Source organism: Aedoeadaptatus ivorii, from assembly GCF_030815095.1.
In the GTDB taxonomy this organism is placed as follows: domain Bacteria; phylum Bacillota; class Clostridia; order Tissierellales; family Peptoniphilaceae; genus Aedoeadaptatus; species Aedoeadaptatus ivorii.
The window spans coordinates 57,672-115,342 of record NZ_JAUSWF010000007.1; the positions used below are offsets into that span (position 1 = coordinate 57,672).

The following is a 57,671-nucleotide window of genomic DNA, read 5'->3' on the forward strand; positions in this document are numbered from 1 at the left end:
GGCAACACCGGCGTGCGGATTTACGAGACGCCATCGGGGATTATGAACTCGATCGGCCTGGAAAACCCGGGCGTTTCGGCTTTTATCGAAGAGATTTGGCCCGAGATGCGAAAGATCGACACCACTGTGCTCGTGAACCTGGGCGGCAACAGCACCGAGGACTATCTCGAGGCCGCCGAAATGCTCAATGACACCGACATCCATATGATCGAGCTCAATATTTCCTGCCCCAATGTGGCATCGGGTGGCATGGCCTTCGGCCTGCACTGCCAAGACGCCGCTGCCATCACCCGGGCGGTGAAGGCACGCACCAAGCACCCGGTGATCGTGAAGCTTTCGCCCAACGGCGATGCCCCGGCGGAGCTCGCCAAAGCGTGCGAAGCGGCGGGGGCGGACGGCATCAGCCTGGTGAATACCTTCCAGGCGTTCGCCATCGATGTGGACGAGAAAAAGGCCGTCTTCGACAATATCTACGCCGGCCTTTCGGGCCCTGCGATCTTTCCCATCGCCCTGCGCATGGTGCGCGATGTGGCGCGGGCGGTTTCAATTCCCGTGGTGGGGATCGGCGGCATCCGCTCGGCGGAAGATGTGATCGCTATGATTATGGCGGGGGCGGAGGCGGTGGAGATCGGCACCATGAACTTCGCCGACCCCCATTGTATGGAAACCATCATCAACGATTTGAAGGCATATACAGCGCGTGAGAACATCGGGTCTTTAGACGAGATCCGCGGCATCGTATAGGAGGCAAATATGGAGACCTTTATCCAATTGGAAGACGGCACGGTATTTAAGGGGCGGCAGTTCGCCGGACGTCGAAAAAAAGTCGGGGGCCACTTTCTCGTACACGGCACCATGATCGGCCACGAAGAGGTGATGACCGACCCCGCCAATCTCGATCGCCTCTTGATCTTTACCTATCCTTTGGTCGGCGGCTACGGCATGAACTTTGAGGACAACCAGTCCGAAGGCCCCACCATCTCGGCGCTGATCTGCCGAAAGGCGATGGAAAATGCGACCAACTTTCGGAGCGAAATGGACCTCAAGGCGTATCTCGACTACCACGACGTGGTGGGCGTCGAGGAGGCGGATACCCGCGGGTTGATCCGCCACCTCAGAAAGAGCGGCGGCCAGCGCGGCATCATCACCGACCGGCTGCTTACGCCCTCGGAGATGGAGCGCTTCTTTGCGGCGGAAAACCCCAACACCATCGAGGCGGTCAGCGCCGTAGAAGTGGCCGAGATCGAAGGCGGCGAAAAGACCGTCGCCCTGTGGGATTTCGGCGTAAAAGACGGCACCATGGAAAAACTGCGCGAACTGGGCTTCAGCGTGGTGGTCTACCCCGCCATGACGAATTTTGACGCGATTCTCGCCGATCGGCCGGACATTCTGTTTTTGAGCTCCGGGCCGGGCATCGCCGCCCAATATGTGGACATCATTCAAGACATTCGCGAGATCCTCGGCAAGGTGCCCATCTATGCCACGGGCCTCGGGGCACAGTTTCTCGGCATGGCGCTGGGCGGGAGCCTGCAAAAACTCGAACAGGGCCACTGCGGCGCCTCCATTCCCGTAAAGGCCGCGGACGGGCGCGTGTATATGACGAGCCAAAACCACGAATACATCGTCGACGATCTGCCGGAGGATGTGGAGCGCATCTACACCCACGTCTCGGATCAGAGCATCGAAGGCTTTTACGACGCCGAACGACGCGCCTACGGCGTACTGTTCGATCCCTTCGGGTTGAGCGGCGCGAGAGATCTGGAACAAACGGAAGGCGATCGCCTTTCGACATTCGCATAGGAGGAATCGAAAATGCCCAAAAGAGAAGATATACAGAAAGTACTCGTGATCGGCAGCGGCCCTATCGTCATCGGCCAGGCGGCGGAATTCGATTATTCCGGCACCCAGGCCTGTGAATCCCTGCGGGAAGAGGGGGTCGAGGTCGTCCTCGTCAACTCCAACCCCGCCACCATTATGACCGACCGCGAAGTGGCGGATAAGGTCTATATCGAGCCGCTCGCCGTCGATGTGATCGAAAAGATCATCGAACGAGAGCGTCCCGACAGCTTGATCGCCGGCATGGGCGGGCAGACCGGGCTGAATCTTTCGATCGAACTCTATGACAAGGGGATTTTGGAAAAATACGGCGTACAGATTATCGGCACCTCGATCCCGTCGATCAAAAAGGGCGAGGACCGCGAACAATTTCGCCAGCTGATGGAAGAAATCGGCGAACCGATCATCGAATCCAAGACCGTCGAAAGCGTCGAAGACGCCCTCGCCTATGCCGACGAGATCGGCTACCCCGTGGTCGTGCGCCCCGCCTTTACCCTGGGCGGCACCGGCGGCGGCATCTGCGAGGACGCGGACGAGCTCGAAAACATCGCCCGCTCGGGCATTCACCTTTCCCGTGTGGGGCAGGTGCTGATCGAAAAGTGCATCACCGGCTGGAAGGAAATCGAGTACGAAGTGATCCGCGACGCAAAGGGCACCTGTATCTGCGTCTGCAATATGGAAAACATCGACCCCGTCGGCGTCCATACAGGCGATTCCATCGTGGTGGCGCCCACCCAGACCCTAAGCGATGTGGAGCACAATATGCTGCGCCGCTCCGCCTTTAAGATTTTAGAAGGCGTGGGGATCGAAGGGGGCTGCAATGTGCAGTTCGCCCTGGAACCCCACAGCTTGGAATACGCCGTGATCGAGATCAACCCCCGGGTCAGCCGCTCTTCGGCGCTCGCCTCCAAGGCGACGGGATACCCCATTGCGCGGGTGGCTTCGAAGATCGCCCTGGGGCTTTCTCTCGACGAGATCGAAAACAAGGTGACGGGCGACGCCTCCTCGGCCTTCGAGCCCTCCATCGACTATGTGGTGGTCAAGCTCCCCAAATGGCCCTTCGACAAATTCTTTAACGCCGATCGCAATCTCGGCACCAAGATGATGGCGACGGGCGAGGTAATGGCGATCGGACCCACCCTCGAAGTGGCGCTCCTAAAGGGACTGCGCTCCTTGGAGATCGGCGCCTTCAGCCTGCTGCACCCCCGATTTAAGAAGATGGACATAGAGACCTTAAAGGAAAATGTAAAGCGCCCCAACGACGAGCGCCTGTTCTACCTCTCCGCCCTCTTAAACACCGGCTACGACATCGCGCGTTTGAGCCGCGAGACCGGGATGGATGCGTATTTTCTGCGCATTATCAAGGGCATCGTCGACCTGGAGGCGGAACTCGAGCGCATGAAGAAAGAAGACCTCTCGGAGGAAAAACTGCGGCTGATGAAGCGCATGGGCTTTTCCGACGAGATCATCGCCAATCGGCTGGATGTCACGGAAAAGTTTATCCGCGAGCTGCGAAAGCTCTTCGGCATCGAGGCCAAATACCGCAAGGTGGATACCTGCGGCGGACTCGCCGATCCCCAAGTGAACTATCTCTACTCCGCCTACGAAGGGGAGGACGAATCGCCGGTATCTGCGGACAGGCGCCGCATCGCCGTCATCGGGAGCGGCCCCATTCGCATCGGCCAGGGCGTGGAATTCGACTACGCCTCGGTCCACTGTGTCAAGACCCTGCGCCGAGAAGGGTACGAAACCATCATCATCAACAACAATCCCGAGACCGTATCCACCGACTTCGACATATCGGACAAGCTGTACTTTGAGCCGCTGACGGCAGAAGACAGCCTCAATATCCTGGAAAAAGAACAGACGGAAGGGGTCATCCTCCAGTTCGGCGGACAGACCGCCATCAAACTCGCCGGCGCCTTTAAGGAAGCGCGCATTCCCATTTTGGGCACCGACCCCACCGCCATCGACCGGGCGGAAGACCGCGAAAAATTCGACGCCATGCTCGAAGACCTCCAGCTGATGCGGCCGGAAGGCATCGGCGTCCACGGCGTAGAAGAGGGAATGGAAGGCGCCAAGGCGCTGGGATACCCCGTATTGGTACGGCCTTCTTATGTGCTGGGCGGCCAGGGCATGGAGATCTGCACCAACGACGAAGACCTCCGGTACTATCTCGAAGAGTCCTTTGCCTTAGATCCCGAGCGCACCGTGCTGATCGACCAGTATATCGAGGGCATGGAATGCGAGGTCGATGCCATCTGCGACGGCGCCGACGTATTCCTGCCGGGCATTATGGAACACTTGGAGCGCGCCGGCGTGCACAGCGGCGACTCCATCAGCATTTATCCCTCCCGGCATATCAGCGAACAGATGGAAGCGGAAATTCTGGAGGCGACCAAAAAAGTCGCCCTGGAACTCGGCGTCATCGGCATGATCAATATCCAGTACATCATCAAAGACGAGGTGCTGTATATGATCGAGGTCAACCCCCGCAGTTCCCGCACCGTGCCCTATCTCTCGAAGGTGACGGGCATCAATATCACCGAGCTCGCCACCAAGGTCATGCTGGGCCATAGCCTCAAAGACATGGGATACGCCACCGGCATCGGCAAAAAAGCGGCCTATACCTGCGTCAAGATCCCCGTATTTTCGACCGAAAAACTCCACCGCGTCGAGGCCTCCCTCGGGCCCGAAATGCGCTCCACCGGCGAGGTGCTGGGCGTCGGCGCTACCGAAGAAGAGGCGATGGCAAAGGGATTTTTGGCCGCCGGCATGGACATCGAGGACAAAAAGCGGCGCATTTTATGTACCGTGCGCGACCGCGACAAACGGGAATTCGCCCCCATCGCCCGGGAAATGGACGCGCTGGGCTACGAATTTTACGCCACCGAAGGCACCAAAGCCTATCTCGCCGATTTAGGCATCGACGCAAAGCTGGTGCGCCGCGTAGAGGAAGCGCCGCCCACCATGATCGACTATATTCGAGGCGGCAAGATCCACATGGTCTTTAACACCCCCACCAAGGGCAACGACTCCAAGCGCGACGGATTTTTGATTCGTCGCACCAGCATCGAAAGCGATGTGGAGCTCTTTACCAATCTCGACAAGGCGAAAGTGTTCGTCGAAACCCTAAAAGACAACCCCCTAAAAGAGGCGCTGCACGTATACGAACTCGACGACTATTCCATGTAAATTGATTGACTTTTCATAAAGTCGGGTAAAATCCCGATAGTTGATTCTATGAAAAGGAGCGTGGAATATGCGAATCGGTATCGTAAGAGATGTATCTCAGATTCATCGAAAAACAGAAGAAGCGGCCCTCGCGGAACAAAGTTATCAAGACGATGTGGTAGAATCCGTCACCGCCGCCCTGAAAGATAAGTACGACGTCATCGATTACGTCTTCGACGAGCACCTTTTGGACAAACTCGCGGAAGACAAGATCGACCTGGTCTTTAATTTGGCAAACGGCCGGGAGGACATCAACGACCGCACCGAACTGCCGAGCCTCTTAAAACAGGCGGGCATCCCCCACACCGGATCCGGTGCCATGGGCCACGGCGTGGCCGACGACAAGGCGCTCGCCACCGCCGTCCTCGCCCGAAACGGCATCGCCCACCCCGAGACCGTCGTCCTCGAATCCCCGGTGGATTTGGCGCGCCTGGCGCCCAAGTATCCCGTACTCGTAAAGCCCAACAACGAAGGTTCGAGCCGCGGCATCGGCGACGACGCCGTGGTTCGTAGCGACGAGGAATTGTTCCGATTGGTGCGCAAGATGTTCGCCTACAACGACAAACTCCTGGTGACCGAATATATCGAGGGCAAAGAAGTGACCGTCGGCGTCATCGGAAACGGCGCAGATGTGGAAGTTCTTCCCGCGGTAGAAGTCGACTTTTCGAATGTCTCCGGCAATCGGGAAAAGATCTTCAGCTTCGAGGTCAAACACGAGGACGATGTGGAATACCACGTGCCCGCGCGCTTAAGCGGCGCGGAACGAAAGACCGTCGAAGAGACCGCGGAAAAGGCATTCGAGCTGCTGCAGATCCGAGACTACTGCCGCGTGGACATGCGCATTCGGGACGGCAAGGCCTATGTTCTCGAGGTCAACGCCTTGGCGGGTCTGCACCCCGAAAGCTCCGACATCATAAAAATGGCGAAGGCGGCGGGCTACTCCTACGACGCCTTTATCCAAAAACTCGCGGAAATCGCCATTGCGCGAGAGGGCCTTACCGATAATGGAAAGGCAAACGACGCGCAGGATATTGCGAAACAGCGCGCCGAAGAAAACCGCCTCGCCCGCAAAAACGCCGAAGCGGCCTTTGCCAACCGGCCCGATCAAAAGGCGAAGCGTGCCTACGAAGGCGCCAAGGACTCCGTGCGCGCCACCCGCGACGAACTCGAGCGGCGCGGCAAAGAGGCGTATCACAGCATCGAGCACGGCTACGAGCTGAACAAAGAGCGCTGGGAAGAGGAATACCGACGGGGACTCAAAGATGTGCGCGATAAGCGCGACCAGGCCGTAGACTATCTTAAAGACGCGGCGAACGAGACCCCCGTGCGCGCGGCGGGACCGGGCTGGGCGCCCTACGGAAGCGGCTACCCGGCACAAGAACAGCCGCAGCAGCCGCAAAACGCGCCTTCCTACGCGTCCGATTCCGACGCGAGATACCGGGCACTCGAAGCGCGCATTCACGCACTGGAAGAGCGCATCCGCATTTTGGAACAGCGCAGATAACGAGAAGAGAAAAGGACGCCTTCGGGCGTCTTTTTTTGTTGCGTTTGTCCTTTGGCGCGGAGTTCGGTATACTGAGAAAAACGCGGGGCAAAACCCGCACGAAATCGGAGGAAGTATGGAAAAAACGACCCAAAAAATCGTGCTGACCGGGGTAATGACCGCCGTCTCCGTCAGCCTATCTACCATGGTGGTCTTTCCCAATATGGCGCCCTTTCAGCACTGCATCAATGTCATCGGCGCCGTGGTATTGGGACCGAAGTACAATTTTCTCTGCGCCCTCTTGACCGGCCTGATCCGCATGGGCATGGGCAAGCCCTTTACGGCGGTAACCGGCGCCGTAGTGGGGGCGCTGTTGAGCGCGCTTTTGTACCGGCGATTCCGCCGCATCGGCGCGGCATGGATCGGCGAAGTCATCGGCACGGGCATTTTGAGTGCGATCCTGAGCTATCCCTTTATGAAATACCTCTTCGGGCTCGATCTCGGCAGTCCCTTTTACTACATCCCCTTTTTTGTGCCCTCTGCGGCCGTGGGCGCCTCCATCGGCGCGGCGGTACTGGTGGGGCTCATCTCTTCCGGTGCCATACGGCGTTAAGGCGAGGTAAAATTCTTGCGATCGGCAGAAAAGTCGTTGCAAAATCCCGATCGTCTGCTATACTGTAAGTAATCCTAAACAATATGAAAACGACGAACAGAAGTAAGTAGCGTCAGGGGATCCTCTCAGAGAACCGGTGGTGGGTGCGAACCGGCGAGGCAACCGAGCGCGAATGGGTCTGTGAGTGCAAAGTGAATTGAGTATCTGCGCCGGTTCTCCCGTTATCGAGATAGGATATGTTAGTATCTAAACAGAGATGCGTCGCTTTGCGACGTCACTAGGATGGCACCGCGAATTTACCATTTGCTCCTAAACCGGGCAAGTGGTTTTTTTAGTGCCGAGAAAAGGAGAAATTATGAAGACGAAGACATTGGTACAGGGCGCGATCTTTATCGCATTGGGCACGATGTTACACTATGTGGTTCCCGGATTTTTTAACGGAATGAAACCGGATTTTATGTTGTTTTTTATGATCGCCTTTGTACTGATCTACCCCGATGTGAAAAGCGCCCTCGCCATGGGCGTCGCCATGGGGATGATGGCGGCGGTTACCACCCAATTTCCCGGGGGACAGCTGCCGAGTCTGATCGATAAGATCATCACCGCCTTGGCGGTAATGGCCATGGCACGGGTATTTCCCGAGGCGGGGGTCGTTAAAAAGGCATTGGTCTACTTCTTGGCGACCATGGTGAGCGGTACCATCTTCCTCGCCTCCGCTATGTTTTTGGTGGGACTGCCCGGCGGTGCGCCCTTCGGCGCCATGTTTGCGGCGGTGGTCCTTCCCACGGCGGTCCTCACCGGCGTTTGCGGCGTCGTCTTCGAAAAAGTCGTCGCCGTTCATTTTCGGCACAGTCGTATACGGTAAGGAAGCGGGAGCGAGCGGAGGATAACTTCGATACTCGCTCCCTTTTTTGAGCGACCGTCTGCCCTCACTTTTATGTCTTTTGCGTGGAGAAGGAAAAAGAAACGTCGCGCGTTTCGGCGGTGGTTTCTCCGGTCGTCTTCTCTAGGGAAAGAGATTCTTCGACTCGGAACAAAGTTCCTCGCTCAGAATGACAATAGGGAGCGATCGTGAATAATGATTTTGTCATCCTGAGCGGAGCCGACAGGAGGAGTCGAAGGATCTCAAGTAAGCTATTGCGGGTCGATAGGTTGCACGGTGGCTATTGCGTGTCTTGTTGCCCGACAAGAGAAAAGACGTCGTGCGTTTCGGCGGTGGTTTCTCCGATCTTTTTTTCTAGAGAACGAGATTCTTCGACTCGGAACAAAGTTCCTCGCTCAGAATGACAATAGGGAGCGATCGTGAATAATGATTTTGTCATCCTGAGCGGAGCGCAGCGGAGTCGAACGGATCTCCGTCGGCTATTGCGGGTCGATAGGTTGCACGGTGGCTATTGCGTGTCTTGTTGCCCGACAAGGAAAAGAAACGTCGTACGTTTCTGCACATCTTCTATGACAATCGCGGGGGATTGCGAAACCGTTGAGGGAAAGGCCTGCGATATGGTATAGTAAATAGGTTAAAATGCTTGTTTGTATGCGTAAGGAGCATTTATGTTAGAGATACAGAACCTGGAATTTAAATACGAGGGCGCCGATGTAAACGCCGTCGACGGCGTCACCCTTTCGGTAGAAAAAGGGGAGTTCGTCGCCGTACTGGGGCACAACGGCAGCGGCAAGTCCACCATGGCAAAGTGCATCAACGGCCTCTACACGCCCACCGCCGGGGATGTGATCGTCGACGGCATGAACACCAAAGACGAAGAGGAGATCTGGAACATTCGCGCGCGGGCGGGGATGGTCTTTCAAAATCCCGACAACCAGATCGTCGCCACAGTGGTAGAAGAAGACGTGGCCTTCGGCGCCGAAAACTTGGGCATCGAGCGCGAGGAAATGCGCCGTCGCGTCGACTACGCCTTAAAGGCGGTAGAGATGTACGACCGCCGCTTCGACCAACCGCACCAACTCTCGGGCGGGCAGAAGCAGCGGGTCGCCATCGCGGGGATCCTCGCCATGAACCCCGACTATATCGTGCTCGACGAGCCCACCGCCATGCTCGACCCCGTGGGGCGGCGCGAGGTCATGGATACGATTCTTCGCCTCAATCGGGAGCAGAATAAGACCGTGCTTCTCATCACCCACTTTATGGACGAGGCGGTGCTCGCCGATCGGGTGGTGGTGATGGAAAAGGGCCGCGTGCTCTTGGAAGGCGCGCCGCATACGGTATTCGACGAGGTAGAGACCATGAAGCGCATCGGGCTCGACGTGCCGCAGGTCACCGAACTCGCCTACCGGCTCAAGCAGCGGGGGATTCCCCTGCCTGCGGGAATACTCACAAGAGAGGAGTTTGTAGAAGCCCTATGTCGCGTCTCAGCATCCGAAATGTAAGCTATATCTACAACGAGGGCATGCCCTTTGAAAAAGTCGCCTTAAAAGACATCAACCTCGACATCGAAAAGGACGAGTTTATCGGCCTGATCGGCCATACTGGAAGCGGCAAGTCGACTTTGGTGCAGCATCTAAACGGGCTCTATGCGCCCACGCGGGGCGAAATTCTCTACGACGGCATCGACTACCGTAAGAAAGGCAAAAAGCTCTCCGCCCTGCGGCAAAAGGTGGGCCTGGTGTTTCAGTATCCCGAGTACCAACTCTTCGAGGAGACGGTCATCAAGGACATCGCCTTTGGCGCGAAAAACCTAGGTCTCGGCGACGAGGAAGTGGATCGGCGGGTCCGAAGCGCCATGGCGCGGGTGGGACTTTCGTACGACGAGATCGGCGAAGAGAGTCCCTTCTCCCTCTCCGGCGGGCAAAAGCGGCGGGTCGCCATTGCGGGGATCCTCGCCATGGAACCCGAGGTCCTGGTGCTCGACGAGCCCACCGCGGGCCTCGACCCCCACGGCAGCCGGGAGATTCTCGAGGAGATCCGCGGCATTTTCGAGACCACGGACACGACCATTGTCTTCGTATCCCATAGCATGGAGGAGGTGGCGCGCCTCGCCACGCGGCTGATCGTGATGGATCACGGCGAGGTAAAAATGGACGGCACGCCACGGGAACTCTTTGCCCGGGAAGAAGAACTCCGCGCCATGGGACTGGGCGTGCCCCAGGTACGAAGTGCCATGGGAAAATTGGTGCAAGCGGGCATCCCCGTCGACGAGAACTGCATTACCGTCGAGGAGGCATTCGAAGAAATCGAAAGGTGGTGGGAAAAGACCCATGCTTAAAGACATAACCATCGGCCAGTATTTCCCCGCCGAATCCCCGGTACACAGCCTGGATCCGCGGTTTAAGATCCTGATCATGACGCTGTTTATCGTGAGCCTGTTTTTTATCAATGCCTATTCGCCCTATGTCCTGGTGGCGGCATGGCTGATCCTTACCATTATCGCGGCAAAGATACCGGTGAAGCTCGTGGTAAAGGGCCTCAAGCCCTTGCGCATGATCCTTATCTTCACCTTTATTATGAACCTGTTTTTTATCCCCGGTACCGAGATCTTCCGCTTCGGCTTTTTACGCATCACCGAAGAGGGTCTCAACCAGGCGATCTTTATGGGGATCCGACTGGTACTCTTGGTGTTGGGCACGAGCCTGTTGACCCTTACCACCTCGGCCCTGGAACTCACCGAAGGGATTGAAAAGCTCTTGACCCCCCTAAAGCGCGTGGGCTTTCCCGCCCATGCCATCGCCATGATGATTACCATCGCGCTGCGCTTTATTCCCACCTTGATCGACGAGACCGACAAGATTATGAAGGCGCAGATGGCGCGGGGAGCGGACTTCGAGTCGGGGAATATTCTCGAGCGGGCAAAGAATCTGATTCCGCTTCTGGTGCCTTTGATCCTAAACGCCCTCAGGCGTGCGGAAGAGCTGGCGACGGCGATGGAAAGCCGCTGCTATCGGGGCGATGAAAACCGCACCAAGCTCAATCCGCTGGAGGTCACCTCCACCGACTGGATCTATTTTGTCGGCAACAGCGCGTTTTTGATCCTCGTCTGCGCCCTTCGCATCTTCCCCTTGCCATGAGAAATATTTTACTCACCATCGCCTACGACGGCACGGATTTTCACGGCTATCAGGACCAGCGGCCCAAGCTGCTGCGCACCGTAGAAGGACTATTGCGCGAGGCACTGGAGGCGACCGTGGGGCACGAGGTGCGCCTGCAATCGGCGGGAAGGACCGATAAGGGCGTGCACGCCATGGGGCAGCGGGCGAACTTCCGCGCCGACACCGCCATCGATCTGGGGAATTTCCCCAAAGTGGTGAACTACCATTTGCCCAAGGATCTGAGCATTGTACGGGCGCAGGCGGTGCCCGATGATTTTCACGCCCGCTACGGGGCCAAGCGCAAGCACTACCGCTACCGCATCTACAACCGGCGAAATCGCAACGGATTTTTGGACCGCGCCCACACCCATATGCCCTTTCCGCTCGATGCCGATGCCATGGAAGCGGCGCTTCAGAAGATCGTCGGCGAGCACGATTTCAGCGCCTTCGAGGGGCGTTACGCATCGCCGGCGAACCCGGTGCGCGCCATTGACGAGATTCGGCTCGTGCGGCGGGGCGATTTTATCGAAGTCGACTTCTACGCCATGAGTTTTCTCAAAAACCAAATCCGCATCATTATGGGCTGTGCCATGGAAATCGGGCGGGGACTGAAACCCGTCGACGCCCTCTACAACGCCACGCTGACCAAAAATCGGGGCGATTTGGGGCCCACGGCGCCGGCACAGGGGCTTATCCTCATGGACATCCAATACACATAATCATCGTCGGCGGCCATCCGCCGGCTTTTTTTATTTGAAAGGAGGCGCTTGTGAAAGCCATACGAGATGCCGTGTCGACGGCCGCGGCCATTCGCAAAAAAATTATTTCGCCTAAAGAAGCGGCAGAAGAGAGCCTTCGGCGCATCGCCGCAGAAAACGGCATATACCGCGCGGTGGTGCGCACCTACCCCGAAACGGCGCTGCACCATGCGGCACAGGTTCCCGCGGATGCGCCCTTTGCCGGGGTGCCCATCCTCTTAAAAGACATCCGCCAGGGCCTCGCCGGCCATCCTTTGACCGAGGGATCGCGCTTGTACGCAGGTCGGATCGAACCCGCCACCGATCCCTATGTAAAGCGCCTCTTACGCCTGGGCTTCGTGCCAGTGGGACACAGCAATGTGTCGGAATTCGGCATCAAATTCGTAAGCGACTCCGCCTATTACGGCGCCGTCAAAAATCCCGTCGACCCGAGATACCACGCCGGCGGATCCAGCGGCGGGGCGGCGTGTGCGGTGAAAAGGGGCATGGTGCCCATCGCCGCGGCCAACGACGGCGGGGGCTCCATTCGCATCCCCGCGAGTTTCTGCGGCCTCGTCGGTTTTAAGCCCACCGGGCACCGGGTACAGTTTGCCATCACCCGCACCGTGCGAGATGCCGCGACATTGTACGCCGGCTTATATGGAAGCGGAAAAGACATCCCCCCACACGACCTCCGCTTCGCCTTTCACACCGCCACCGACCACGACATCGCGATTTCAAAAGACGCCGAAGACGCGGTGCAGATGGCCGTCGAGCACTTATGGGAAGGCGGCATACAAGCCGTGTGCGTGCGGCCCGAAGTGGCGGAGCGAGAACTCTATCGGCGCGCCTTTCTCGCCACCGCGGCGGAACAGTACCGCCGCTTTCAAAAAGAGGGCATCGAACTCGCCCGGGGCATGTCCGAAGACGGCAACGTCCTCCTCTACACCCTAGGCGAGCGACTGTGTAAAACCGGAGAAGCGCCCTTAGAGGCGGAGGCCGTGCAAAAGAGCGGCGCCGCACTCTTCGCCTTTTTCCGTTCATACGACATCTATATACAACCCGCCACCGCCCGCACCGCTCCCAAACTCGATCTCTTAGACGGCGTGAAAAAAAGCCTGTGCGGCATCGACGACTTCCGCGCCCTCTCCACACCGGAACTCGTGGCGCATATACACCGGCTCTTGGACCCCGGCACCGCCCACTCTCCCTACGCCCTGACCTACAACCTCTTCGGCTGCCCGAGCATAAGCCTGCCCCTATACATCGCCTCGACGGGCCTTCCCATCGGCGTACTGCTCACCGCCGCTCCCGGAAACGACCGGGCGCTTCTCGCCGCGGCGTCCTACTTCGAGGAACGCGGATATTTACGGGGAGAACGCGGGCAATAAAAAAACGCGACGTCGATGCGTCGCGTTTTTGTATGGACGGATTTAGTCAAAAATGGCGGCATAGCAGCCGGGTTGGGACGGCATGGCAATAAAATCCTCAAACTTTTGATCCATAATCGGACTCAGATAGCCGGCCATGCGGTCATAGGCAAGGAATTCGACGGAATCTTTGGGGTTCAGCGTCAGCGTGTGGGTCGAGGCATCCCATTTTACATCGATCCCCAAATAGTCGGCGATCAAACGAATGGGTACATAGGTCGTGCCGTTTCGGAGTACGGGAAAGGTATCGTTTCGGAAAAACAGCTCCGATTCAGAGGCGCCGCATTTGTCGATATACATCGTGAGTCCCATCGTCGGATCGGTAGGAGAAGAGATCGTGAGCCCCTGCATCCCGTCGATTTTTTCCGGATGCCAATACACCTCCGCTCCTAAGGATTCCGCTACAAAGCGTACCGGCACCATCGTCCGGTCATGCTGAATGAAGGGGTGAAGATCTTTCGGCATCGGCCTACCGTTTGCCACGATATGAATCTGCTGTTCCGGTGCGCCCGGCACATAGCCGTCGCCGATAAAGACCACCCGATTCGCCGCGTCGTAGCCTATCGTCTTGTCAAAAAAGAGACTCGCGTCTTCGACCGTCTGGTACACATGGCCCGAGCGGTAAAATGGCGCCTCTGAAAAATAACATTGGATAGTTTCGAAGTCGGCAGCATAGGTAAAGGGCAGATTTGTATGCAGCGCATCCGCATCACAGGAAGGGTTCGGGCCCGGCTTTGCGACGATCAAAGTTTTTTCATCCGGCTTATAAAACGAATATTTCCCCAAATATTTGGCCACGAGATCCACCGGTATATACGTCTTTTTCGCGTCTTGAATAATGGGGATATTCTGATCCACATAATGGCCGCCCGTCCACGCTTTCGTGGGGCCTTCCGCATAGGAATTTGCCGAAGGAAAAATAAACAATAGGGCGAGAAAAATCGCTCCGATGAGCCGTTTCATCACAAACTCCTTTCCCACTACTTTCTTTTTAGAATATAGAGATAGATGTTTTTACCATCGTATCACAAAACGACAAAAAAATAACGGGGTGAGGAGAAAGATTACAATAAAAAACCGCCGGCCAAAGCCGGCGGCAATACTTGGAGCTAACGAGGAGACTCGAACTCCTGACCTGCTGATTACGAATCAGCTGCTCTACCACCTGAGCCACGTTAGCGAATACTCTCTATATTTTAGTGGAAACGCCCTGAAAATGCAAGTGCATATTAGGGGAATGTTTGTGGTTTGTAAAGGAGTGGGTGATTCTTATTGCCTGAAACAAGAGGGTGCGACGTGTGGTTCGGTAACGGCTTCTTTATGTTCTCCATACAGCGAAAGAGATTCTTCGACTCGGAACGGAGTTCCTCGCTCAGAATGACAATAGGGAGCGATCGTGAATAATAATTTTGTCATCCTGAGCGGAGCCGACAGGCGGAGTCAAGGATCTCCCGTTTGCTATTGCGGGTCGATGGATTGCACGGTGCCTATTGCGCGTCTGATTGACCGACAAGGGGAACAGGGTGCGTTTCGTCGGTGGCCTCTATGCATGCCCCTTCTGGGGAATGAGATTCTTCGCTTCGGAACGAAGTTCTCTCCTTTTCCCATTCTTCTGTGTAAAATCCACACAAATGGGGTACAATCCTCCTTGTTCGGGCGTCGGTATGGCGTCGAAATTTTTTTGAACCGGCTTCATCTTTTATTTGTATACATACGCATTGAGGCGTAAAATAATGCTTAGATGAATTAAAGGAGGTCGCAATGGAAGCGATTTATAAGGGCAAGACAAAGGATGTTTTCAAGCTGGAAAACGGAAATTATCTCTTAAAGTTTAAGGACGATGTCACGGGCAAGGACGGGGTGTTCGATCCGGGCGCCAATGAGGTGGGCCTCACGATGGAAGGTTCGGGCCGGGCGGCGCTGTCTTTGACGGTGTTTTTCTTTGAGCGGCTGAAGGAAAAGGGGATTCCCACGCACTTTATTTCCGCAGACATCGACGAGAAGGCGATGGAGGTAAAGCCGGGCAATATGTTCGGCAAGGGGCTGGAATTTATCTGCCGCTATAAGGCGGTGGGCAGTTTCTTGCGCCGCTATGGGCTCTATGCCGAAGAAGGGCAGGATTTGGACGGCTTTGTGGAAGTGACGCTGAAGGACGACGCGGCAGGAGACCCGCCGATTACAAAGGACGGCTTGGTGATGCTGGGGATTCTGACTGCCGAAGAGTACGACACGCTGAAGCGCCTTACGCGCGAAATTTCCGACGAGGTAAAGGCGGTGCTCAATGAAAAGGGCATCGACCTCTACGACATCAAGTTGGAATTCGGCCGCGACGACGACGGAAAGATTATGTTGGTCGACGAGATTTCCGGCGGCAATATGCGCGCTTACAAGGGCGACGAATATGTAGAGCCCTTAAAGCTCCCCGGATTGCTTTTGGGTGAATAAGGAGCGGGAAGAAGTGCTGCGGCACTTCTTTTTTTCTCTCTGTTTTGCCGGATTGAATTTGCGTCCGTAGTATAGTACGATGGAATTGATATAGGATCTGATGCCCGGGCCAACCGGGCTTTTTTTAGAGAGACTGGAGTGTTATGTCCGTTCAGGAAATAGAGAGAAGTATTATAAAAAAGTTCCGAAAAGATATTTGGCGCCGCTTTATCAAGGGGATCAACGAGTTCGAGATGATCGAGGACGGGGATGTGATCGCCGTCGCCATGAGCGGGGGCAAGGATTCGTTGCTTTTGGCAAAGTTGTTGCAGGAGCTGAAGCGCCACGGCAAGAAAGAATTTTCGCTCCGGTTTATCGCGATGGACCCGGGGTATTTGCCCGAGATCGTTACGCAGGTGAAAGAAAACAGCGAGAAGGCGGGGATTCCCCTGGAGATGTACGGCTCCAATGTGTTCGATGTGGCGGAGGATATGGGCGGCGAAAAGCCCTGTTATATCTGCGCCCGCATGCGGCGGGGGAGTCTGTACGACAAGGCGAAGTCGCTGGGCTGCAATAAGCTTGCCTTGGGGCATCACTTTGACGATGTGATCGAGACGGTGATGATGAATGTGCTCTTCGGCGGCAGCTACAAGACGATGATGCCGAAGCTCCATTCGACGAATTTTTCGGGGATGGAGCTGATCCGGCCCATGATCTATATTCGCGAGGACGACATTCGCAGCTGGGTGGCGTATAACGATTTGTCCCCCATCGACTGCGCCTGTACGGTGACGGCGAAGGAAAACTTCGGCGCCCGCGCCTATGTAAAGAATCTGATCCGCGAGATCAAGGCGGAAAACCCGAATGTGGAGATGTCGATTTTCCGCTCGGCACAAAATGTCGAAATGGGCGCGATTCTGGGCTATAAGGACCCTGCCGGGGCGCGCCACGACTTTTTGGAAGTCTACGACAAAGGAGAATAGTATGAAATTGGTATCTTGGAATGTAAACGGCATTCGCGCCGCGCTCAAGAAGGGGTTTATGGATTTCTTCGAGGCGGCGGATGCGGATATTTTCTGCCTCCAGGAGACGAAGCTCTCGGCGGGCCAGCTGGAACTGGAACTCGACGGCTACGAGCAGTACTGGAATTACGCCGAAAAGAAGGGATACAGCGGCACGGCGGTGTTTACGAAGATTTCGCCGATCCACGTGACCTTCGGCATCGGCGACGACGAACACGACCGCGAGGGCCGGGTGATTACCTGCGAATTTGAGGAGTTCTTTTTGGTGAACTGCTATACGCCCAATTCCAAGCGAGGGCTGGCCAGATTGGATTACCGCATGGTTTGGGAAGACGCGTTTCGGGCATATTTAACCATGTTGGAGACGGTAAAACCCGTGGTGCTCTGTGGCGATTTGAATGTGGCGCACAAGGAGATCGACCTCAAGAACCCGTCCAGCAATCGGAGAAATGCCGGCTTTACCGACGAGGAGCGCAATCAATTTACGAATCTGTTGCGTACAGGGTACACGGATTCGTTCCGCCACTTATATCCCGACGCGACGGATCGGTACAGCTGGTGGAGTTACATTACCAAGGCGCGGGAGCGAAATGTGGGGTGGCGCATCGACTATTTTGTCGTAAGCGACGCCCTGACGGATCAAATTCTCGATGCGGACATCCGCGACGACGTATACGGCTCGGACCACTGTCCGGTTACGCTCGAACTGGGGATTTGAAAGCTTTTCATTGCATTATCCCGCCAAAGGGTTTAAAATCGTATAAGAAATATCAATCCATAAGAGAAAGGTGAGAACATGGCGAATACTAGATTTGTAAAGATCCACGACCAACTGCACTATATCGGCGTCAACGACCGCTACACCCATCTGTTTGAGGCCATGTGGCCCCTGCCCGACGGCATCAGCTACAACTCCTATCTGCTGGACGGAGGCAGCGAAACCTGCTTGATCGACTGCGTAAAGATCGATTCCATTATCGAGTTTATGGAAAAGCTCCGTAGCGTACTGGGCGGACGCGGCCTCGACTATGTCGTGGTCAACCACATGGAACCGGACCATACCTCTTCGCTGAAGGCGGTAGTAGAGTCTTTCCCTGGCTGCAAGGTCATTACCAACTCCAAGGCCGTCAAGATGATGGAAAACTTCTACGGCATCGGCGAAGATCGCGTGGTCCTCGTGGGCGACGGCGACACGGTAAAGATCGGCGAGCGCGAACTGACCTTCTACTCTACCCCCATGGTGCATTGGCCCGAGTCTATGGTCTGCTTTGAGGAAGCCACCGGCACGCTCTTCTCCCAAGACGCCTTCGGCGGATACGGCACCCTCGACGGGGCGATCTTCGACGATCAGATCGAATGGGACAAGTATCGCGACGAAACCGTGCGCTACTACACCAATATCGTCGGCAAGTACAGCGTACAGGTAACCCGCGCCCTAAAGAAGCTCGAAGGGCTGGACATCAAGATGATCTGCCCGGACCACGGTCCCATTTGGCGCGAAAACATCGAGCCTATCGTCAAGCTGTATAGCGATCTCAGCGAACAAAAAACCGAAGACGGCGTGCTGATCGTCTACGGTTCTATGTACGGCAACACCGAAATGATGGCCGAAGCCATCGCACGCGCCCTTACCGAAGAAGGCGTACGCAATATTCGCATTCGCGACGTGTCCAAAACCCACCTGAGCTATTTGATCAGCGAAACCTGGAACTACCGCGGCATTATTCTGGGCTGCCCCACCTACAATGTGGACCTCTTCCCGCCCATGCGCACCTTGGTGGAAACCCTCAAAAAACAAAAGATGAAAAACCACATCCTCGGCACCTTCACCAACTACAGTTGGGGCGGCGGCGCCGAAAAGCAAATGGCCGCCTTTGCCGAAGAGAGCAAGTGGGAAGTGCTCCCCACCACCATCGATGTGATGGGCGCACCGGAAGACGAAGATCTCGAAAAATGTCGCCAAATGGCAAAAGAAATGGCCGAAGCACTGGAAAAATATCGCTAAGAAAAATCTCCCTGCGGGGAGATTTTTTGCGGAAAATGAATGGGTCGATTTAACTGTCGCGCCTCCTCCAAGGGGGCGCGTTTTTGATTGGATTTATGGAAAAACGAAGGGAATTATAATTTGGAGACAGAGATTGGACTTGACGGCGATCGTGGAGGTGGATAGAATACAATTATAAAAATGATATCACTTATCAACAAAGGAGACATATATGCAAAAGAATGATCGAAAACAACTCCGAATACATAGTAAGAAATCATATTTGGCTTTGGCGGGGGCGATTCTCGCGACGGGAGTGCCTACAAATGCCTTTGCAGTGAGAGCGGCGAATGCGTTTCGCCCAGGTACATATACGGCGTCTGCGAACGGCTATCGGGGAGAGGTAAAAGTAGCCGTAGATGTGTCGGAACAAAACGGCGAGATCCGAATCGATGCGATTCGTGCCGATCGCGGTGCTGAGACGGAATCGAAATGGAAGTTGCTGGAGGACGCGGGACTTTTGGATACGATTAAAGATAACGGAGGTCCCGACGGCGTCGATACCGTATCAAAAGCCACGGTGAGCTCTCGTGCGGTACTGGAAGCCACGGGAAAGGCGATCGATGCCGCAAACAGTGCGGCGGAAAAACCTGCGGCCGAAGAAGAAGTTGTCGTGGATCCCGCGTCGATTTTTGACGGCGGCACGGGAACGGCAGAGGATCCGTACATAATTCGCAGTGCGCAGACTTTGCAGCAGTTTGCTCAGTCGACCGAGGCAGTCGATGTCGAGGGCAAGGTGAATGATTATGCGGGCGTATATATTGCATTGGATTCCGATGTAGAACTTACGGGAGAATGGAAGCCCATCGGTTCATTGGCCCATCCTTTTAAGGGAGATTTCGACGGTCGCGGACATCGCATTACGGGGCTTCACATAGGGAGCAAAGAGGATCCCGCTAAAAAAAGAAACGTAAGTGACGGATTCTTCGGGAATGTAGCGGGCGCGAACATACGCAATCTTGCGATCGACGCAAAAATCTATGCCATATCCGACGGAGCATATATGGTGGGTGCCTTAGCGGGCACAGCACGGGAATCTCGCCTCGATCGAATCGATGTGACGGCTACGATCGTCGCCGAGACCACACATCGAAAGAGCAACCTCTTTGTCGGCGGTATTGTCGGCAGCGGTATGAAGCAGGAAATCTATAATTGTACGGCGAATGTAGATCTTCGCTCGACAGCGGTGGGCGGAACGGCCGAGGCCGGGGGCATTGTGGGGATCACCAATCGCGGTATTGTGGCCAATTGCCGCTCGACGGGAAAAATCGGAGGCTCTACCGATCGCGTACAGGAAGAAGGTATGACGGCATTTGGCGGAATTGCCGGTGTAAACGGGGGAACGATTGTCAATACATACTCGTGCATGGATATCGTTTCGGATAGCTACACGCACTATGTCGGCGCCGTGGTTGGATGGGCGACGGGCATCGCCGATACTTTTCAATCGTACTATGACGCGAATTCGATCTTGGTGGTCGACGATAAAACCAAAGATCGGCACGTTGTTTCCCCTTCGATTCCTATCGGATGGGCGGTTGGCGCCGGCGTAACAGAAGATGGCGTGCCCTACACGGGAAGTGTCGCCCTGGATGTAGAAGCGGCGGATCTGCAGGGGGCGACAAAAAAACTCGATGCGAATATTACAAAGCTCTGCGCGGATCTTTCGAAGGGCGGTCGCCAAGAGGGGCATTGGAAACCCTCACAATCCGAAAATGCACTGAATCGCTGGGTTTTGAATGATAAGCCTTCGCTTATAGAAGAAAGGATTCGCCCTGCATACGATGCCAAAACTTCGGCGCGGATTGAGTCGTTACTACCAAAGGCCGACGAACATTTGCTTCCCGGCGCGTTTTACGGCAGGAGCAGGGACGGCTCGGTATTGATAAGGGCAGAAATAGACGATAGCGGTGCATGGCAGAAAATCGAGACACTTTCGGGTTCGGTCGATGCGGCGGCGATCGGCAAATTGCTGCGGGGAGAAGCCGACTACGAAAATTTGCCGAAGAGTGCGCTGAAAGAAGCGATTCGCGATGTGATGCTGCGTTCGAAAAATCGCGACTTTACGGGATATGGTATGGCGGATGTAGAATCGATTTTTGCGGCGGGGAAAGGCACGGTCGAAGATCCCTACATAATCCAAACGCGGGAGCAATTTATAAATTTTGCCGCGAGCATTAATGCCGACGAGTCCTATGCGGACAAGTACATCCGGCTGGATGCGGATATGATTCTAACGGATGTGTGGATGCCTGCCGGATCAGGCGGGAAGTGGCCCTTCAAGGGACACTTTAACGGTGGGGGTCATACAATTTACAATATGTGCATTGGCACAAAGGATGCCCCGTATACAGGCAAATTTGCAGGTCTGTTCACCTATATCGATGGCGGAGAAATTCACGATTTGCGCTTGAAAAATTACGAAATTCACGTCAAAGGCAAGTCAGACCAAAAGGCATTTGTCGGTGCTGTGGCTCCGCATATAAAGAACGGAATGATCAATGGCATAGAGGCGAGCGGAACGATGGCGATTGATACAGATGCCGCTGAAATTTATGCGGGCGGCCTATTTTCCCAAACGGACAAGAGCCGTATCGTTAACGTGCGCTCGAAAGCAGATCTTATAGCGAAATCCGGCTCCAGAAATATTTATGCGGGCGGCGTTGTGGGGCTCAACAATCGTTCGCTTCTCTTAAATGGAATCGCCGCAGGTACGGTGCAGGCGGAAACGGCACTGAATCGCGCCATGGTAGGCGGTATCGTCGGTATGAATGCTGGGGTATTGTCGAACTTTTATGCCGATGTCTTTGTTCATGCCGCAAATCCCACAGGCGATGCGGGTACCGTAGCGGGTAGAAATACCGGCATCGGTTATATGTACGATAACTTTTACCATCCCGATAAGGTTCCCGTTGTGGCGGGAAAGACGACAAAGCCAAAAGCGATCGGCACCGTAGTGGAAGGCACCAAAGAGGTAAAAGGAGAGGTTGCGGACAACGGCAGTGCCTATATTCAAGAAGCCGTGGGTGCACTCAACCGGGGACCGAAGCGGGAGTGGATCGATGCGGCGATCTCTCTTTGGCTGAAGGGCGACTCTCTTGATGGAATCATACTAAAATCGTGGAAGATTCAAGACGGTGTTCTTTCCTTTGCCGACCCGTCTGTAAGGGAAGAAGAAAAGGAAGTACCGCGGCAGAGTGCGCCGAAGTGGAGACCCGACGGGAATGTGGGATCGCAGCGTCTCGCGCCCGAGAAGACGGAAAATAGCCCGAATGAAAAGGCAATGCCTGAACAGCCGGCATTTATCGATAGTATCGGCCACTGGGCAGCAGAGCCGATTCGATATGTCGTCGAAAAAGGCTATTTTAAGGGCATATCGCCTACGCAATTCGCTCCAGACGGCGAGATGACGCGCGAAATGTTTGTGACCGTCTTGGGAAGACGATCTGGCATCTCGAGAAAAGATACCGATGCGGGCTTTCGGGATGTAAAGAAAAATGCCTATTCAGCGGCCTATATCCGCTGGGCCAGGGACAATCACATCGTGGAAGGGATAGGGGAGGATTGCTTCGCGCCGGATGCCCCCATAACACGAGAAGAGATGGCGACGATGCTCGACCGATACGCGGCTTATGCTCGTATTACATGGCAGTCCTCTGCCGTTCCCACCGTAAGCGATATGGATGAAGTGTCCGATTGGGCGAAGAAATCGGTAGAAAAGCTCAACCGGGCGGGATTGGTTCGTGGACGGGAGACGGGCATATTTGATCCCAAAGCGTGCTCCACGCGTGCAGAAATCGCACAAATTTTATATCGGCTAGACCGAGAGATGGAATAAGGCGTTTTCCCCATACAAAAACCCCGCCTCGCAATCGCGAAGCGGGGTTTTTCCGTGCATGGAAATGTTGTCGATAGGAAATTTTAGCGCATGGTGACCATTTCTTCGGCGCCGGTGGGGTGGATGGCCACGGTGGCGTCGAAGTCGGCTTTGGTGGCGCCGATTTTTACGGTGACGCCGAAGCCCTGCATCATTTCGTCGACGCCTTCGCCCATGGCGTGGATGCCGACGATTTTTTCTTCGGGGCCGGCGCATACGAGCAGCATGCGGTTTTCGATGCGGTCGCCGGAGACGGCGGAGCGCATGTCGGTAAACTGTGTCTTGTAGGTCTTTATATTTTCCGCGCCGTGGGCCTCTCGCGCGGCTTGTTCGGTAAGGCCGACGCTTCCCATGGCGGGGTGGGTGAACACGACGGTGGGCACATTGTCGTAGTCGAGGTGGGCGTCTTCTTTGCCGCCGAAGAGCCGATCGGAGAGGAAGCGACCGGCGGCGATGGCGACGGGGGTGAGGTCGAGCTTTCCGGTGACATCGCCGATGGCGTAGATGCCCTCTTCGGCGGTGCGTTCGTAGGTATCGGATACGATATGGCCCGAGGTCTTGGTTTCCACCGCGGTGTTTTCGAGTCCCATGTCGTCGGTGTTGGGGGCGATGCCCGCCGCCCAGATGACGCGCTCGAAGACGGCGGTCTCTCCGTCTTCGAAGGTGATTTCTACGCCTTCGGGCACGGCTTTAAACGAAGCGGCGCTCTTGCGAAAGTGGAAGTGTACGCCGTGGCTTTCCATTTCGTGGGTAACGCCTTCGGTGATATAGGGATCGAAGTTTTTCAGGATGCTGTCGCCCCGCACGAGGAAGTGGGTGGCGACGCCCATTCCCGCCAAAAATCCCGAGAGTTCGGTGCCGATATAGCCGCCGCCCACCACCGCGACGGATTTGGGCAGATCCGTCCAGCGGAAGAAGTCGGTGGAGTAGTCTACCAGTTCGTTCCCCGGCAGCTTGCAGCGGGCGGGGGAGGCGCCGGTGGCGATGGTGATGTGATCGGCGCGGTAGGCCTTGCCGTCCACCTCGACGGTATGGGGATCGACGAAGCGCGCCCGACCCGTAATGCGGGTGATTTCGTTTTTTTTGAGTCGGCGCTCGTAGGCGCTTCTCGCCCGGTCCATATAGGCGATTTGGCTTTCGCGCAGTTTCCCGTATTCGAATGCCAAATCGTCTGCGTCAAAGCCGAAGCCCGGCGCCTCCACCACAAAGGTTCGGCGAATGGACGATGCGTACCAGAGTACCTTTTTGGGCACGCAACCCCGGTTGACGCAGGTGCCGCCCAAATCTTGTTCTTCTATGACGGCGACTTTGGCGCCGTATTCCGCCGCGCGGTTGGCGGTAGCGATGCCGCCGCTGCCGCCGCCGATGACGATATAATCAAATTGTTCTACTTGCTCCATAATTTACCCCTTTCCTTTCCGGATCTATATACCCAAAGGGGACGGGGCTCATTCGCAGAAAGTGAATAAATTAACGATACAAATCCAAAAAACCGCCCCCACAAAGAGGGCGGTCGGTAGGCAGTTATCGTAAGAGATGTTTGTACTCGTCGGGCGATTTGCGCACCCGGTCGTCGGCGAAGAAGTCCTTCGCGAGGGCGTATACCACACCGGAAAGCCCGATCAGGGCGATCAGGTTGGGGATGGCCATAAACCCGTTTAAGATGTTCGCCACGGTCCAGGCGAGGCCGAGGTTCATGGTGCAGCCGATAAAGGTCAAGATCAGATAGACGACCTTGTAGGGGATGCTGACTTTGTCGCCCAAGAGGTAGCGGATCGAGGTCTCGCCATAGTATTCCCAGCTGAGGATGGTCGAGAAGGCGAAGAGCAACAGACCGATGGACACGATGTATTTGCCGAGGACGAATTTGGTGGCAAAGGCGTGGGAGACCAGTACCGAGGGGTCGGTGATGCCGTCGTCCAATACGCCGGAGGTCAGGATGACCAGGGCGGTGATGGTACATACGATAAAGGTGTCCAAAAATACTTCGGTGACGCCCCAAATACCTTGGCGGGTGGGGTGGTCGGTGGAAGCGGTGGCGTGGGCGATGGGCGAGGAGCCGAGGCCTGCTTCGTTGGTGAATACGCCGCGGCTGATGCCGTTTCGCATCGCCATCATGATGGTGTAGCCGAGAGCGCCGCCGCCGGCGGCTTGGGGATTGAATGCGCCGATAAAGATCGAAGCGATGGCACTGCCCAAAGTATCGATATTCGAGAAAATGATAATCAGACCGCCGATAATATAGAAGGTTGCCATAAAGGGAACCAGTTTTTCGGTCACTTTGGCAATGGATTGGATGCCGCCGATAACGACGACGGCGGCGAGCGCGGTGATAATGACCGCGGTGACGAACTTCGGCACATTAAAACTGCCGTTTAAGGTATTGGCGATGGCATTGGATTGTACGGAGTTGCCGATCCCCAGGGTGGCGATGGCGGCGAACAACGCAAAGGCCTTGCCGAGCCAGGGTTTTTTCAATCCCCGCTCGATATAGTACATGGGACCGCCGGCATAGCCGCCCTGCGCGGTTTTCACCCGATAGGCGATGGCGAGGTTGACTTCCGAGAATTTGGTACACATCCCAAAAAAGGCGGCGACCCACATCCAGAATACGGCGCCGGGTCCGCCGCCCAAGATCGCGACGGAAACGCCGACGATATTGCCGGTACCGACGGTGGCCGCCAGGGCGGTAGATAGGGCCTGGAAGGGGCTGATGGCGCCCTCTTCGATCTCGCCCTTTTCAAAAATCTTTCCGAGGGTGTGTTTTATTATATAGGGGAAGCGCCGGAATTGTATAAAACGCGTACGAATCGTCAGCACGATGCCGGCGCCGAGGAGTAGGGCGATCAGGGGAAGGCCCCAGAACACCTCGTCAAATTTGGTCAAAAATTCTGCAAATGACATATGACACCTCCGACTGAGAAAAGAATATACGGTACGATGACTGCTTCTGTATATATTATACACATGGATTCAAAAAGTTAAAGCACAAAATACAAAAATTTACAAAAATTCGGAAAAATAAGATTGACGGTAAAATAACGACTCGTATTAAAAATATCAATTAGAAAATGGTGTGAGTTTATAAATTTTTATACCGATCGCAGAAACAGCAATGAATTTCAATTCGTATATTTTACACATATAGAAAATGACCGACGAATCGGTCGCGAATAGAGGCAAAATACATCAATAAAATGAAAACATACATCGTATGGGTGAAAAAATACATAAAAAACCCCGCCGCGGCATCGCCACAGGCGGGGATTGCGTTATAGATTTTTGAGATCTTCGATGCTGTCGATGTCCATATAGGCGGGGACGACCAAGCCGGTGCGCGCCCCTTCGAGATTGGGGCCCATATCGACCACGTTTTTGCCGTGTTTTTTGACGTAGAAGGCCGAAGAATTGGGGAGCCATACGCAAACGGTGGCGTCGGCGTCGCCGTTTTCTAAGGCGATAAAGGACGGTCCCGCCTCGACGGCGATCATGCGCACCGTAAAGCCGTGGCGGCGCAGGGCCTCGCCGATTACGTAGGTGGAGGCGTATTCGCTGTCCCACATGACGTGGGTCAGGGTGACGGTTCTGCCGTCGCCTTTGGGGACGCCTTCGGTCCATTCGCGCAAGCGCTCGGGATTGCGGTCCAGCCAGCCGCTCGCGATCTCTTCGATGTCCTTTTCGCCGGCGTTGACTTCGGCGAGGACTTCCTGCAACTCGTCGATGGTCCAGTAGAAGCGGTCCAAGATCTCGGCGGCGTCGGGATCGTCCTCGCGAAATCCCTTTCGCGAAAAGGTGTGGATCCGCTCTTCGCCGAAGATGTTTTTGGGATCGTCTAAAAATTTCAGATCCATATTGACGAATTTCCAGTGGGGCGCCCAGCCGGTGACGACGATGGGTTCTTTCTTTTTGTAGGCATCGGAGAGGAGCTGGGTCATTACCGCCGAGGAGCCGCTGTGGAGGGTTTGGGGAAGATCATAGGCTTCTACGGCCTCCCGGGCGGAGTGAAAGACGCCGCTGCCCGGTTCGATGCCGATAATTACGTTTTTCGGATTGTAGTCGGTAATCTCTTCTTCTTCCGGCGCTTGAGGGGCACAGCCCCACAGGAAGAGCGCCGCAAAGAGGAGCCACAGTTTACGGTATTTCAATCTCGCCTCCGATCTTCGGTGAGGGCGCGGGTGATGCGGTCTAAGAGGATCGCCAAGATGACGATGGCGATGCCGGTGATAAAGCCCGGTCCGACCTCGTTGCGCGAGACCGCGACATAAATGCGGTTGCCGAGGCCCGGAGCGCCGATCATCGATGCCACCACGACCATGGAGAGTGTGAGCATTAGGGTCTGATTGACGCCCGCCATAATGCTCTTTTTCGCCAGGGGAATCTCGGTGCCGAAGAGGCGCTGTCTGCCGTCGGCGCCGAAGGATTCGGTCGCCTCGATCAGCTCTTTGGGCACTTGGCGAATGCCCAAATTGGTCATGCGCACCACCGGGGGCATGGCAAAAATAATCGAGGAAACCACGCCGGGGGCCATGCCGATCCCGAAAAAACTCACGGCGGGGATCAGGTAGACGAAGGCGGGCATGGTCTGCATAAAGTCGAGGATGGGCATAATGACGGCTTGCGCCACATCGCTTTTGCTCATCCAGATGCCCAAGGGCACGCCCAAGACGACGGCCAATAGGGCAGAGACGAGGACCAAGCTCAGGGTGAGGATCATATCGTCCCAAATGCCCTGGTTCCATATAAAGAGGAAGGAGAGGCCGCCTATCAAGACGATCGGCTTGAGTTTTTTGTGATTGGCAAAAAACAAGATCCCCATCACCAGGACGATAAAGACCGCCGGGTGAAAGAGGGAGAGGACAAAGCCGAAGAGTTCGACCAGGGCGTTGATGCCGTTTTTGATCGGCTCGAACAGAAACACCAGGTTTAGGCGCATCCATTCGACGATGGCGTCAAACCACTGAGATATGGGCAATTTATGCATCATGCATCTCCTTTCCGGCCAGGGCCGCGAGGACCGTTCCGCGAATGACGATGCCCTTGAGTCGCTTGCCTTCGACGATGGCGATGGGCAGTTTGGAGTCGTAGATTTCGTCGATCAGCGTATCCAGCTGGGTGTCCGCCGATGCGGTGGGGATGTCTCGAATGAGGATGGATTCGAGGTTTTCGTTTCCCTCCCGAACGGCGGCGAGGGCATCGTCGGCGGTGACGACGCCCTGGAGTTCCCGTAGGTTGTTAACCACATAGACCGACGAATTGCCCGTGGAGCGCATTTTCATCAGGGCGGAGCGGGGTCCGTTTTTTGAAATATTGATGGTGTCGGGGCGAATCATAACGCTCGCGGCATCGAGAATTTTGGAGCGGTCCACGTCGCGGACGAATTCCTCCACAAAGTTGTTGGCGGGGGAGTTTAAGAGTTCGTCGGGCGTGCCGATCTGCACGATCTCGCCGTCTTTCATCAGGGCGATGCGATCGCCCAGCTTGAGCGCCTCGTTCAGGTCGTGGGTGATAAAGAGGACGGTCTTTTGCATTTCGCTTTGGAGGATCAACAGTTCGTCCTGCATTTCTTTTCGGATTAAGGGGTCGAGGGCCGAAAATGCCTCGTCCATAATCAAAATGTTGGTGTCGGCGGCGAGGGCGCGGGCGAGTCCGACTCGCTGCTGCATACCGCCGGAGAGCTGGTCGGGGTATTGATCCGTGTAGCCGTCGAGGCCCACCTTTAAGAGCGCCTCTTCGGCGCGCCGATTTGCTTCTTCGCGTCCGACGCCTTTTATGGTCAGGCCGTAGGCGGCGTTTTCCAATACGGTCTTGTGGGGGAATAAGGCAAAACTCTGAAACACCATGCTCATCTTTTCCCGCCGGGCGAGGCGCAGGGTTTCCTTGTCCATGGCGGTCAATTCTTCGCCGTCGATATACACTTTGCCGGCGGTGGGTTCGATCATGCGATTTACCAGGCGAATCAGGGTAGATTTTCCGCTGCCGGAAAGCCCCATAATCACGAACACTTCGCCCTCTTCTACGGTAAAGCTTGCGCGGTTGACGCCGACGGTCGCGCCGATTTCCTCTAAGATCTCGTCTTTGTGTTTTCCGTCCTTCAGCATTTCGAGTCCCTTTTTGGGGTCCTTGCCGAATATTTTTGTCAATTGTTCCACTACGATTTTCTGCATGGCATTCCTCCTATTATAAAATGTGTACCCAGTCGAAGGGGCGAAGAAAAGATAAATTCTCCTATAGGAAGTCGGGGAAAGCCTTGTCTTATGGTTGTGCATATGGTACTCTACATCTAGAGTGCAAGAGCACGAAGGGGTACACCACCGCGGGTGTAGTTTTCTTCGTGCTCTTTTTTTTAACTCCGGGAGGTGTGTTGTGATTATTAACGGCAAGGCGTTTTCTGCAGACGGAGAACGGTCCCTCGTCCGCGTCCTCGAGGCGGCGGGCTACGATGCCGGCGCGGTGGTATGCGAGGTAAATCGAAATCTCGTCCGCCGCGCGGATATGCAGGACTATCTCGTCGAAGACGACGATATTGTGGAGGTGTTTTCGTTTACCGGTGGGGGTTGATAGAAAAGCGGTCCTCGCCCGCCAAAGCGAGGCATGGAACGAACGCGCGAAGAATGCGACCGTGGCGGTTTTGGGCTGCGGCGGCCTGGGTAGCAACATCGCCTGGATGCTTGCCCGCCTGGGGATCGGCATCATCCACATCTTCGATTATGATGTGATCGAGCCGTCGAACTTGAACCGCCAGTGCTACGGCATAGGTGATATCGGCGCGCCCAAGGTAGAGGCGACGGCGCGGGCGATCGCAGCGGCGCTTCCCTTTGCGGAGGTGATTCCCCATTACGAAACCGTGGACCGGGCTGTGCTGGATCGAATCTACGGGACGGCGGATATTTTCGTCGAGGCGTTCGACGGCAAAGAAACCAAGGCCGCCTGTTTCGATTACTTTATCGAGAAAGAAAAGCCCTATGTCTGTACCACCGGCGTCGCCGGGCCGCGCGGGGAAGTAGAGCGCCGAACGATCGGCAATGTCCATATCGCCGGCGACTTCGACGGCGAAGACCGAAACGATTGCTATATACCGAAGGTGATGACCATCGCCGCCCTAGAGGCGCAGACGGTGTTGGAACTGTTATGGAATGAGGAGGAATAGAATGGATACCTGGAAATTAGGAGACCGAGAGTTTACATCCCGCTTTATTTTGGGATCGGGCAAATACGCCCCCGAGTTGATCGATGCCGCGGTGGAATACGCCGGCGCCGAGATGATCACCGTCGCCCTGCGCCGGGCCAATACGGCGGATGTAAAAAACATCCTCGATTATATCCCCGAAGGCGTGACGCTGATTCCCAACACCAGCGGCGCGCGCAATGCCGACGAGGCCGTGCGCATCGCCCGCCTCGCCAAGGAAATGGGCTGCGGCAATCTGGTAAAGATCGAGATTATGCGCGACTCCAAATACCTTCTGCCGGACAATGCCGAGACTCTAAAGGCGACCGAGATTTTGGCGAAGGAAGATTTTATCGTCATGCCCTATATGTATCCGGACTTAAACTTTGCCCGCGATATGCGCGATGCCGGCGCGGCTTCGATTATGCCCCTGGCCTCCCCCATCGGCTCCAATAAGGGGCTGGGCACCAAACCCTTTATTCAAATCTTAATCGACGAGATCGACCTGCCCATTATCGTCGATGCGGGAATCGGCCGACCTTCCCAGGCGGCAGAAGCCATGGAAATGGGCGCCGCCGCGATTATGGCCAATACGGGAATCGCCACGGCATCGGATATCACCATGATGGCAGAGGCCTTTAAGAAGGGGATCGAAGCCGGAAGATTGGGATACCTCGCCAAGCCCGGCCGCATTCTGGAACGGGGCGCGGATCCGTCTTCTCCTCTGCGGGACTTTTTCGATTGAGAGGCGCATAGTATGAACATTCAAGATGTGCACGAATATTTTCCGGAAATGGACAATATCGGCGAAGAAATTCCCGATGCCATTCGCGAAAGCTACGAACGACAAAAAGACCGCGTCGTCACCGGCGCGGAGGTGATGGCGGCGCTACAAAAAGACCGCCTGGACCCGGACGACTACTTTGCCCTATTGAGCGATGCGGCGGAGGCGTATCTAAAGCCCATGGCGGAGCGGGCGCGCATGCTCAGAAAGCAGTACTTCGGCGACAATGTGTATGCCTTCTCGCCGCTGTATATCGCCAATTACTGCGAAAACGGCTGTCGCTACTGCGGCTTTAACGCCAAAAGCGGCATTCAGCGCTCCATGCTGAACGAAGAAGAAATCGAACGGGAAATGGAGGCGCTGGCCAAAGACGGGATCGAAGACGTGCTGATCCTCACCGGCGAATCCTCCAAATATTCCTCGGTGGAATACATCGCCCGGGCGGTGGAACTCGCAAAGAAGTACTTCCGCGTGATCGGCCTCGAAATCTATCCCGCCAATGTAAAAGACTACGCGCGCTTCCGCGAGGCCGGTGCGGATTTCGTCACGGTCTTTCAGGAGACCTATGACCCGGTGGCCTACGAATACTACCACCCCCACGGGCATAAACGCGCCATGAACTACCGCATGAACACCCAAGAGCGGGCGTTGATGGGCGGCATGCGCGGCGTAGGATTCGGAGCGTTGTTCGGCCTGAGCGATCCTCTGCGGGATGCGTATTCGTTGGGGCTGCACGCGCACTTGCTGCAACGCAAATACCCCCACGGAGAAATCGCCGTGTCCCTGCCGCGCATTCGACCCACCCACGGCGCCGAGGAAGTGGAAAACAAGAACCGCATCGACGAGAAGAAGCTGATGCAGTATCTCCTCGCCATCCGCATCTTTTTGCCCTTTGCCTCCATCACCATTTCCACGCGGGAAGGGGAGTCCTTCCGAAACGCCGCCATGTACTACGGCGCGACGAAGATTTCCGCTTCGGTGGATACGGGGATCGGCCGCCGCACCGAAGAAAACCGCAAGGAAGCCGAAGGGGAAGAACAATTCGTCATCGACGATCAGCGCACCCTCGACGATATCGAGAAGGATCTCGCCGAAATGGGGATGTATGTGCTGAGAAACGACTACATTCGGCTATGAGAAAGCTATATTTTGTCACCAATTCCGAGGCATTTTCCGATCGGGACGCTTTCTTTCGCTCCGTCGAATCCGCGTTAAAAGGCGGGATCGACTACTTGCAGCTGCGGGAGAAAAATCGCGGCGACCTGGATGTGCTGCGTCTCGCCGATGCCCTGCACGACAAAGCTCGACAATACGGCACGAAGTTTATCGTCGACGATCGGGTCGATGTCGCCAAGGCGACGGAGTCAGGCGTGCACTTGGGAACCGACGATCTGCCCATTTCCGTCGCGCGAGAAATTTTAGGCGATAAGGCGCTGATCGGCGCATCGGTAAAGACCGTAGAGCGCGCGAAAGAGGCCGAAGCGGAAGGGGCGGATTATTTCGGCACCGGCGCGCTCTTTCCCACCACCACCAAGGTCATCACCCGGCGCACCTCCTTCGACGACTTTTGCGCCATCAAAGAGACGGTGGACGTGCCGGTATTCGGCATCGGGGGCATCAACGAACAGACGCTCCCTGAATTAAAAGGCCTGCCCTTAGACGGCATCTGTGTGGTATCGGCGATCCAATACGCCGAGGTTCCCGAAGAGGCGGTGCGCCGCCTGCGGCGCCTGCTCGAAAGCATTTGATTTAGGCTGTGTTATACTCCCCGTAGGAGGGAGACTATGATTATTTACATGAGCGGCACGGGCAATACCGCCCACTGTGCGCGCGTTTTGGGTGAGCGGCTCCGAGAAGAGATCGTCGATATGACGCCCAAGATCCGCGCCGGCGATTTTTCGCCCGTCGAGAGCGCGCGATTGATCGTACTCACGCCCACATATTGTTGGCGCATGCCCCGAATCGTAGAGGAGTATCTGCGGCAGATCGATATACGAGCGGAACGGATCTATTTTATTCTCACCTGCGGAAGCGGCATCGGCGCGGCATCGAAGTACGCCGAGGCGCTCGCCCGAGAAAAGAAGGTCGCATTCGGAGGTTTGACGGGCGTCGTGATGCCCGAAAACTACACCGCGCTATTCTCTCCGCCGCCCCAAGAAGAAGCGCGTGCCATTATCGGGCGAGCGGAGGAGCGGATTGATGAGATCGCATCGGCGATCGAAGCGGGAAGTGCTATCGGCGATGCCCCCACATGGAAAGGTCGCCTGCTTTCCGGCATGGCGCCCCTGTTCGATGCCTGTATCGTAACGGCGCGGCCCTTTCGCGTTAAGGACAGCTGCATCGGCTGCGGCGAGTGCGCGCGCCGTTGCATGACCGCCAATATCGAGATGAAAGCGCAGAGGCCCCTCTGGCATGACCGCTGCATTCATTGCATGGCCTGTATCAATTACTGCCCGGTAGAGGCGATCGAATACGGCCGCCGCACGGCGGGAAAGGTGCGCTATACTTTCGAATCGGTTGAAAAAGAGGCGCGCCCTACGCCGAAAAAAGATGCCGAAAATTAATTAGGTAGCGCGCGGTACTGTGCTTTCGTCCTCGAAATATCCGAATCGTACGCCTTATTTTCGAAGAAAACTTTGGGAAGGAAGGCGTTTTTCGGGTGCCGTAATTTCATATATATTTGACAAACGGGTTTCATGGTGTTAAGGTGAATCTAATCCAATATTTTGCAAGGGGGACTTGTAAAGTTGAGAAGGTAAAACCTGACCCTTTGAACCTGTTAGTTAATACTATGGTAGGAATGCAATTCGGCGACCGAGTATCCGGCGTCGGACTTAAGGTATCTTCTCACGAAGATACCTTTTTTTGTGGAAAGAAGGCTGTATGAGAGAAATCAGAGAAGCGTTAATAGACGCCCATAGGGCGGTCGGGAAAACGAATCCCGTCGCGCCGTCGATTACGAATTTCGTCACGGTGGAATTTGTCGCCAACGCCCAGCTGGCGATCGGCGGCTCCGCGGCGATGGTCTATCTGCCCGACGAGGGAGAGGCGATGTGCCGCCTCGCAAAGAGCATCTATATCAATGTGGGGACGCTGATCCCTTCCCATAAAGAGACCGTACCCCGCACGGTAAAGTGCGCCCGCGAAAACGCCGCCTATGTATTGGATCCGGTGGCAGCCGGCATGGGCGATTTGCGCACGGAGCTCTTGCAATATATGAAGGCGTATCCGCCGCGCATTATCCGCGGCAATGCCTCGGAGATCCTTACAGTGGCAAAGCTGTGGGGCCTGATCGACGGCACATCGGGCAAGGTGCGCGGGGTGGATGCCACCGAATCGGTGGAGACCGCCCGCGCAGCGGCAGAGCACTTGGCCGCCTATATCGGCGGTGCGGTGGCGGTTTCGGGAAAAGAAGACCTCGTCACCGACGGAAAAAGGACCGTGGTATCGAAGGGCGGCAGCGCGTATTTTACCCGCATCACCGGGAGCGGCTGTTCCCTGGGCGGGGTAGCGGCGGTGTATCTCGCCGTGGCGGATCCCTTTGTGGCGGCGCTCGCGGCGACCAACGCCTACAATGTGGCGGGAAAACGAGCCGAGGCGCAAGCGCGGGGCACCGCGAGTTTTCAAGTAGAGTTCTTGGATGCGCTCTCGAATCTCACCGCCGAGGACATCGCCGCCTGCGAAATGGAAGAGGTGTAAGATGAAGGACTTCAGCATCGAAAAATACTTCGTCGTGGGCCCCGAAAACACCGGCGGCCGTCCCGTGCTCCCGATCATTCGCGCGGCGGTGGAAGCGGGCTTTACCTTTTTGCAGATTCGCTCGAAGACCGCGTCGGCACGGGAGTTGATCGTCCTGTTGGAAGATACCTCCCGCCTGCTTCGGGAGATGGGAAAGAGCGATTCGGTGGCCCTGGTGGCGGACGATCGCTTGGATGTGGTCCTCGCCGCCCGGGAACGGGGCGCCAAAGTCGATGGCATTCACGTCGGCCAGTCGGACATCTATCCCGAAATCTGCCGCAAGTATCTCGGCGACGATGCGATCGTCGGGCTTTCCGCCCCCACCGGGGATCTGGTGCACTATATCGAGAAGGGCGATTTTTCGCAGATCGACTACTTCGGCGCGGGGCCGCTCCATCCCACCGACACCAAGCGGGACTGCGGGCTCGACGCCGAGGGCAATCTGATCGTACGCACCCTCGACGAACTCACTCACTTGGCGGAGATTTCGCCCCTGCCGGTGACGGTGGGCGGCGGCGTAAAGGCGGAGGATCTCGAAGCGCTCGCGGCGACGGGGATTCACGGCTTCTTCGTGGTCTCTGCCGTGGCGGGGGCAGACGATCCCGGGGCGGCGGCAAGGGAGCTCGTCGAGATTTGGGATCACGCCCGATGAAGACAATGATGACCGTGGCGGGGAGCGACGCATCCGGCGGGGCGGGGATTCAGGCGGACATCAAGACCGCCACCGCCCTCGGCGTCTATGCGACGTCTGCGATTACAGCGATCACCGCCCAAAACACCATGGGGATTCGCCGCATCGACGTGCTGCCGCCGGAGGCGGTAGAGGCGCAAATGCGCGCGATCCTCGAAGACATTCCGCCCGATGCGGTAAAAATCGGCATGCTCTCGTCCGCCGAGACCATTCGCACCGTGGCCCGCTGCCTTCGGGACTATGCGGGACCGGTCGTCGTCGACCCCGTGCTCGTCGCATCGAGCGGCGCGCGGCTATTGGAGAAAGAGGCGCTTACCGCGCTGACCGACTGCCTCTTTCCCGTGTGCGATCTGATTACGCCCAATCTCCCCGAGGCGGCGGTGCTTTTGGAACAAGAGCGCATAGAAGACGGGGATATAGCACAGATCGCCGCATCCTTGGCGAAGCGCTACTCCCTTGCCGTGCTCGTAAAGGGCGGCCATGCCGAGGGCGATGCGACGGATGTGCTCTATGACGGAGCAATACACTACTTTACCAAGCCTCGCGTAGAGGGCGCCGATCCCCACGGGACGGGGTGCACGCTCTCTTCGGCGATCGCCTGCTATTTGAGTCTCGGCGCGCCGCTTCCTGTGGCGGTCGAGAAGGCGAAGGAATACGTATATAACGCGATAGAAAGTGCGCCGAATCTGGGTTCGGGCAAGGCGCCTTTGAATCATATGAATATAGGAGGAAAATAAAATGGCATACGCAACACAAATGGACGCGGCAAGACAGGGGATTATCACCCGTGAGATGGAAATCGTCGCCGAAAAGGAAAACCGCACGGCGGAAGAGATTCGCGCCTGGGTGGCGGAAGGCAAGGTCGCCATTCCCGCCAATAAAAACCACAAGAGCTTAGATCCCGCGGGCATCGGTTCTATGTTAAAGACCAAGATCAATGTCAACCTCGGGGTTTCCCGCGACGTCGCCGACTGGGAATCGGAGATGGAAAAGGTAAACCACGCTGTGGAACTCGGGGCGGATGCCATCATGGACCTCTCGACCCATGGAGACACCAAGATCTTCCGCAACAAGCTCACCGACGAGTGCCCGGCGATGATCGGTACCGTGCCGATCTACGACTCGGTCATCTATCACCAACGCGATCTGGGCGAACTTACCGCCGAGGACTTTTTGGAAGTCATCCGCGCCCACGGGGAAGACGGGGTCGACTTCGTCACCCTGCACTGCGGCCTGACCAAGCGCACGGTGGAACAACTGAAGCGCTTCGGCAGAAAGACCAATATCGTATCCCGCGGAGGGTCTTTGATCTTTGCGTGGATGAGCATGACCGGCGAAGAAAACCCCTTCTTCGAATACTATGACGAAATTCTCGACATCTGCCGCGAATACGATATGACCATCTCTTTGGGCGACGGCGCACGCCCCGGCTGTCTCGCCGATGCGGGCGATCTGCTGCAGATCGAAGAGCTGGTACGTTTGGGCGAGCTGACCAAGCGCGCATGGGAAAAAGACGTGCAGGTCATGGTCGAAGGACCGGGACACGTGCCCCTAAACGAAGTCGCCGCCAATATGGAAATTCAACAGACCATCTGTGCCGGCGCGCCCTTCTACGTATTGGGACCCTTGGTTACCGACATCGCACCGGGCTATGACCACATCACCGCCGCCATCGGCGGGGCGGTGGCCGCTGCCCACGGCGCCGCCTTCCTCTGCTATGTAACCCCGGCGGAACACTTGGCGCTTCCCAATGCGGCGGATGTCAAGGCGGGCATTATGGCCTCGAAGATCGCCGCTCACGCCGCGGATATCGCCAAGGGCGTTCCCGGTGCCCGCGACGAAGACGACGCCATGGGGGATGCGCGCCGGGAATTGGACTGGGAGAAGATGTTCGCCCACGCCATGGATCCCGAAACCGCACGCCGCGTGCGCGACGAACGAAGCCCCGAAGTGGAAGAAACCTGCTCCATGTGCGGCAAGTTCTGTGCCGTGCGCAGCATGAACAAGGCGCTCAGCGGAGAAAAAGTAGATATCCTCTAAGCCCACAAAAGAATCGCGGCAAAAAAAGAGCCTCCCGAGAGGCTCTTTTTGTATGCCCAAAATAAAAAAAGGTGCGGATTGTCCGCACCTTTTCTAGTTTTGTTGATCGCCTTGTCCTTGGCCCTGGCCCTGGCCTTGTCCTTGTCCTTGACCTTGACCCTGACCTTGTCCTTGGCCCTGTTGCTGGCTGTTGCCGTTGTTATTGTTATCGTTCTGTTCTTGATTGTCCTCTTTCTTTTCCACCTTCGGCTTTTTGGGCTTCGGAGGAATGTTCTTATAGAGGTTTCTCAGGCCGCTGGGGGCGGTGCTTTCGGCAAAGAGTTCGGTATAGCCCGCCACCGGAATATATTTGCGGTACAGGCCGTCTTCCGGCGCCTCGAACTTTTTGTCCGCGAGATCTTTGTGCACGTCGGACATAATCGCCCGCCACAGTCTCGCCGCCATACGGGAGTAGTCCCATAGGGGCGTGTTGTCGTCGTTTCCGATCCAGACCGATGCCGTGTAGTAGGGGGTATAGCCCACAAACCAGCTGTCGCGCTTGCGGTTGGTGGTACCGGTCTTGCCGGCGATGTGCATGCCGGAGAAGTTTGCGTAGGTACCGGTACCGCGGCTGACGACGTTCTCTAAGATATCGGTCATAATATAGGCGTTTTGGGGCGAGGTGATTTCCACTTCTTCCCGGGGGTTTTCGTAGATGACCTTGCCGCTTTTGTCGGTGATCTTGTCGACAAAGGAGGGAGCGATAAAGTTGCCTTGATTGGGGAAGGTACTGAATGCGCCCGCCATTTCCAGGGGACTGATTCCCACCGTCATGCCGCCGAGTGTGAGGGAGGCGAGGTTCATATCGTTGTATTTTTTGGTGTCGATATTGACGTAGCGCTCGTTGTCTTCAGGCTCTACGATAGAGCTGACATTCATCTTTTCCAGATTTTCGATCATCATCTTGCTCGCCTCGTCCTCGCCTTTGGCGAGTCCCTTGCCGACGAGATAGGCGCCGACATTCGACGAGTTGACGATCAGATTGCGGACGGTGGTATAGCCCTTGTAGCCCGTGGAGTTCTTGGGCCAGCCGCCGGGGCGCGGCAGGTCACGGTACACATCGCCCGCGGTACCCCCCTTGTTAAAGAGGGCGAGATAGGGGCCGATGGGCTTGATTGCCGAACCGGGCTGGCGCGGGTTTTTGGCGCGGTTTAGGATATTGTTGCCGCCGATGCCCCTTCCGCCGACAATCGAAGCGACGCGTCCGGTCTGGTGGTCCATAATGACGATCCCGACCTGGGGCTGAATGATGCCTTTTTTGTCCTTGTGGCGGCCGGGGAAGTAGGTATTCTGGCTTACTTTTTCCTCGACGATCTTTTGGATATCCAGATCCATGGGGGTTTCTATGCGCAGACCGCCGTTGTAGAGAATTTGCTGCGCCTCTTTCGAGTCGTGTCCCTGTTCTTTGAGGATGTCGAGCACTTCGTCTTTGACGGCATCCACATAATACGAGGAGATGCCCTTGGTGGTTCTCGCGCCGAGATCCAGCTCTATGGGCTCGTCGATGGCGGCGGTCATGGTAGATTCTTCGATCATACCCAGATCGTGCATTTTATGCAGGATCAGCTTTTGCCGCTTTTTGCTGGTGGGATTCGACACCGCCTTGCGCACGAGCATATCGCCCGATAAGACTTGGCTGTATTCGAAGGAGTCGATCTCGTCGGCCTCGAAGAGTGCCTTGCCGAGTTCCTTGTCCCGATCGGTGGATTCTTCGCCCAGCGAGTCCGCCGCCACCAGCGTAATTTCGAGGTTGTCGATGCCCTCGCCGTCCTCGAAGGGGGCGAGCTTATAGGGCGTATAGTCCGAAGGGCGGTTGGTGATGCCGATAATCATGGCGGATTCCGCCAAGGTGAGATCCGACACGTCTTTGTCGAAAAAGGTCTTGGCGGCGGCCTGTACGCCGATGGTGCCCTTGGAGAAGGCGGCGGAGTTCAAATACGCCTCGAGGATCTGTTCTTTGCTCAGATTGCTCTCCAGTTGAAAGGCGTAATAGATGTCCTGAAACTTTCGCGCAAAGCTCTGTACCTGCGAGGTATAGAGGTTTTTTGCCACCTGCATGGTGATGGTGGATCCCCCCTGGGAGAAGCTCATATTTCGCAGGTTCCGCACCGTGGCGGAAATCAGCCGGCGAAAGTCGACGCCGTTGTGCTCGTAAAACCGCTGGTCTTCGATGGCGACGGCCGCCTGTTTTAAGTGCTCGGGCATTTTGTCGATCGGCACGTATTCGCTAAATTCGTTCTGCACGAGTTTTTCCACCGGATCGCCGTTTTTGTCCAAAACGACCGATGTCTCGGCGATGGCCTCGCGTACATTTTTGGGGTCAATCTCCGGCGATTGGCTGATGGCGGTAACGGCATAGGCCGCGGCCAGCCCGGCCGTCGTGACCCCGATTATAATAATGATTAAAAATAAGATCTTAAAGGCGGAGCTCCAACGCAGGGAATGGGCTTCGCGCCCCTCCGCTCTGGTCTTTCTTGTCATAGAAACCTCCTTCTATATTTGACTATTATACCAAAAGGGCACAGAGAGAGGCATAAGATTCTGTGAAATATAGGCGTTCGGGCAAATTCTCCGCGAGAATTAGACGGATATTAGAAATATAGGCGGCGTCCTGTTAAAATTTTTACATACTGGGTAGAAACCCCGTATAGTTATGGTATAATCGTTTCGCGTGAAAGAGGTGTAATATGTATTCCGGACATATAACCGACGTTCCCGGCATCGCCGTGGGACATATGGAAGATGCGGAGGGCGGCACCGGTGTGACGGTCGTCGTGCCTCCGGCGGGCACCACCGCCGGCGTCGATGTACGCGGCGGCGGACCCGGCACCCGGGAGTGTATCTTGCTGCGGCCCGAATACGCCATGGATACGGTGCACGCCGTGGTCTTAAGCGGTGGCTCCGCCTATGGACTCGAGGCGGCGAGCGGCGTAATGCGCGGCTTGCGCGCCGACGGCATCGGCTATTCCGTGGGCGTGGGAATCGTCCCCATCGTCCCCTCGGCCATTCTCTTCGACTTGACCTACAAAAACCCCGACGTATGGCCCGATATGGAAATGGGCCTTTCGGCCTACAACCAGGCGAGTACCGAAATGAGACGACAAGGTTCGGTGGGCGCCGGTTGCGGTTGCACGGCGGCAAAGAGCATGGGCACAGAATACGCAAAGAAATCCGGCATCGGCTCCGCCGCCATACAGGTGGGCGATGCGGTATTTGCCGCCATCGTCGCGGTGAATGCCTTCGGCAATATTTACGATGCCGAAGCGGGACGCGCCCTCGCCATGCCCGTGGTGGACGGTGAGGCGGTGCCCTTTGAGGAAGCGCTACTTCGGGGGCCCTTATCCTTTGCCGAGGCGGGACACAAAAATACGACCCTCGCCATCGTCGCGACCAACGGAAAATTCGATAAGACCGCGCTCTGTAAGCTCGCGGGTAGGAGCCACAACGGCCTCGCCCGAAGCATTCAACCGGTACACACCGAACTCGACGGCGATACGATCTTTTCTCTCGCCACCAACGAGGTCGACATCTCTATGCAGGCCGCCGGCCACTATCTGCCCAAGGTGCTCGCGCGGGCGGTGGCAAACGGCATTTACAGCGTACAAAAAGATAATACAGCGAGCGAAACTATATGACCGGTATCCCGTGGGGAACCGGATCGGAGGGAAACTATGCAAACACACAAAGGCAAGAAGGACGGGCTGCTGTCGACGCGGCAGATCGTCATTATCGGCATTTTGGGGGCGATCACCGTCGTATTGGGACTGACGCCCTTGGGCTTTGTTCCCATCGGGCCCTTGAATGCGACCACCATGCACATTCCCGTCCTCGTCGCCGCCTTTTTGGAGGGGCCGGTGGTGGGCGGGTTCGTGGGTTTGATCTTCGGACTCAGCTCCCTGTTTAACGCCATCACCCGACCGACGCCGATTTCGATCGTATTCTACAATCCGCTGATTTCGATCCTGCCCCGCGTCCTCTTGGGCATCGTGAGCTATTATTTATATGCGGGCTTCCGAAAGATCGACGGCAACGCGCTGAAAAAGGTGGGGATTTTGTGCTGGATCGGCGCCCTGGCCTTTTTGCTTCGCGGCCTATGGGGCAATATTTCGGCGGGCGAATACGGCGCGTCGTTCTTTCTCAATACCTTCTTTCTCCTCCTCTCGGCAGGGCTCTTCTACGGCATGTGGAAGTCCGAGTCCAAAAGCGCCGCGGTGGTGCTCGCCGCCTTTGTATCGACCATCTTCCACTCGGCGATGGTGATGAGCGGCATTTATATCTTTTTTGCGGAGGAATTTGTAAAGGGCGTAGGCGCCTCTATGGAAGTGGTGAACACGGTGATCTTCGGCACCATTATCACATCGGGCGTGCCCGAGGGCATTCTGGCGGCGATCATTACGACCGGCGTGGTGACCGCCCGATTGGCAAGTATCAAGAAAAAATAACGGACAGTCAGGTGAGATATGTTATTAGTCATAGACGTCGGAAACACAAATATCGTCTTCGGAGCCTATAAGGGCGAGGAATTGATCCACGACTGGCGGATCTCCTCGGACCAATCCAAGACCAGCGACGAATTCGGCATGTTGATTACGCAAATACTGGACAATGTGCAGCTGAAACCCGTCGATATCGAAGCGGTCATCATCTCCTCGGTGGTGCCGAATTTAATGTATACGCTGCAGAATATGGTGATCAAATACTTCCACCAATACCCCATCGTCGTGGGCGTGGGCGTAAAGACCGGCATCAACATCCGCTACGACAACCCCAGGGAAGTGGGGGCGGACCGGATCGTAAACGCCGTGGCGGCGATTGAACGCTATGGCGGACCGTGCATTATCATCGATCTGGGCACGGCGGTCACCTTCTGTGTGGTCGACGATAAGAAGAACTATTTGGGCGGGTTGATTATACCGGGCATCAGCATCTCGGCGGATGCGCTGGTGTCGAGAACCTCGAAGCTCCCCAAAATCGAGATCATCAAGCCCGAGAAGGTCATCGGAAAGACGACCGTGAGCAGTATGCAAAACGGGCTCTACTACGGGTTTTCGTCGATGATCGACGGCATCGTCACCCATATCATTCGCGAGATGGGCTTGGGACCCGACGAACTCAAGATCATCGCCACCGGCGGGTTTGCCAATCTCTTGGTCTCCGACAGCATCTACGACATCCTTATCGATCGGGACCTGACGTTGGACGGCCTGCGCATTCTCTATGAGTTGAACCGTTAAATGAAATTTACGATCGCACTGGCGCCTATGGCGGGCTATACCGATCTCAGCTTTCGGCGAATTGCCTCCCGTTACGGGATGGACTACGCCACCACCGAGATGGTAAGCGTCAAGGCGCTTTATTACGGAGACAAAAAGACGAAGCGGCTGATGGCGGTGGCAGAGGACGAGGCACCGGTGGGGCTGCAGCTATTCGGCGAGGATCCCGCAATTTTGGAGCAGGTTCTCGCGGACCTTTCTGAAAGCGGCGGGCTCGACGCGTTCGCCTTCGTGGACCTCAATATGGGCTGTCCCGCGCCGAAAATCGTAAAGACCGGCGCCGGAAGCGCGCTTATGCGGGATCTGCCCCGGGCTAGGGCGATGATGGAATCCGCCGTCAAGGCCTCCTCCGTGCCCGTCACCGTAAAGGTTCGAAAGGGCTTTTTGGAAGGGGAGACGCAGGGGCTCGAGATCGCCAAAATCGCCCAAGATGCGGGCATCTCGGCCCTTACCGTGCACGGAAGGAGCCGCGAGGCGTATTACAGCGGCCTCGCCGATTGGGATTTTATCGGCCGCGTTTCGAATGCGGTGACGATCCCCGTCATCGGAAACGGCGACATCGCCCGGGCCGAAGACATCGCCCATGCACGGGACTACGGCGTGGCGGGTGTCGCCATAGGGCGGGGCGTCATCGGCAATCCCTTTTTATTTCGCGACTGTAAGCGGTTCCTTTTAGGCGAGGATCCCCTACCGATATCGGATGCGGAGATCCTGCGCGTCGCCAAGACCCACCTCGCCTGGAGCGTGGCGCAAAAGGGAGAGCGGCTGGGCGTGGTCGAGATGCGCAAGCATTTTATCGGCTATCTGAAGGGCTTTCCCGGCGCAAAAAAACTGCGCGCAGAAATCCTTTCGCTTGCCACCGAGGCGGAGATCTTAAAATTTTTGGACGCGATCCCCGTAGAATAGCCCCGCCCGATTGACAGAAAAAGCCATTTTTTATATAATGGGGAAACTTGAGTACCGGGACCCAATTGCGGGTCCTTTCTTAATAAATGGATAGAAAGGCGAACGCATCGCCGAATGGGAGTGATCAAATGGTAGATAAGGACGTATTTATTACCGAGGAAGGTCTGCAAAAGATCGAGGACGAAATCGAATACTTAAAGACCGTTCGACGCAAAGAAGTGGCCGAACGGATCAAAGTGGCGTTGGGCTACGGCGACCTCTCGGAAAACTCGGAATACGACGAGGCGAAAAACGAGCAGGCGCAAGTGGAAGAGCGCATCGCAAAGCTCGAATATATGGCGAGAAATGCCAAGGTCGTCAAAGAAGACGACCTGAACGAAGACATCGTCAATGTCGGTTCCACCGTCGTCGTCAAAGATATCGAGACTGGCGATGAGGACACCTATGATATAGTAGGCAGTGCGGAAGCCGATCCCCTGGAAGGCAAGATCTCCAACGAAAGCCCCATCGGCGCGGGCCTTATGGGCAAAAGCGTCGGCGATGTGGCGGAAATCGAAGTGCCCCAGGGCAAGGTTCAACTGGAAGTGCTGAAGATATCGATTTGATAGACAATAGCGGGAGGCAGAAAATGGCACAAGGTCAAAAGAGCAGCGAAGTTAGGGACAGAAAGCTCGAGAAGGTCCAAAACCTGATCGACGAAGGCAACAGTCCCTATTTGGCGGAGAAGTACGATGTAGACACCTACACGAACGCCATCGTAGACAATTTCGACGAGATGGAAGGCAAGACCGTATCGGTCGCCGGCCGGGTCATCAGCAAAAGACGCCACGGCAAGATCGCCTTCTTGGACATTCTGGACACCTACGGACAGGTTCAGATCTTCGCCAAGAAAAACAATCTCGAAGAAGAATACGAAGTCATTAAAGGCGTGGACGTGGGGGATTTTCTCGGCGTAAAGGGCGAAGTCATTCGTACCCAGGCGGGCGCGATCTCCGTCGAGGCGAAAGCGGTACAGCTGCTCTCGAAGAGCATTCAGGTGCTGCCCGAAAAATTCCACGGCCTCAAGGACATGGACCTTCGGTATCGCCAGCGCTACGTAGACCTGATCGTCAATCCCGAGGTCAAGGAAGTATTCTTTAAGCGCAGCGCCATCATCAAGGCGGTACGCAAATTCCTCGACGCGCGCGGATTTTTGGAAGTGGAAACCCCCATTCTCGGCAATGTGGCCGGCGGCGCCAATGCCCGTCCCTTCCTGACCCACCACAACGCGCTGGACATCGACCTGCAAATGCGGATCGCCAACGAACTCTTCTTAAAGCGTCTTATCGTCGGCGGCTTCGACAAAGTCTATGAAATGGGCAAAATGTTCCGCAACGAGGGGATGGACGCCCGTCACAATCCCGAATTCACCAATATGGAACTCTACCAGGCCTATGTGGATATGGACGAAATGATGCGCATCACCGAAGAACTGGTGGCATTCTGCGCCGAAGAAGTCCTCGGGAGCGCCGTCATCGAATACCAGGGCAAGACATTGGACCTTACCCCGCCGTGGAAGCGCATTCGCATGCAGGATGCCGTCAAAGAATACAGCGGCGTCGACTTCGATGCCATCGAAACCGACGAAGAGGCCCTCGCCGTGGCCAAGGAAAAGGGCCTCGAGGTACAGCCCTTCTGGACCCGCGGTCACGTCATCAGCGAAATGTTCGAGGAATACTGCGAGGAACATATGGTGCAGCCCACTTTTATTACGGGCCACCCCGTAGAAGTGTCGCCCCTCGCCAAGCGCGACCCCGAAGATCCCCGGATCACCCGGCGATTCGAGGCATTTATCAACACGTGGGAAATCGCCAATGCCTTTAGCGAGTTGAACGACCCGATCGACCAAAGAGAGCGCTTCGAAGAGCAAGTCAAAGACCAGGAAAAGGGCGACGACGAAGCCCACCCCATGGATTACGACTTTATCAACGCCATCGAAGTCGGCATGCCTCCCACCGGCGGTCTGGGCGTCGGCATCGACCGCGTCATTATGCTTTTGACCGACCAAACTAGCATACGCGACATTCTCTTCTTCCCCACCATGAAACCCTTGGAAGGCCAAGATGTGGAAAGCTGGGACGAAGAAAGCGAAGAAGAATAAAGAGAGAAGACTCCGCTTCGGCGGGGTCTTTTTTTGTTGCCGGGATTCTTTACAATAAAGGTATATTTATAAAACCTATGCATAAAAAGACAGATTAAAAAACAAAATACTAAATTGGTATACATTGGTATACAATATGGTCGTACACATAAAAGTGACCTTAAGGAGGTATAGAATGAATTTTTACGAAGAAGCCAAGGCGTTTGCCGAAGCGTACATTGCACCGTATGCCAAAGAATCCGACGAAGCGGGACGGTTCCCGGAAGAATCTTTCCGCGCCATGGGAGAGAAAGGCTATTTTAAGCTCTTAATTCCCAAAGAAATGGGTGGGCTGGGCCTTACCGCGAAAGAACATCAAGAAGCGGTCATGGCCTTTGCGGAATCCAATCCCACCGCCGGACTGTGCTATATGATGCACAATGTGGCGTTGATGTGCCTTTTGAATTATGGCAACGACCGCTTAAAAGAAGAAGTAGTGGCAGACATCGTCAACAACGGTCGATTTATGGCACTGGCGTATTCTGAATTCGGTACCGGGACACATTTTTATATGCCGGAAATCAGTGTGGAAAAGCGCGGAGAAGAATATGTTTTTAACGGCACCAAATCAATGGTAACCAGCGCGACCCATGCAAGCTATTACTTAGTCCTTGCAGCGTCTGACGTGGAAGACGGCATCGACAACTGGCTCGTACCCCTCGAGAGTGAAGGCATGGAATTTAAGATGGATCACTGGAAAGGCATCGGCATGAAGGGCAATGTAAGTTGTCCCTTGCGCTTGAACAATGTCGCGCTTCCGGAATACCGTCGCATTGGAGAGGCTGGCAGCGGTCAGGAACAAGTATTTCAAGTCGTTGCCACCTACTTTATCCTGGGTCTTGCGAGCGTGTATTCGGGATTGGCACTGCGCTTATCTGATATTACCTGCGAGTATGCACTGAAACGAAAATACCCCGACGGACAGTCTCTCGCGCAGATCGAAACCGTACAAGTACATCTGGGAAAGATCTACGCCAATGCGCAAAGCGCCAAAGCCCTTACCGAACGCGCTGCCAAGGCAATGGTTGACGGAGAAGAAGATGCCGTGGCGAAGATTATCGCTGCGCGGACTGTGGCTATTGAAAATGCCATCGAGTCTTCCACACTTGCCATGCGCGTCGGTGGTGGAAAAACGTACAATCAAGGATCGGAGATTCAGCGTTTGATGCGCGATGCCTATGCCGGTCAGATTATGGCACCCTCTTTAGATATTCTCAATGTTTGGTTGGGCAGGGCGATTACCGGACAGCCGTTGGTATAAGAGGAGGTTCAGAATGAAAACATTAAAGATCGGGGCCGTGGTGTACGATCCCCGCGTTACCGTCATCTGGGAAATGATCGAAGATTTTTTTAAGGAACGGGGACAAGAAATCGAAGCTGTATTTTTTAAGGATTATCGCCTGCAGGTCGATGCCTTGGTGAACGGAGAAATCGACGGTGCATGGAATTCGCCTCTAGCGCACCTCGATGCCCATAAGCGTTTAGAGGGAAAAGAAAAAATCGGCTGCATGCGAGATACCGACCGAGACCTACACACCTGTCTTCTGGTAAGGGCAGATAGCGGGATCGGAACCTTAGAAGACTTGAAGGGTAAGACGATCGCTTTCGGCGCGGTGGATTCGCCCCAGGCGCGCTTGATTCCGATCGAACATTTGCACCGAAACGGTTTGGAATTCGAAAAAGACTATGTAGAAAAGCGATTTGACATCGGCGTGGGTTTACACGGGGATCACGTAGGTGGCGAAAAAGACGCGGCTATGGCTCTGGTCGCGGGGGAAGTGGACGCTTCTTTTGCGCTGGCCGCCAACTATGAAGCGTGGACCAAAGACGGCTCTATTGATAAGAATGTGGTGCGCGTGTTGGATACCACCGATCCCTTCGATCACTGCATCTTTACTTTCCGAGAAGGTATCGACGACGAAGAAATCAAGGCGTTTGATGCAATTCTCATGGAAATGGACTACGGAAAAGAACCGGACCGCGAAATTCTGGATTTGGAAGGCCTGAAGAAATGGGTTGAAGGGCGAACCGACGGATATGGACCGATCACCGCTGCCGACGCGTATTTAGGCGGTTTTGTAGATGCGTTTAACCATGAAGCCCTTTAGCGCTTCGCTGATGGGATCATTGCCCCGTGGGGAACAAATCCTGCTCGCGCGTAGAAAGTTGCGGGCGGGCATGATCGCAGAAGAAGACTATCAAAGCCTGGTGTATGAGAAGACGCGGGACGTGATACGCATGCAGGAAGATCTGGATGTGGATATCATTACCTCCGGGGAGATCGAAAGAGACAATTATGTCTCGTTTATTGCCGAAAAACTCGATGGCGTTACAGAAATGAGTATGGGTGAAATGCTTGAGTATGTCGATGACAAGCGAGAATTCGAAAACATTTTGAACACCTTGGATGTGCCGGCAAATTCGATGAAAAATGCCATTTGCACGGGGAAACTCGGGTATCGTGGCGAGATCGTCGCAAAAGAACTGAGAATGATGAAGTCTCTCACTGATCGACCGGTAAAAATCACCATGCCCGGTCCCTATTTGGTGACCCGTTCCATGTGGCTCGCCAATGTAAGCGGCTCGTTTTACGACAGCAAGGAGGCGCTGGGAGAGGACGTTCTCAAGATCTATGAGCAAGAGATTCGGCATCTTCAGGAAATCGGCGTGGATGTCATCCAGTTCGACGAGCCAGTTTTGACTGAGGTCGTCTTTACCGAAGGCAGACCGCGTACCTTTATGTGTGCGTCCCTTTCCGAGCGGAAAGATCCTACCGAAGAATTGGAATTTGCCGCTCATTTGATCCGCGGTGCCATGCATTCGATAGATCGGGAAAAATCTCAGGCCGCTCTACATGTGTGTCGGGGCAATTGGAGCAAAGACGAGAGCATTCTCCTAGAAGGGGCGTATACACCGCTCTTAGATCTGTTTGCCTATGTCGGTGCTGATATTTTGGCGCTGGAATTTTCTACACCGCGTGCTGGCGAGCTTTCTGCACTTTTGGCGGATGTGCGTTTTCGAGATACGATATTGGGGCTCGGCGTAATCAATCCCCGCCTCGATGGGCGGGAAGATGTGGAGGCGATCTATTGCCGCGCGAAAGAGGCATTGGAGTATGTAGATCCGAATCTGCTTTGGCTAAATCCCGACTGTGGTTTTGCCACCTTTTCAAACCGCCCTGTCAATGAATACGAGCATATTTCCGAAAAAATCGGCGCGATGCTCGCGGCCCGGGATCGCTTGAGGCAAGAACATGGATCTCTTTGATGCCTTTGAAAAGCGCTATCGCGCCGTAAACGGCGCCGAATCGGTAAAGGTTTATAACGAGAAATCTTACGTAGAGGTCGATAAAGCCGTCGCCTTTGATGCGGAAAAAGAGGAATTTACAGCACTGGATCTGCTCGTCAGTGCCGTTCTTTCAGAAATCGTCCTGTCCATGCGCTTTGTCGCCAAAAGGGATCATATCGTCCTGCAGGACTTGGAAGCAAAGGCGGTCCTGATACTGGGGAATCCTCTGCGTCTTCTCGGCGTAAGAGGCTACGAGGAAGCGGCAAGGATACGAAATATTTCGGTGACCGTCTATTACTTTTCATTTCTGGATTCAGAAGAGAGGATATACTTTGAGGAAAAAGTATTAGAGCGTGCGGTGGTCTCAAATAGCTTAGGGGAAAGGGTATCAGTAGAATTTCATCCTGTATTGTAGAAGGACAGCGATCGAAAGCGATCGCTGTCCCTTTTTCGTAGATCCCTTTTTATTCGGTCAACGAATGCTGCCGAGCGAGTATATACAGAGGGCGAAATTTTCGACAAAGGAAGTAAAATTTATCGATTGAAAATATTTTAACAGGCGGATTTGATCTTCCCGCGCCCCTTTCATGGTGGAACGAAAAGTTTTCTATCGGGCGGGAAAACCTTATTATTTGGGCGGGCTTCCCGATTGAAAAAAGATACTGTATCGTGTATATTAGGCTTAGTAAAGTATTAAATGGAAGTATGGAGGGTACCATGGACTATAAGAAACTGTATGATCAGAAGTTGATTACCGCCAAAGAGGCCGCCGCCAAGATTAAATCCGGCGACTGGGTCGAATACGGCTGGGGCGCCGGCACGAGCACCGCGGTGGATGCGGAACTCGCCAAGCGCATGGACGAATTGGAAGATGTGAAGCTGCGCGGCGGCGTTACCTTTAAGGCGCCGCAAGTTCTTTCGGCGGATCCCGAAGGAAAACATTTCATCTGGAACTCCTGGCACGCAGGCGGTCCCGAACGCAAGGCAGTGAACGCCGGTCCGGGCGCGTTCTATAATCCGCTGCGCTATTCGGAACTTCCGAAGTATTACCGCGACGAAGTGGAACTCGACGTCGCCATCGTGACCACGACGCCGATGGACAAACACGGCTACTTTAACTTCGGTTTGAATGCGTCCCATACCATGGCGGGCATCGAAAAGGCGAAGATGGTCATCGTAGAGGTGAACGAAGCGATGCCCTATTGCCCGGGCAAATGCGAGTCCGAAGTGCATATCGACCGCGTAGACTTTATCGTCGAAGCCGGCAATGTCCCCTTGGCGGAAGTGCCCAAGGGAAGCTATGGCGAAGTGGACGAGAAGGTCGCCGAATTTATCGTCAAAGAAATTCCCGACGGCGCAACCCTCCAATTGGGTATCGGCGGCATGCCCAATGCCGTAGGCGCTTTGATCGCTGACAGCGACTTAAAGGACCTGGGCGTTCACTCCGAAATGTATGTAGACGCCTTTGTGGATATGGCGAAAAAAGGCAAGGTCAACGGCTCCAAGAAGACCATCGACAAGTATCGTCAGGTATACGCATTTGCCGCGGGCAGTGCTGAACTCTATGAATACCTCGACCACAACCCCGAATGTATGGCAGCGCCGGTCAACTACACGAACGGTGCCGAAGTGGTAAAGGAAATCGACAACTTTATTTCTATCAACAACGCGTTGAACGTGGACCTCTGGGGCCAAGTCAGCTCCGAATCTACGGGTCTGCGCCACATCTCGGGTGCGGGCGGACAGCTGGACTTCGCGCTGGGTGCGTATCTCTCGAAGGGCGGCAAGAGCTTTATCTGCTTGAGCTCCACCTTTACGAACAAAAAGGGCGAAACTGTTTCTCGCATTCTCCCCAACTTTGCGACGGGTTCCGCGATCACCGTGGCACGTCCCAACACCCATTACATCGTAACGGAATACGGCATCTTCAATTGCAAGGGCCGTACCACCTGGGAACGCGCCGAAGGTCTGATCGAACTGGCACACCCGGATTTCCGCGACGAGCTCATTAAAAATGCAGAAGAAATGGGCATTTGGCGCGCAAGCAACAAGCGCTAAATCTAGATATAAAAAGTCGGCTTCGGCCGGCTTTTTTTGTGTTTGAAACGAAACCCGCCACATGGGCCGCGGTTGCAATTTGTTTTTCCTTAGAGTATACTTAAAACAGAATTTCTTATTTAGAGTGGCGGAGTGACTAGGCACTGTGAAGCCCGGCAACCTTACGAGGTGCCAATTCCTACAGACGCGACAGGTCTGAAAGATAAGAATCCGAGCCTGCCGCGTGCAGGTTTTTTTATTGAGGAGGAAACAATGGACAAATGGTTATTTTCGTCGGAATCCGTAACGGAAGGACATCCGGATAAGGTTTGCGACCAGATTTCGGACGGAATTTTGGACGCGATTCTCGCGCAGGACTCGGGCGCCCGCGTGGCGTGCGAAAGTCTCGTCTCTACGGGGATGGTCGTCATCACCGGCGAGATCAGCACGCGGGAATACGTGGACTTTACCGAAGTCGTCAGAAACACCTTAAAGGATATCGGCTATGTGCACGGCGTACAGCCGGGTTTTGAGGCGGAGTCCGTGGCGGTGATTTCGGCGATCAAGGAACAAAGCGGCGATATCGCCATGGGCGTGGACCGCTTTAAGGAAATGGGCGTCGAAGAGATGGACGCTTTCGGCGCGGGGGACCAGGGCATTATGTTTGGCTACGCCTGCAAAGAAACCGACGAGCTGATGCCCCTTCCGATTTCGCTCGCCCATACAATGGCAAGACGCCTTTCGGAAGTCCGAAAAGACGGTACGCTCCCGTATTTGAAGCCCGACGGCAAGACCCAGGTGACGGTGGAATACCACGACGGCGTGCCGGTGCGTCTTGAAAATATCGTCGTGAGCACCCAGCACGATCCCGACGTCGAGCTTACCACGATTCGCGAAGACATCGAAAAGCACGTCATCCGTCCCGTGGTCGCAAAAGAGCTGATCGACGATGACACGAAGATCTTCGTAAACCCCACCGGCCGCTTTGTCATCGGCGGTCCTGTGGCCGATGCGGGCCTCACCGGGCGCAAGATTATCGTCGACACCTACGGCGGTTACGCGCGCCACGGCGGCGGTTGCTTTAGCGGCAAGGACCCGACCAAGGTAGACCGCTCCGCCGCCTATGCGGCGCGCTATGTGGCGAAGAATCTCGTCGCCGCCGGCGTCTGCGACAAATGTGAAATCGGCTTGAGCTATGCCATCGGCATCGCCCGTCCGCTTTCGGTCTATGTGGAAAGCTACGGCACCAGCGAGCTGAGCGACAACGAGATCGAGGAATTGGTCAACGAGGTCTTCGATTTGCGCCCCGCCGCTATCATCAGGGAACTCGACCTGCTCCGCCCCATCTACAAAAACGTGGCGGCATATGGCCACTTCGGCCGCGAGGACGTGGATGTACCTTGGGAGGCGACCGACAAGGTGGAATCCATTCAACAAGCCTTAAAAGACAGAAAGTAGGAAACGTTTGAAAATCGAAGGCATATTGGATCGGATCATTTTTCGGAACGAAGAAAACGGCTATACCGTCGCGCAGTTTTTGGCCGAAGACGGCGATATTACCGTCGTCGGGTCCCATATGTCTTTGTTCGAAAAGGAAAATTTGCGCCTGGAGGGGGAACTGATCTACCACCCGAAATACGGGGAGCAGTTTCAATTCAGCGCAGTGGAAAAGATAAGGCCCCGGGGGGAAAAGGCGATCGTCGCCTACCTTTCCGGCGGCCTTATTCCCCATGTGGGAAAGGTGACGGCCAAGCGCATCGTCGACACCTTCGGCGAGGAGACCATGCGCATCATCGAAGAAGACCCCGTCCGGTTGGGCGAAGTGGAGGGGATCGGCAAGAAGAAGCTCGCCGTCATCGTCGACTCATTGGAAAGTCAGAAGGGCATGCGGGAATTTTTGTTGGACGCGCAGGAGTTCGAGCTCCCCAACGCCCGCGCCATGGCGATCTATAAAGTCTTCGGCGACGCCTCCTCGGATATATTGCGGCGCGACCCCTATCGCCTGGCGGATACGGTGCGCGGGATCGGCTTTCAGATCGCCGATGCCGTGGCGCAAAAATCCGGCATTCCCAAGGACGACGAGGCGCGGGTGATCGCCGGCATGAAATACGTCCTAAACGCCGCCGTATCAGACGGGCACTGTTTTTTGCCGAAAGAAAAGCTGCTCGCCGCCTCTCAAACGCTGTTGGATCTCGATATGGATTTTCTCGACGAGCACATCGTAAAGCTTGCGGTGGACCCCGCCATCTATGTGCGGGAGGTGGAAGGCACCTTGCGCATCTATCTGCTTCCCTACTACCGCGCGGAGGACGTGGTGGCCGAGGAGATCGCACGGCGGGGCAAAGTCGATCTGCCGGCGCATATGGCGGAAGATGTGATTGCGGCGGTGCTCGCCAAATCTCCCGCCGATCTCGCCGAGCGACAGAAAGAAGCGTTGGCGCGCGCCATCGATTCGAATCTCTTGATTATCACCGGCGGGCCCGGCACGGGAAAGACCACGACACTTAGGGCCATCGTCGATGCCATGGAGCGCCTCCGCCTTTCGGTGGCGCTCGCGGCGCCGACGGGGCGGGCGGCAAAGCGCATGGAAGAAGCGACGGGCAGGAGCGCTTCTACCATCCACCGCCTCTTGTCCTACGATTATATTTCCGAAGACGGCACGGAATCGCGCGTATCCGGCGACGAGGTGGACGCCGATGTGGTAATCGTCGACGAGGCGAGTATGATCGATCTGCTCTTGATGCGCGATCTGTTGACTTCGCTCAAGGAGGATACGCGCCTGATTCTGGTGGGCGATGTGGACCAGCTGCCGTCGGTGGGCGCGGGGAACGTACTGCGGGATCTGATTGCCTCGAAGGCGGTGGAAGCGGTGCATCTCGACAAGGTGTTTCGCCAAGCGGAGACCTCTGCCATCGTAAAAAACGCCCACCGCATCAACCGGGGGGAATATCCCGTGGTGAATGCGCCGGGCACCGACTTCTTTTTTATGGAAACGCCGGATCCCGAGGCGGCGCTCGCGCTGGTGGCATCGCTGGTCAAGGAGCGATTGCCGAATTTTTACGGCATCGATCCGGTGGAAGACATTCAGGTGCTCGCTCCCATGAAAAAGGGGGTCTGCGGCGTCGAAAACCTGAATCTCACCCTGCAGGCGGCGCTTAATCCCGGCCCGGGCGGCCTCAGCCGCGGCGGCTTTACCTATAAAGTCGGCGACAAAGTCATGCAGACCAAAAACAATTACGAAATGGAGTGGAAGTCCAAGAGCCGGGTCTTCGATTCGAAGGGCAAGGGCGTCTTTAACGGCGATTTGGGCACGGTGGGATTTGTCGATCGCGAATCCGAAACGCTCAAGGTCGCCTTTGACGACAAAGTCTGCACCTACGAGCGCGAACACTTAAACGAGCTCGCCCCCGCCTATGCGGCGACGATTCACAAATCCCAGGGTTCGGAGTTTCCCGTGGTGGTGCTCCCGGTGGTGAGCGGGCCGCCCATGTTCTTGACGCGCAATCTCCTCTATACCGCCATCACCCGGGCCAAAAAGCTCGTCGTGGTGGTGGGAAACCGTGCCACGCTGCGGCATATGGTCGAGAACAACCGCATCGAAGACCGCTATTCGGCGCTGGATGCGCGCATCAAGGAGAGAATCGATGGATCTCAGAAAACTCTTTTATAGGGGCGGCTGCCCGCTCTGTTTGGAGACGGCGGCCCCTCGCCTCGCCCTCTGCGACGACTGCAAAGACGCGCTCGTCTTTTTGGGGGAGGGGATCCGCGAACATACAGGACCGACGGTGTATCCGCTCCTCGGGAAAAATGCCCTGTCGAAGGCGATGATCGGGGGCCTAAAGTACAAGCGCGAGCGATACTGGGCGGAGGTGTTCGCCGACCTTTCGGCGGAATTTTTGTTCGAGACGGGACGCCGCGACTTCGATGCGATTTGCGCCGTGCCCACGACGGCAAAAAAGCTGCGCCTGCGGGGGTATAACCCGCCCCAAGAGATCGCCCGCGCCCTCAGCCGAAGGATCGATCTTCCGGTCATCGAGCCGCTTTCGTTTAACCGGCGGGTGCGCGATCAGATCGGCCTCGGCGCCCGCGAGCGGGCGGAGAATGTGCGGGGCGCCTTTTCGGCGCAGGCCGTATCGAATCGCCTGCTTTTGATCGACGATACCTATACCACCGGCGCGACCGTCTCGGCCTGCACCGAAGCGCTCCTGCAAGCGGGGGCGGAATCGGTGACGGGTCTCGTCATGGTGCGGGCAAAAATAATAAAGGGCATATAAATAGCCGCGTGCACTTTCGCACGCGGCTTTTTGTATCGATCGTCTAGGCTTCGTCGGCGAGGATCTCGCCCTTCGAGAAGAGGGCGGCGTGTCCGGCGAGGGTGACCCGGTCGCCTTCTACGCGGGTGTAGAGCGTACCGCCGCGGGGGCTCGCCTGATAGGCGAGGATGTCTTCTTTTTCGAGGCGCTCTTTCCAGTAGACCGAGATATGGCAGTGCCCCGAGCCGCAGACGGGATCTTCGTAGATGCCCACCTTGGGCGCAAAGGAGCGGGAGATACAGTCGTGCTCGGTGCCGGGCTTGGTGACGTGTTGCAACAGTCCGTCTAAGGCGAGGAGGTCTTCTTCCTTCGGGGCGATGGATTCCAAATCCGCATCGGCGTCAAAGACCATCACGAGATCGCGGCCCATATATGCCGCCTCGGGGCGGATGCCGATTGCGGCTTCCATGGCGTCGGTGACGGGGACCTCCTTTAGATCGTAGGCGGGAAAATCCATGGCGTAGAGATCTTCTTCCCTGCGCACCGTCAGCGTGCCGGATAGAGTTTGAAAGGCGAGGGGGCTTTCGGCGTCTTCGAATCGAAAGAGGGCATAGGCCGTCGCCAATGTGGCGTGCCCGCAGAGGTCGATTTCTTCTTTGGGGGTAAACCAGCGCAGGCGATAGCCGTCTCCTTCTTTTTTGACGAAGGCGGTCTCGGACAGATTGTTTTCTTTGGCGATCGAAAGCATCGTGGCATTGTCAAGGGGCGCATCGAGAAAGACGACCGCGGCGGGATTGCCCGCGAATACGCGATCGGTAAAGGCGTCGACAATACATTGTTTCATAAAAATCCTCCTAATCGTTGATGCGGGTGTGGCTTGCCACCACGCCGGAAAACAGGGTTTCCTCTCGGGGCCAGCGGGCGCCGTTTTGGTCGAGGGAAAACAGCGTCGATTGAATGGCGCCGCCCACGAGCAAAATCAACCCGAAGAGATAGAGCCATACCAAAAAAATGATGATCCCCGCCAAAGAGCCGTAGGTGGCGGAATAGGATGCGAAGTTCGACACATAGTAGTTAAAGCCCTTTGTGGCGATCACCGTGGCGCCCATAGAAAACAGCGCGCTCAGCAAATTGATCTTGACGGGGGGCTTGCCGCCCGCGGGCCATTTCGGGGAAAAGTAGTACAGGCAAAAGAAGCTGAGGAACATAAAGCCCAAGGGCACCAGCTGCAGCGTAAGGGAAATCGCGCCGAAGGCGCTTTCGGGGACGCGGAGAAAGTGAAAGAGATAGTCGAGGAGGTTACTCCCCACCACCTGGGCGATCATGAGCATTAGGATCAAGACAAACAGAGACACGGTCATGGCGAGGGAGAGGAGCGTAAGGGACAAAAAGCCGCGTTTTTCGGTGCCCGAGATGCCGTCGTTGATGCTCCGCACCAACTGCTTAATGCCGTTACTCGCCACATAGATCGTACCCAACAGCGATACCGAAAGCAGGGTACCGGAGGAATTGACCTCCAAATCCCGCACAAAGCTCAATAGAATGGCGTCGATATCCGGCGGCAGGCTCTCGAAGGAATCGATCAGTCGGGGAAGAAAACTCGCATCGACAAATCGCACGATATTTAAGAGGGCGATCAAAAAGGGAAAGATCGCGAGTATCAAAAAATAGGACAAACCCGCTCCCTGCAAAAAGAGTCCTTTGTCCAAAATGGTATAAATAAGAATGTCGAAGAAGGCAAAAGGTTTTTTTGTTACGAAACCTTTGAGTTTCCTTTTCCACTTGTTCATAGATTCCTGTATCCTCCTGAGGAGATTATAACACAGTTATGATAGAATACAGGAAGAGTAAAAAGGAGGATCTATGCAGTATAATATCTTGGTTTGCGACGACGAAAAGGACATCGTTTCCGCCATACGCATCTATTTGGAGGCCGAAGGCTACCGCGTCTTTTGCGCCTACAACGGGGAAGAGGCGCTGGAAGTGATGGAAAAAGAAGAGATACACCTGGTGCTGATGGATCTGATGATGCCGAAGATGGACGGGATTTCCGCCATCTTAAAGATTCGGGAAACCCACAATATCCCCATTATCATCCTAAGCGCCAAAAGCGAGATCACCGACAAAATTATCGGGCTCAATATGGGCGCCGACGATTACATTATCAAACCCTTTAACGCCATCGAGCTGATCGCGCGGGTCAACTCCGGCATTCGCCGCTTTACCTCTTTGGGGGCGGCGGAAATCGACGACGGCAACTATACCGGCGGCCGCATTACCCTAAACGACAACGCCAAAGAAGTGCGCGTCGACGGCGAGATCGCCAATCTCACGCCCCACGAGTACAAGATCCTGCGCCTATTGATCAAAAACAAGGGACGGGTATTTTCCAGCGACGAGATCTACGAGATCGTGTGGGAAGAGGCGGCGCACGATGTAAAAAAGGTCATCTCGGTCCATATTTCGCATCTGCGGGACAAAGTAGAGATCAACCCCCGCAAGCCCGACTACATCAAGTCCGTCTACGGCATGGGCTA

50 protein-coding genes, 1 tRNA gene and 2 riboswitches (2 of these 53 cut by a window edge) are annotated in these 57,671 nt (G+C 55.6%); of the genes, 41 read left to right on the top strand and 10 right to left on the bottom strand.

The features are described 5' to 3' along the window. The 11 genes from QO008_RS05815 to QO008_RS05865 all read left to right on the top strand — a co-directional run. A protein-coding gene (locus tag QO008_RS05815) for a dihydroorotate dehydrogenase (RefSeq protein ID WP_307385072.1) crosses the window boundary here: on the top strand, positions 1 to 744 show its 3' portion. Its footprint begins 153 nt before the window's first position; only the last 744 of its 897 coding nucleotides appear in the window; the start codon falls outside the window, past its left edge; it ends in the stop codon at positions 742 to 744. Between the two features lie 9 nt (positions 745 to 753). Further along, a complete protein-coding gene (locus QO008_RS05820) occupies positions 754 to 1,800 on the top strand; it encodes a carbamoyl phosphate synthase small subunit (protein WP_307385074.1) in 1,047 nt (348 codons plus the stop codon). Positions 1,801 to 1,812: 12 nt separating this feature from the next. Further along, positions 1,813 to 5,031: a carbamoyl-phosphate synthase large subunit gene (gene carB, locus QO008_RS05825; RefSeq protein ID WP_307385076.1), complete on the top strand. Its 3,219-nt coding sequence runs from the start codon at positions 1,813 to 1,815 to the stop codon at positions 5,029 to 5,031. A 67-nt stretch (positions 5,032 to 5,098) separates the two neighbouring features. After that, positions 5,099 to 6,574 (top strand): D-alanine--D-alanine ligase family protein, encoded by a 1,476-nt coding sequence (locus tag QO008_RS05830; RefSeq protein ID WP_307385078.1) that lies wholly within the window; start codon positions 5,099 to 5,101, stop codon positions 6,572 to 6,574. A 115-nt stretch (positions 6,575 to 6,689) separates the two neighbouring features. Continuing rightward, positions 6,690 to 7,166 (top strand): energy coupling factor transporter S component ThiW, encoded by a 477-nt coding sequence (gene thiW, locus QO008_RS05835; RefSeq protein ID WP_126466057.1) that lies wholly within the window; start codon positions 6,690 to 6,692, stop codon positions 7,164 to 7,166. Positions 7,167 to 7,521: 355 nt separating this feature from the next. Beyond that, positions 7,522 to 8,031, top strand: a complete 510-nt coding sequence (locus tag QO008_RS05840; RefSeq protein WP_307385080.1) for a tryptophan transporter — start codon at positions 7,522 to 7,524, stop codon at positions 8,029 to 8,031. Positions 8,032 to 8,717: 686 nt separating this feature from the next. Continuing rightward, positions 8,718 to 9,551 (top strand): energy-coupling factor transporter ATPase, encoded by an 834-nt coding sequence (locus QO008_RS05845; protein ID WP_126466053.1) that lies wholly within the window; start codon positions 8,718 to 8,720, stop codon positions 9,549 to 9,551. Continuing rightward, a complete protein-coding gene (locus tag QO008_RS05850) occupies positions 9,524 to 10,387 on the top strand; it encodes an energy-coupling factor transporter ATPase (RefSeq protein ID WP_307385082.1) in 864 nt (287 codons plus the stop codon). The genes QO008_RS05845 and QO008_RS05850 overlap by 28 nt, the downstream gene beginning before the upstream one ends. Further along, a complete protein-coding gene (locus QO008_RS05855) occupies positions 10,380 to 11,186 on the top strand; it encodes an energy-coupling factor transporter transmembrane component T family protein (RefSeq protein WP_307385084.1) in 807 nt (268 codons plus the stop codon). The genes QO008_RS05850 and QO008_RS05855 overlap by 8 nt, the downstream gene beginning before the upstream one ends. Continuing rightward, positions 11,183 to 11,926: a tRNA pseudouridine(38-40) synthase TruA gene (truA, locus tag QO008_RS05860; RefSeq protein WP_307385087.1), complete on the top strand. Its 744-nt coding sequence runs from the start codon at positions 11,183 to 11,185 to the stop codon at positions 11,924 to 11,926. Before QO008_RS05855 ends, truA begins: the two co-directional genes overlap by 4 nt. Before the next feature lie 50 nt (positions 11,927 to 11,976). Next, positions 11,977 to 13,335, top strand: a complete 1,359-nt coding sequence (locus tag QO008_RS05865; protein ID WP_307385089.1) for an amidase family protein — start codon at positions 11,977 to 11,979, stop codon at positions 13,333 to 13,335. A 42-nt stretch (positions 13,336 to 13,377) separates the two neighbouring features. Here QO008_RS05865 and QO008_RS05870 read toward each other — a convergent pair whose 3' ends face one another. Next, on the bottom strand, positions 13,378 to 14,337 hold the full coding sequence (locus QO008_RS05870; RefSeq protein WP_307385091.1) for a copper amine oxidase N-terminal domain-containing protein: 960 nt from the start codon (positions 14,335 to 14,337) through the stop codon (positions 13,378 to 13,380). 141 nt (positions 14,338 to 14,478) lie between these two features. Then, positions 14,479 to 14,554 (bottom strand) — tRNA-Thr (locus QO008_RS05875). 581 nt (positions 14,555 to 15,135) lie between these two features. On the opposite strand from QO008_RS05875, the gene QO008_RS05880 reads away from it, so the two are divergent. From QO008_RS05880 to QO008_RS05900, 5 genes are all read left to right on the top strand, one after another. Beyond that, on the top strand, positions 15,136 to 15,819 hold the full coding sequence (locus QO008_RS05880; protein WP_307385093.1) for a phosphoribosylaminoimidazolesuccinocarboxamide synthase: 684 nt from the start codon (positions 15,136 to 15,138) through the stop codon (positions 15,817 to 15,819). Between the two features lie 143 nt (positions 15,820 to 15,962). Further along, complete coding sequence (locus QO008_RS05885) at positions 15,963 to 16,781, top strand: tRNA 2-thiocytidine biosynthesis TtcA family protein (RefSeq protein ID WP_126466039.1); 819 nt, start codon at positions 15,963 to 15,965, stop codon at positions 16,779 to 16,781. A gap of 1 nt (position 16,782) precedes the next feature. Then, positions 16,783 to 17,538 carry an exodeoxyribonuclease III gene (locus tag QO008_RS05890; RefSeq protein WP_307385095.1) on the top strand — a complete coding sequence of 252 codons (756 nt, stop codon included), beginning with the start codon at positions 16,783 to 16,785 and terminating at the stop codon, positions 17,536 to 17,538. A gap of 78 nt (positions 17,539 to 17,616) precedes the next feature. Continuing rightward, entirely contained in the window at positions 17,617 to 18,825 is a 1,209-nt protein-coding gene (locus QO008_RS05895) for an FprA family A-type flavoprotein (protein ID WP_307385097.1), read from the top strand. 211 nt (positions 18,826 to 19,036) lie between these two features. Beyond that, positions 19,037 to 22,702, top strand: a complete 3,666-nt coding sequence (locus QO008_RS05900; RefSeq protein ID WP_307385099.1) for an S-layer homology domain-containing protein — start codon at positions 19,037 to 19,039, stop codon at positions 22,700 to 22,702. A gap of 83 nt (positions 22,703 to 22,785) precedes the next feature. On the opposite strand, the gene gorA is transcribed toward QO008_RS05900, so the two are convergent. The 5 genes from gorA to QO008_RS05925 form a co-directional block, all read right to left on the bottom strand. Next, entirely contained in the window at positions 22,786 to 24,141 is a 1,356-nt protein-coding gene (gene gorA, locus QO008_RS05905; protein ID WP_126466031.1) for a glutathione-disulfide reductase, read from the bottom strand. Positions 24,142 to 24,265: 124 nt separating this feature from the next. After that, the gene (locus tag QO008_RS05910) at positions 24,266 to 25,645 is read right to left on the bottom strand and encodes an alanine/glycine:cation symporter family protein (RefSeq protein WP_307385101.1); all 1,380 of its coding nucleotides are present in this window, start codon (positions 25,643 to 25,645) and stop codon (positions 24,266 to 24,268) included. Positions 25,646 to 26,013: 368 nt separating this feature from the next. After that, positions 26,014 to 26,886: a glycine betaine ABC transporter substrate-binding protein gene (locus QO008_RS05915; RefSeq protein WP_126466027.1), complete on the bottom strand. Its 873-nt coding sequence runs from the start codon at positions 26,884 to 26,886 to the stop codon at positions 26,014 to 26,016. After that, positions 26,883 to 27,725, bottom strand: a complete 843-nt coding sequence (locus QO008_RS05920; protein ID WP_307385104.1) for an ABC transporter permease — start codon at positions 27,723 to 27,725, stop codon at positions 26,883 to 26,885. Before QO008_RS05920 ends, QO008_RS05915 begins: the two co-directional genes overlap by 4 nt. Further along, positions 27,715 to 28,905 (bottom strand): quaternary amine ABC transporter ATP-binding protein, encoded by a 1,191-nt coding sequence (locus QO008_RS05925; protein ID WP_307385106.1) that lies wholly within the window; start codon positions 28,903 to 28,905, stop codon positions 27,715 to 27,717. Before QO008_RS05925 ends, QO008_RS05920 begins: the two co-directional genes overlap by 11 nt. Before the next feature lie 199 nt (positions 28,906 to 29,104). Here QO008_RS05925 and thiS point away from each other — a divergent pair, with 199 nt between their 5' ends. The 10 genes from thiS to thiC all read left to right on the top strand — a co-directional run bounded on the left by thiS (position 29,105) and on the right by thiC (position 37,159). Beyond that, complete coding sequence (thiS, locus tag QO008_RS05930; protein ID WP_126466021.1) at positions 29,105 to 29,299, top strand: sulfur carrier protein ThiS; 195 nt, start codon at positions 29,105 to 29,107, stop codon at positions 29,297 to 29,299. Beyond that, positions 29,289 to 29,888 (top strand): sulfur carrier protein ThiS adenylyltransferase ThiF, encoded by a 600-nt coding sequence (thiF, locus tag QO008_RS05935; RefSeq protein WP_307385108.1) that lies wholly within the window; start codon positions 29,289 to 29,291, stop codon positions 29,886 to 29,888. The genes thiS and thiF overlap by 11 nt, the downstream gene beginning before the upstream one ends. 1 nt (position 29,889) lies before the next feature. Continuing rightward, complete coding sequence (locus QO008_RS05940) at positions 29,890 to 30,651, top strand: thiazole synthase (protein ID WP_307385110.1); 762 nt, start codon at positions 29,890 to 29,892, stop codon at positions 30,649 to 30,651. A 12-nt stretch (positions 30,652 to 30,663) separates the two neighbouring features. Then, positions 30,664 to 31,827, top strand: a complete 1,164-nt coding sequence (thiH, locus tag QO008_RS05945; protein WP_307385112.1) for a 2-iminoacetate synthase ThiH — start codon at positions 30,664 to 30,666, stop codon at positions 31,825 to 31,827. Continuing rightward, positions 31,824 to 32,438, top strand: coding sequence for a thiamine phosphate synthase (gene thiE / locus QO008_RS05950; RefSeq protein ID WP_307385114.1), 615 nt, complete (start codon positions 31,824 to 31,826; stop codon positions 32,436 to 32,438). Before thiH ends, thiE begins: the two co-directional genes overlap by 4 nt. Before the next feature lie 36 nt (positions 32,439 to 32,474). Continuing rightward, a complete protein-coding gene (locus QO008_RS05955; RefSeq protein ID WP_307385116.1) occupies positions 32,475 to 33,254 on the top strand; it encodes an EFR1 family ferrodoxin in 780 nt (259 codons plus the stop codon). Between the two features lie 157 nt (positions 33,255 to 33,411). Beyond that, a riboswitch (TPP riboswitch) is annotated at positions 33,412 to 33,508 on the top strand. A gap of 65 nt (positions 33,509 to 33,573) precedes the next feature. Next, the gene (thiM, locus tag QO008_RS05960; protein WP_126466010.1) at positions 33,574 to 34,389 is read left to right on the top strand and encodes a hydroxyethylthiazole kinase; all 816 of its coding nucleotides are present in this window, start codon (positions 33,574 to 33,576) and stop codon (positions 34,387 to 34,389) included. A 1-nt stretch (position 34,390) separates the two neighbouring features. Next, positions 34,391 to 35,080: a thiamine phosphate synthase gene (locus QO008_RS05965; RefSeq protein WP_307385118.1), complete on the top strand. Its 690-nt coding sequence runs from the start codon at positions 34,391 to 34,393 to the stop codon at positions 35,078 to 35,080. Then, entirely contained in the window at positions 35,077 to 35,856 is a 780-nt protein-coding gene (thiD, locus tag QO008_RS05970; RefSeq protein WP_307385120.1) for a bifunctional hydroxymethylpyrimidine kinase/phosphomethylpyrimidine kinase, read from the top strand. Before QO008_RS05965 ends, thiD begins: the two co-directional genes overlap by 4 nt. Before the next feature lies 1 nt (position 35,857). After that, the gene (gene thiC / locus QO008_RS05975; RefSeq protein ID WP_126466004.1) at positions 35,858 to 37,159 is read left to right on the top strand and encodes a phosphomethylpyrimidine synthase ThiC; all 1,302 of its coding nucleotides are present in this window, start codon (positions 35,858 to 35,860) and stop codon (positions 37,157 to 37,159) included. A gap of 93 nt (positions 37,160 to 37,252) precedes the next feature. On the opposite strand, the gene QO008_RS05980 is transcribed toward thiC, so the two are convergent. Further along, positions 37,253 to 39,679, bottom strand: a complete 2,427-nt coding sequence (locus tag QO008_RS05980; RefSeq protein WP_307385123.1) for a transglycosylase domain-containing protein — start codon at positions 39,677 to 39,679, stop codon at positions 37,253 to 37,255. A gap of 206 nt (positions 39,680 to 39,885) precedes the next feature. On the opposite strand from QO008_RS05980, the gene QO008_RS05985 reads away from it, so the two are divergent. From QO008_RS05985 to QO008_RS06050, 14 genes are all read left to right on the top strand, one after another. Next, positions 39,886 to 40,833, top strand: a complete 948-nt coding sequence (locus QO008_RS05985; protein WP_126466001.1) for a P1 family peptidase — start codon at positions 39,886 to 39,888, stop codon at positions 40,831 to 40,833. Between the two features lie 36 nt (positions 40,834 to 40,869). Further along, entirely contained in the window at positions 40,870 to 41,640 is a 771-nt protein-coding gene (locus QO008_RS05990) for an ECF transporter S component (RefSeq protein ID WP_307385127.1), read from the top strand. An 18-nt stretch (positions 41,641 to 41,658) separates the two neighbouring features. Next, complete coding sequence (locus QO008_RS05995) at positions 41,659 to 42,432, top strand: type III pantothenate kinase (RefSeq protein ID WP_126465998.1); 774 nt, start codon at positions 41,659 to 41,661, stop codon at positions 42,430 to 42,432. Then, positions 42,433 to 43,377: a tRNA dihydrouridine synthase gene (locus QO008_RS06000; RefSeq protein ID WP_307385129.1), complete on the top strand. Its 945-nt coding sequence runs from the start codon at positions 42,433 to 42,435 to the stop codon at positions 43,375 to 43,377. A gap of 128 nt (positions 43,378 to 43,505) precedes the next feature. Continuing rightward, the gene (gene greA / locus QO008_RS06005) at positions 43,506 to 43,982 is read left to right on the top strand and encodes a transcription elongation factor GreA (RefSeq protein ID WP_126465996.1); all 477 of its coding nucleotides are present in this window, start codon (positions 43,506 to 43,508) and stop codon (positions 43,980 to 43,982) included. Between the two features lie 23 nt (positions 43,983 to 44,005). Further along, on the top strand, positions 44,006 to 45,517 hold the full coding sequence (lysS, locus tag QO008_RS06010) for a lysine--tRNA ligase (RefSeq protein WP_126465995.1): 1,512 nt from the start codon (positions 44,006 to 44,008) through the stop codon (positions 45,515 to 45,517). Between the two features lie 175 nt (positions 45,518 to 45,692). Next, entirely contained in the window at positions 45,693 to 46,817 is a 1,125-nt protein-coding gene (locus QO008_RS06015; RefSeq protein WP_126465994.1) for an acyl-CoA dehydrogenase family protein, read from the top strand. 13 nt (positions 46,818 to 46,830) lie between these two features. Next, positions 46,831 to 47,664 (top strand): phosphate/phosphite/phosphonate ABC transporter substrate-binding protein, encoded by an 834-nt coding sequence (locus QO008_RS06020; RefSeq protein ID WP_126465992.1) that lies wholly within the window; start codon positions 46,831 to 46,833, stop codon positions 47,662 to 47,664. Next, entirely contained in the window at positions 47,639 to 48,823 is a 1,185-nt protein-coding gene (locus QO008_RS06025) for a cobalamin-independent methionine synthase II family protein (RefSeq protein WP_307385131.1), read from the top strand. Before QO008_RS06020 ends, QO008_RS06025 begins: the two co-directional genes overlap by 26 nt. After that, positions 48,810 to 49,259 carry an OsmC family protein gene (locus QO008_RS06030; RefSeq protein ID WP_126465988.1) on the top strand — a complete coding sequence of 150 codons (450 nt, stop codon included), beginning with the start codon at positions 48,810 to 48,812 and terminating at the stop codon, positions 49,257 to 49,259. Before QO008_RS06025 ends, QO008_RS06030 begins: the two co-directional genes overlap by 14 nt. Positions 49,260 to 49,561: 302 nt before the next feature. Beyond that, a complete protein-coding gene (locus QO008_RS06035) occupies positions 49,562 to 50,902 on the top strand; it encodes a butyryl-CoA:acetate CoA-transferase (RefSeq protein ID WP_307385133.1) in 1,341 nt (446 codons plus the stop codon). A gap of 112 nt (positions 50,903 to 51,014) precedes the next feature. Continuing rightward, a riboswitch (SAM riboswitch) is annotated at positions 51,015 to 51,111 on the top strand. 43 nt (positions 51,112 to 51,154) lie between these two features. Then, entirely contained in the window at positions 51,155 to 52,339 is a 1,185-nt protein-coding gene (metK, locus tag QO008_RS06040; protein WP_307385135.1) for a methionine adenosyltransferase, read from the top strand. A gap of 7 nt (positions 52,340 to 52,346) precedes the next feature. Beyond that, positions 52,347 to 54,551: an SF1B family DNA helicase RecD2 gene (gene recD2, locus QO008_RS06045; RefSeq protein WP_307385137.1), complete on the top strand. Its 2,205-nt coding sequence runs from the start codon at positions 52,347 to 52,349 to the stop codon at positions 54,549 to 54,551. Next, positions 54,526 to 55,155, top strand: a complete 630-nt coding sequence (locus QO008_RS06050; RefSeq protein ID WP_307385139.1) for a ComF family protein — start codon at positions 54,526 to 54,528, stop codon at positions 55,153 to 55,155. The genes recD2 and QO008_RS06050 overlap by 26 nt, the downstream gene beginning before the upstream one ends. A 43-nt stretch (positions 55,156 to 55,198) precedes the next feature. Here the strand turns inward: QO008_RS06050 and QO008_RS06055 are convergent, their stop codons facing one another. Further along, positions 55,199 to 55,978, bottom strand: coding sequence for a PhzF family phenazine biosynthesis protein (locus QO008_RS06055; protein ID WP_307385141.1), 780 nt, complete (start codon positions 55,976 to 55,978; stop codon positions 55,199 to 55,201). A 10-nt stretch (positions 55,979 to 55,988) separates the two neighbouring features. Continuing rightward, positions 55,989 to 56,924 carry a YihY/virulence factor BrkB family protein gene (locus tag QO008_RS06060; RefSeq protein ID WP_126465974.1) on the bottom strand — a complete coding sequence of 312 codons (936 nt, stop codon included), beginning with the start codon at positions 56,922 to 56,924 and terminating at the stop codon, positions 55,989 to 55,991. A 73-nt stretch (positions 56,925 to 56,997) separates the two neighbouring features. Here QO008_RS06060 and QO008_RS06065 point away from each other — a divergent pair, with 73 nt between their 5' ends. Continuing rightward, on the top strand, positions 56,998 to 57,671 hold the 5' portion of the coding sequence (locus tag QO008_RS06065) for a response regulator transcription factor (protein WP_126465972.1). 22 nt of this gene lie beyond the right edge of the window; only the first 674 of its 696 coding nucleotides appear in the window; its start codon is at positions 56,998 to 57,000; its stop codon lies beyond the right edge, outside the window.

What these genes read in the sequence shown, in the direction of transcription:
- QO008_RS05885 (WP_126466039.1), top strand. Translation starts at nt 15,963, where the DNA reads ATGTCCGTTCAGGAAATAGAGAGAAGTATTATAAAAAAGTTCCGAAAA.
- QO008_RS05995 (WP_126465998.1), top strand. Translation starts at nt 41,659, where the DNA reads ATGTTATTAGTCATAGACGTCGGAAACACAAATATCGTCTTCGGAGCC.
- QO008_RS05895 (WP_307385097.1), top strand. Translation starts at nt 17,617, where the DNA reads ATGGCGAATACTAGATTTGTAAAGATCCACGACCAACTGCACTATATC.
- QO008_RS06030 (WP_126465988.1), top strand. Translation starts at nt 48,810, where the DNA reads ATGGATCTCTTTGATGCCTTTGAAAAGCGCTATCGCGCCGTAAACGGC.
- QO008_RS06025 (WP_307385131.1), top strand. Translation starts at nt 47,639, where the DNA reads ATGCGTTTAACCATGAAGCCCTTTAGCGCTTCGCTGATGGGATCATTG.
- QO008_RS05940 (WP_307385110.1), top strand. Translation starts at nt 29,890, where the DNA reads ATGGATACCTGGAAATTAGGAGACCGAGAGTTTACATCCCGCTTTATT.
- QO008_RS05990 (WP_307385127.1), top strand. Translation starts at nt 40,870, where the DNA reads ATGCAAACACACAAAGGCAAGAAGGACGGGCTGCTGTCGACGCGGCAG.
- QO008_RS06055 (WP_307385141.1), bottom strand. Translation starts at nt 55,978, where the DNA reads ATGAAACAATGTATTGTCGACGCCTTTACCGATCGCGTATTCGCGGGC.
- QO008_RS06000 (WP_307385129.1), top strand. Translation starts at nt 42,433, where the DNA reads ATGAAATTTACGATCGCACTGGCGCCTATGGCGGGCTATACCGATCTC.
- QO008_RS05850 (WP_307385082.1), top strand. Translation starts at nt 9,524, where the DNA reads ATGTCGCGTCTCAGCATCCGAAATGTAAGCTATATCTACAACGAGGGC.
- QO008_RS06060 (WP_126465974.1), bottom strand. Translation starts at nt 56,924, where the DNA reads ATGAACAAGTGGAAAAGGAAACTCAAAGGTTTCGTAACAAAAAAACCT.
- QO008_RS06015 (WP_126465994.1), top strand. Translation starts at nt 45,693, where the DNA reads ATGAATTTTTACGAAGAAGCCAAGGCGTTTGCCGAAGCGTACATTGCA.
- thiM (WP_126466010.1), top strand. Translation starts at nt 33,574, where the DNA reads ATGAGAGAAATCAGAGAAGCGTTAATAGACGCCCATAGGGCGGTCGGG.
- QO008_RS05920 (WP_307385104.1), bottom strand. Translation starts at nt 27,725, where the DNA reads ATGATGCATAAATTGCCCATATCTCAGTGGTTTGACGCCATCGTCGAA.
- QO008_RS05855 (WP_307385084.1), top strand. Translation starts at nt 10,380, where the DNA reads ATGCTTAAAGACATAACCATCGGCCAGTATTTCCCCGCCGAATCCCCG.
- truA (WP_307385087.1), top strand. Translation starts at nt 11,183, where the DNA reads ATGAGAAATATTTTACTCACCATCGCCTACGACGGCACGGATTTTCAC.
- QO008_RS05870 (WP_307385091.1), bottom strand. Translation starts at nt 14,337, where the DNA reads ATGAAACGGCTCATCGGAGCGATTTTTCTCGCCCTATTGTTTATTTTT.
- QO008_RS05925 (WP_307385106.1), bottom strand. Translation starts at nt 28,905, where the DNA reads ATGCAGAAAATCGTAGTGGAACAATTGACAAAAATATTCGGCAAGGAC.
- thiE (WP_307385114.1), top strand. Translation starts at nt 31,824, where the DNA reads ATGAGAAAGCTATATTTTGTCACCAATTCCGAGGCATTTTCCGATCGG.
- QO008_RS05910 (WP_307385101.1), bottom strand. Translation starts at nt 25,645, where the DNA reads ATGTCATTTGCAGAATTTTTGACCAAATTTGACGAGGTGTTCTGGGGC.
- thiD (WP_307385120.1), top strand. Translation starts at nt 35,077, where the DNA reads ATGAAGACAATGATGACCGTGGCGGGGAGCGACGCATCCGGCGGGGCG.
- QO008_RS05985 (WP_126466001.1), top strand. Translation starts at nt 39,886, where the DNA reads ATGTATTCCGGACATATAACCGACGTTCCCGGCATCGCCGTGGGACAT.
- QO008_RS05880 (WP_307385093.1), top strand. Translation starts at nt 15,136, where the DNA reads ATGGAAGCGATTTATAAGGGCAAGACAAAGGATGTTTTCAAGCTGGAA.
- QO008_RS06050 (WP_307385139.1), top strand. Translation starts at nt 54,526, where the DNA reads ATGGATCTCAGAAAACTCTTTTATAGGGGCGGCTGCCCGCTCTGTTTG.
- carB (WP_307385076.1), top strand. Translation starts at nt 1,813, where the DNA reads ATGCCCAAAAGAGAAGATATACAGAAAGTACTCGTGATCGGCAGCGGC.
- QO008_RS05955 (WP_307385116.1), top strand. Translation starts at nt 32,475, where the DNA reads ATGATTATTTACATGAGCGGCACGGGCAATACCGCCCACTGTGCGCGC.
- QO008_RS05845 (WP_126466053.1), top strand. Translation starts at nt 8,718, where the DNA reads ATGTTAGAGATACAGAACCTGGAATTTAAATACGAGGGCGCCGATGTA.
- QO008_RS05965 (WP_307385118.1), top strand. Translation starts at nt 34,391, where the DNA reads ATGAAGGACTTCAGCATCGAAAAATACTTCGTCGTGGGCCCCGAAAAC.
- greA (WP_126465996.1), top strand. Translation starts at nt 43,506, where the DNA reads ATGGTAGATAAGGACGTATTTATTACCGAGGAAGGTCTGCAAAAGATC.
- QO008_RS05840 (WP_307385080.1), top strand. Translation starts at nt 7,522, where the DNA reads ATGAAGACGAAGACATTGGTACAGGGCGCGATCTTTATCGCATTGGGC.
- thiW (WP_126466057.1), top strand. Translation starts at nt 6,690, where the DNA reads ATGGAAAAAACGACCCAAAAAATCGTGCTGACCGGGGTAATGACCGCC.
- thiH (WP_307385112.1), top strand. Translation starts at nt 30,664, where the DNA reads ATGAACATTCAAGATGTGCACGAATATTTTCCGGAAATGGACAATATC.
- QO008_RS06035 (WP_307385133.1), top strand. Translation starts at nt 49,562, where the DNA reads ATGGACTATAAGAAACTGTATGATCAGAAGTTGATTACCGCCAAAGAG.
- thiC (WP_126466004.1), top strand. Translation starts at nt 35,858, where the DNA reads ATGGCATACGCAACACAAATGGACGCGGCAAGACAGGGGATTATCACC.
- QO008_RS05900 (WP_307385099.1), top strand. Translation starts at nt 19,037, where the DNA reads ATGCAAAAGAATGATCGAAAACAACTCCGAATACATAGTAAGAAATCA.
- QO008_RS05820 (WP_307385074.1), top strand. Translation starts at nt 754, where the DNA reads ATGGAGACCTTTATCCAATTGGAAGACGGCACGGTATTTAAGGGGCGG.
- gorA (WP_126466031.1), bottom strand. Translation starts at nt 24,141, where the DNA reads ATGGAGCAAGTAGAACAATTTGATTATATCGTCATCGGCGGCGGCAGC.
- lysS (WP_126465995.1), top strand. Translation starts at nt 44,006, where the DNA reads ATGGCACAAGGTCAAAAGAGCAGCGAAGTTAGGGACAGAAAGCTCGAG.
- QO008_RS06020 (WP_126465992.1), top strand. Translation starts at nt 46,831, where the DNA reads ATGAAAACATTAAAGATCGGGGCCGTGGTGTACGATCCCCGCGTTACC.
- QO008_RS05830 (WP_307385078.1), top strand. Translation starts at nt 5,099, where the DNA reads ATGCGAATCGGTATCGTAAGAGATGTATCTCAGATTCATCGAAAAACA.
- metK (WP_307385135.1), top strand. Translation starts at nt 51,155, where the DNA reads ATGGACAAATGGTTATTTTCGTCGGAATCCGTAACGGAAGGACATCCG.
- QO008_RS05890 (WP_307385095.1), top strand. Translation starts at nt 16,783, where the DNA reads ATGAAATTGGTATCTTGGAATGTAAACGGCATTCGCGCCGCGCTCAAG.
- QO008_RS05980 (WP_307385123.1), bottom strand. Translation starts at nt 39,679, where the DNA reads ATGACAAGAAAGACCAGAGCGGAGGGGCGCGAAGCCCATTCCCTGCGT.